Source organism: Nocardioides marmoriginsengisoli, assembly GCF_003725695.1.
In the GTDB taxonomy this organism is placed as follows: Bacteria; Actinomycetota; Actinomycetes; order Propionibacteriales; family Nocardioidaceae; genus Marmoricola; species Marmoricola marmoriginsengisoli.
The window spans coordinates 321,570-363,330 of record NZ_RJSE01000005.1; the positions used below are offsets into that span (position 1 = coordinate 321,570).

Here is a 41,761-nt window from a genome sequence, read left to right on the forward strand (position 1 = left end):
GCGGGCGCGATGGCGTCGGCGACGGCGGCCGGGTCGGCGTACTCGACGCACGGCGAAGCGATGATCCCGTTCTACATCTTCTACTCGATGTTCGGGTTCCAGCGCACCGGCGACTCGATCTGGGCGATGGCCGACCAGCTCGCCCGCGGCTTCCTGATCGGCGCCACCGCCGGCCGGACCACCCTGACCGGTGAGGGCCTGCAGCACGCCGACGGGCACTCCCCGCTGCTGGCGGCGACCAACCCCGCCGTCGTGCACTACGACCCCGCGCACGCCCACGAGGTCGCGCACATCATGCAGTCCGGGTTGCAGCGGATGTACACGACGTCGCCGGAGCACCCGCTCGGCGAGGACGTGATCTTCTACGTGACCGTCTACAACGAGCCGGTCACGCAGCCGGCCGAGCCGGCCGACCTGGACCTGACCGGGCTGCTCAAGGGCATCTACCGGTTCGGTTCCGGACCGGACCTCGGCGCGGAGGCCCCGAAGGTCCAGCTGCTCGCATCCGGGGTCGGCTTCCCGTGGATCCTGGAGGCGCAGCGGATGCTCGCCGAGGACTGGGGCGTCAGCGCCGACCTGTGGTCGGTGACGTCCTGGAACGAGCTGGCCCGGGACGCGATCGAGAGTGAGCGCACCTCGCTGCTGAACCCCGGCGAGCCCGCCCGGACGCCGTTCGTGACCAGCCAGCTGGCGGACGCGACCGGTCCGTTCGTCGCGGTCTCGGACTACATGCGCGCGGTGCCCCTGCAGATCGCCCGCTGGGTGCCCGGCGACTTCCACGCCCTCGGCACCGACGGCTTCGGCTTCGCGGACACCCGCCCGGCCGCCCGCCGGTTCTTCAACGTGGACGCGCCCTCGGTCGTCGTCCAGGCCCTGCAGGCGCTGGCCGCCCGCGGCGAGGTCAAGCCGGAGGTCGTCGTCGAGGCGTTCACCCGCTACCAGATCGACGACCCGACCGCCGTCTCCGGCGTCCTCCAGGAGGGCGGGGACGCTTGAGAGCGGTACGTCGCAGCGCTCCGTGGTTCGTCGCCGCGGTGGTCTTCGCACTGCTGAGCATCCCCGCGCTCTTCGATCTGCACGGGTTGCTGGTCGGGCTCGCGGTGATCTGCGCGGGGCTGGGCCTCGCGACCGCGGCATTCACCTGGGCCGACCGGCCGAAGGTATAGCTACTCAGCGCGAGCGTTGGCGGCGCGCCGTCTCGACATCTCGATCGCGCTGCCGAGAGCGATTCCACCGACCGCGGCCTTCGCCAACGTCAGCAGGATGTCGCCATGTGCCACGCGCAGGTCCCAGAAAAGGGTGACGTCCAGAACTGCGCTCGCCAGAAGGATCCCACCCACGGCGAAGTTCAAGAGCGTCATCTGCCGCGTGGGAGTGCGGAGCACTTTCTCTCGCCAAGTCATGCCGGAACCGTACCCAGAGCCGAGCCCTCAGGCGATCGGAACCGCGCGCGCCAGGTGCAGCTGCTCGGTGACCGGCGAGAGCGGGCCGTTGCGCAGCAGGGTCCGCCAGCGGCCGCGGTGGTACGACGCGGGCTGGGTGGAGCGGATGAAGTCGTTGACGATCTTCACGAACCGCTCCGGGTGGTCCTTGTGCGGGAAGTGCCCGGAGTTCCCGAGCACCTCGACCTGCGCTCCGGGAGCGATCTCGGCCACCGTGCCGGCGTGCTTGACCGGGATCACCATGTCCTCGGCTCCCCAGACGACCAGCATCGGCATCGCCTGGGTCAGGTAGGCCCGGTCGACCATGGTGACGATCTGGCCGCGGGCGTCGACGACCGCGCGGACGACGTGCGCGATCGCGGCCCGGGTGCGCGCGTCCTTGAACGAGTCGTAGATCTCGGCGACCTCGTCGAGGTCGTGCGTGGCCGTCAGGCCGGTCCTCGAGAGCGCCCGCATCCCCGCGATCCCGAGGTGGCGGACTCCGGGGAGGGTCAGGACCGCCATCGCGGCCTTGAAGCCGGGCAGGCCGACCGCGCGGATCATCGGGGTGACCTCGGAGCCGAGTCCACCGGGAGCCACCAGCACCATCCGCTCGGTGCGCTCGGGGAACTGGTAGGCGAACTGCATCGCCACCCCGCCGCCGAGGCTGTGCCCGACGACGGTGACCTTGTCGATGTTCAGGACGGTGAGCAGGTCGCGCATCCCGTTGGCGTAGCCGCCCACCGAGTAGTCGGCCCGCGGCTTGGCGCTCCGGCCGTGACCGAGCAGGTCCGGCGCGATCACGGTGTACTTCTTCGCGAGCTTCGCGATCACCGGCGCCCAGGTCGTGTGGTCGCAGCCCAGCCCGTGCAGCAGCAACAACGCCGGACCCTGACCCGTCTTCACGTACGCGCGACGGTGTCCGTGGATCGTGACGTGCTGCACCTCGAGCGAATCCACCACGTCGCACTCCGTTCTGGTTCGTAGTCGGCAGCTAGGGCGGCCACCAACTAGATGACGAGTCAACCAGACGAATATGACGAACCTGTATCCGTGGTCAGGTCCAGTTCTCATCAATCTGGCTGATTTCCACACCCTTCAGCAGCCCGATTGCTCAGAACTGGCTGTGGATCCTCGGGATCGCAACCTCGACCTGGTTGGCGCCGTGCCGGAGGTGGTTGGTTCGTTCCTGCCCACACCCCGGACACTCCCGAGCAGAGAATCATCGAGGCGGCAGCCCACCTGCCCCGCGGTGGCGCGGTGTCCGGCTGGGCAGCTTGTCGACTGCACCGCGCGGGTTTCTTCGACGGGCTCGGGGCGGACGGGTCCACTGAGCTTCCGGTTCCCTTGACGATCGGGCCCCGCGGTGGTTCACGGGCTCGCGCCGGGCTGACTCTCCATCGCGACCGCTTGGATCCTGTCGAGGTCGGCGTGATTCATGGGGTTCCGTGCACCGCCGCAGACCGCGCCATCTTCGACGCGTCTCGCTGGGCTCCGAACGTGCGGGAGGCCGTGGTCGTCATCGACATGGCTGTTGCCGCGCGACTCGCCTCCCTCCACCAGGTCCGCCGGTATGCAGAAACGAAGGCCGGGTGGGCCGGCGTACAGCAGGTTCGAGACGCTCTCGGGCTGGCCACGGAGCGCAGCCGGTCTCCGGCGGAGTCACGGCTGCGATTGCTCTGGACCCTCGATGCAGGCCTTCCGCAGCCCCTGGTGAACTGGCCGGTGGCCGATTCCCGTGGCAGGTTCCTGGCCGAGGTCGACCTGCTCGACCCGGCCGCGGGCCTCGTCGGCGAGTACGACGGTGCCGACCACCGGTCCGGCGCGCGCCACGCCCGCGACGTACGCCGCGAGGATGCGTTGCGCAGGGTTGGGCTGGAGCTCGTGACAGTCACCGGGAGGGACCTGGCCAGTCCAGGCATGGTGAAGGACAGGATCCTCTCTGCCCGCGAGCGCGCCGCTCGGATCCCACCGGCATCCAAGACGTTTCTGATCAAAGTGGCTCCGAAACCAGTCCGATGACAGCCACCTTGATCAGAACCAACCCAAACGCGCGGGTAACCCGCCCCACCAGGCAGGATGAGGCTGTGACCCGGACACGTGCGCAGATCGCTCAGCGGCTGACCCGCTCCAGCGGGTCGCTGAGCACGGCGGCGCTGACCCGGATGGAGCAGGACATGCCGTGGGTGATGGAGCTCCCGGCGCAGGACCGCTCGTTCATCGGGCTGATCGTCCAGGCCGGCATCAAGTCGTTCATCGACTGGTACCGGCACGACGAGGCGGCGTCCCCGATCAGCGCCGAGGTCTTCGGCGTCGCGCCCCAGGAGATGGCCGGCGAGGTCACCCTCCAGCAGACCGTGGCGATGGTCCGGCTCTCGATCACGGTGGTCGACGAGAACCTCGACGACGCCCTCGGCGAGGATGCCGAGAGCGTCCGCAGCGCGTTGAACCGGTACGCCCGCGAGATCGCCTTCGCCACCGCCGAGGTCTACGCCCGGGCCGCCGAGCAGCGCGGCGCCTGGGACGCTCGGCTGGAGGCCCTGGTCGTCGACTCGCTGCTCCGCGGCGAGGGCGACGAGACGATCTCCTCCCGGGCCAGCGCCCTGGGCTGGGAGGCGACCGGCAACGTCCTGGTGATGATGGGCGGGCTCGGGGAGCGCTCCGCGCTCGAGCAGGTACGGCGGATCGCCCGCGACCGCGGCGTCGGCTGCCTCTCCGCGGTCCAGGGCGACCGCCTCGTCGTGGTCCTCGGCGGCGTCGACGAGCTCGGCAAGTCGGCCGCCGCCGTGGCCGTCGCGTTCGCTCCCGGTGCCGTGGTGATCGGCCCGATGGTCTCCTCGCTCACCGAGGCGAAGATCTCCGCCGATGCGGCGCACTCCGGGTTGCGGGTGGCGATCGGCTGGCCGGACGCGCCCCGTCCGGTGCAGGCGGACGACCTGCTGCCGGAGCGCGCGCTGGCCGGCGACGCGGACGCCCGGCGTGCCCTCCTCGAGCAGGTCTTCGCCCCGCTGGCCGCTGCCGGCGGGGCGGTCCTGGAGACCGTGGAGTCCTACCTGTCGCAAGGATCCTCGATCGAGGCCACCGGACGGGCCTTGTTCGTCCACGCCAACACTGTGCGATACCGCCTGAAACGAGCCACCGAGCTCACCGGACTCAGTCCGAGCCACCCACGCGACTCCTACACGTTGCGACTGGCGCTGACACTGGGCCGCCTGGATCCGCCAGAGTTGTAGGTTCCCTACAAAGAACCGCACTCTGTTTTCGTGCGGTGCGGACCCGCGTCGGCCGCTTCGGCTCGGGGACAGTGGACGTGTGCTGATCATCGTTGCTCCCGGACAGGGTTCCCAGACTCCAGGCTTCTTGCTGCCCTGGATGGAGGACCCGCAGTTCGCCGAGCGCCTGCACTGGCTCAGCGCCGTCGCCGGCCTCGACCTGGCCCACTACGGCACCGTGGCGGACGCGGAGACGATCCGCGACACCGCGATCGCGCAGCCCCTGATCGTGGCCTCCGGCCTGGTCTCGGCGCTCTCCCTCTTCCCGCACCCGTCCGACGCGTTCGGCCGGATCGGTGCGGTGGCCGGGCACAGCGTCGGCGAGCTCACCGCCGCGGCGGGTGCCCGGGCGATCAGCGCCGAGCAGGCGATGGTCCTGGTCCGCGAGCGGGGCAAGTCGATGGCTCACGCAGCCGCCGCCACCCCGACCGGGATGACCGCCGTCCTCGGCGGGGACGCCGAGGAGGTGAAGGCCGCGCTCACGCAGCACGGCCTGATCGCCGCCAACGTCAACGCCGAGGGCCAGATCGTCGCCGCCGGGACGATGGAGCAGCTCTCCGCCTTCGCGGCCGCCCCGCCGGCCAAGGCCCGGTTGATGCCGCTCTCGGTCGCCGGTGCCTTCCACACCGAGCACATGGCCGAGGCCGTCGGCGTGATGGGCAAGCTCGCCCTGGCCGTCTCCACCCACGACCCCCGGACCGCGGTGATCTCCAACCGCGACGGCAAGGTCGTCCACGACGGTCGCGACGTGGTCCGCCGGATCGTGACCCAGGTGGCCAACCCGGTCCGCTGGGACCTCTGCCTCGCGACGATGCGCGACCTCGGCGTCACCGGCATCCTGGAGATGCCGCCGGCCGGGACCCTCACCAACATCGCCAAGCGCGCCCTGCCCGGCGTGGAGACGTTCGCGCTCAAGACCCCCGACCAGCTCGACGCCGCGCGCGAGTTCGTCGAGAAGCACGGCGACCCGTCCCCGATCGACATCAGCCCGACCTGGCGGATGCTGGTCGCTCCGACCAAGGGCACGTTCGTCCGCAGCGCCGGCGACGAGGGCGAGTCCCTCGCCGCGAGCAGCTCGATCGGACTGGTCCGCTCGACCCGCGACGAGACCTCCGTGACCGCGCCGTACGGCGGCACGATCGTGGAGTGGCTGGTCGAGGACGGCGACCTGGTCTCGCCCGGCCAGCCGCTGGTGCGGCTCCACCCTGAGGGTGTCCTGGCGTGACTGCCACCTGGACGATGCCCGCGGGCTCACCGCACGCCGCGGTTCTCGGCCTCGGCATCCACCGGGCCAAGCGAGTCGTGCCCAACGCCGAGATCATCGACGCGATCGACTCCAGCGACGAGTGGATCCAGCAGCGCTCGGGCATCAAGGAGCGCCGCTGGGTCGGCCCCGGCGAGACCCTGGAGTCGATGTCCTTCGCCGCCGCCGAGCGCGCCCTGGAGGCGTCGGGCATCGCCGCGGCGCAGATCGATGCCGTGATCCTGGCGAGCTGCTCGAACACCCAGCAGATCACCGCGCTCGCGCCCCGGATCGCGCACCTGCTCGGCACCCAGAGCCCCGCCGCGTTCGACATCTCGATCGCCTGCGCCGGGTTCTGCCACGGGCTCAGCCTGGCCACCGACATGATCCGCGGCGGCACCTCCAAGCACGTGCTGGTGATCGGCGCCGAGCTCTTCTCCCCCTTGGTCAGCGAGCACGACCGCGGGACCGCGTTCATCTTCGGCGACGGCGCCGGCGCCGTCGTGGTCGGCCCGTCCGACGTCCCCGGCATCGGACCGGTGGTGTGGGGTTCGGACGGCGAGCAGCACAACGCCATCGAGCTCAGCGAGGACTGGGTCGCGGCAATGACCGACGACGAGCCGGTCCTCCCGCACATCACGATGGACGGTCCGGCGGTCTTCCGCTGGGCGGCGTTCGAGATGGCCAAGGTCGCCCAGGAGACCCTGGACCGCACCGGCATCACCGTCGACGACCTCGACCTGTTCGTGCCGCACCAGGCGAACATGCGGATCACCGACGCGATGGCCCGCGCCATGAAGCTCCCCGACCGCGTCCGGATCGCCCGCGACATCGCCGAGCAGGGGAACACCTCCGCCGCGTCGATCCCGCTGGCCCTCGGCCGGATGTACGAGGACGGCGAGGCCAAGTCCGGCGACCTGGCCCTGCTGATCGCCTTCGGAGCCGGGCTGGCCTACGCCGCCCAGGTCATCCGGATCCCCTGATTTCACCAGCAGCACCCATCCCCCGCAGCACCATTCACGAGAGGAAACACCAGCTCATGGCTACCACCGAAGAGATCCGTACCGACCTCGCCGAGATCGTCAACGAGGTCACCGGTATCCCCGCCGCCGACGTCCAGCTCGAGAAGTCCTTCAGCGACGACCTCGACGTGGACTCGCTCTCGATGGTCGAGGTCGTCGTCGCCGCCGAGGAGAAGTTCGACGTCCGCATCCCCGACGACGAGGTCAAGAACCTCCGCACCGTCGGCGACGCCGTCACCTACATCGAGAAGGCCCAGGCGGCCTGAGTCCAGGTCAGGGAGAGGGAGAAGTCGCGATGAACCGCAGGAGAGTCGTCGTCACCGGTATGGGCACCACCAGCCCGGTCGGTGGTGATGTGGCCAGCACCTGGGAAGCCCTGGTCGCCGGCACGTCCGGCGTACGGCGGCTCCCGTCCGACTTCTACCCCGACCTGCCGGTGCAGATCGCCGGTTCGGCCGCGGTCGATCCGGCCGAGGTCCTGGACCGGGTCAAGGCCCGGCGGATGGACCGCTCCACCCAGCTCGCGATGGTCGCCGCCCTCGAGGCCTGGGCCGATTCCGGACTGGCGGACGGAGGCGTCGATCCTGAACGGCTCGGCGTCGCCGTCGCCTCCGGGATCGGCGGCGTGACGACGTTGCTGAGCAACTACGACACGCTGCTCGACAAGGGCCCGCGGCGGGTCTCCCCGCTCGCCGTCCCGATGCTGATGCCGAACGCGCCCGCCGCGAACATCGGCCTGTACGTCGGCGCCAAGGCCGGCGTGCACACGCCGGTCTCCGCCTGCGCCTCCGGCAACGAGGGCGTCGCGCTCGCGGTCGACCAGATCCGTCTCGGCCGCGCCGAGGTGATGGTCGCCGGCGGCACCGAGGCGGCGATCCACCCGCTGCCGATGGCGGCGTTCGCCCAGATGATGGCGCTCTCCAAGACCGCCAGCGGCCCCGATGACGACCCGCAGGCGGCTCAACGGGTCTCCCGCCCCTGGGACACCGGTCGTGACGGCTTCGTCCTCGGCGAGGGCGCCGGCGTCCTGGTGCTCGAGGAGTACGAGCACGCGACCGCGCGCGGTGCCCGGATCTACGCCGAGATCCTCGGCACCGGCATCACCAACGACGCGCACGACATCGCTCAGCCGGACCCGGAGGGCCGCGGCGGCACCCGTGCGATCCAGCGCGCGCTGGAGGACGGCGGCATCTCCCCCGGCGACATCGCGCACATCAACGCGCACGCCACCTCGACGCCGCAGGGCGACGTGGCCGAGGGCCTGATGATCCACGCCACCCTCGGCAAGTTCGCCGACGAGGTGGTCGTGACCAGCACCAAGTCGATGACCGGCCACCTGCTGGGCGGCGCCGGCGCACTGGAGTCGATCGCGACCGTGCTCGCGATCCACCACCGGATGTCGCCGCCGACGATCAACCTCGACAACCTCGACCCCGCCGTCGAGCTCGACATCCCGACCACGGCCCGGGCGTTGCGCAGCGGCGACATCGCCGCCCTGAACAACTCCTTCGGGTTCGGCGGCGCCAACGTCGCCGTCGCCTTCGGGAGCATCTGATGACCGCGGTGGCATCGAGCCCGGTCGTCGAGCCTGTCGAGACGCCCGCACCCGCCGCGCCGCCTCGCGAGGAGGACCCGCGGCACCCGCTCAACCGGCTGGCGGCGCTCTTCGACGCCGGCACCTTCGAGCCGCTCTCGCCGATCGACAAGTCCGGGATGCTCTACGGCACCGGCCGGATCGACGGCACCGCGGCGGTCGCGTTCTGCTCCGACCCCACCGTGATGGGCGGCGCCATGGGTCACGACGGCTGCAAGGTCGTCGTGGCGGCGTACCAGCGCGCGCTGACCGACCGGGTCCCGGTGATCGGCCTGTGGCACTCCGGCGGCGCCCGGCTGGCCGAGGGCGTGCTGTCGTTGCACGCCGTCGGCGAGATCTTCCACGCGATGACCCAGGCGTCCGGCAAGATCCCGCAGATCTCGGTGGTGCTCGGGCCCGCTGCCGGCGGCGCGGCGTACGGTCCGGCGCTGACCGACGTCGTCATCCTCGGCCCCGAGGGCCGGATCTTCGTGACCGGACCGGACGTGGTCCGCTCGGTCACCGGCGAGGACGTCGACATGCTCCGCCTCGGCGGACCCGAGCCGCACGGCCGCCGCTCCGGCGTCGTGCACGTGCTGACCGACTCCGAGGCCGAGGCGCTCGAGAAGGCCCGGGCGGTCACCCACCTGCTCGGCGCCCAGGGCACCCTCGACGTCGCCGCGGTCGAGGACGTCGATCTCGGCGCGCTGCTGCCGGAGAGCACCAAGCGCGCGTACGACGTGCACCCGCTGGTCGACCACGTCCTCGACCCGGGCACCACCGTCGAGCTGCACGCCAAGTGGGCCCCGAACATCGTCACCGCGCTCGGACGCTTCGGCGGCCGCAGCGTCGGCGTGATCGCGAACAACCCGATGCGCCTCGGCGGCTGCCTGGACTCGCTCTCGGCCGAGAAAGCCTCTCGCTTCGTGCGGATGTGCGACGCGTTCGGCATCCCGCTGATCGTGCTGGTCGACGTCCCCGGCTACCTGCCCGGTGTCGGTCAAGAGTGGGACGGCGTCGTACGACGCGGCGCGAAGTTGCTGCACGCGTTCGGCGAGGCCGTGGTCCCCCGGGTCACCGTGGTCACCCGCAAGACGTACGGCGGCGCCTACATCGCGATGAACTCACGCTCGCTCGGTGCCACCAAGGTGCTGGCCTGGCCGGACGCCGAGGTTGCCGTGATGGGCGCGGTGGCGGCGGTCCGGATCCTGCACCGCCGCAAGCTCGCCGACGTCTCCCCCGAGATCCGCCCGGCCGTCGAGGCCGAGCTGGCCGAGGAGCACGCCCGGATCGCCGGCGGCATCGACAAGGCGGTGGAGATCGGCGTCGTGGACGAGGTGGTCTCGCCGGCCGCTACCCGCTCGGCGATCGCGAAGGCGATCGCCGGCGCCGGACTGGTGCAGCGCGGCGCGCACGGGAACATCCCGCTGTAGAGCGGTCCCTGCGCAGGTCAAGGCGTCTCGACAGGCTCGACGTCCGAGCGTCCCGGCTTGACGTCCGACTGCCGCGGCTCGATGCCCGACTGTCGTGGTCTCGGACATCGAGCTTGTCGAGATGCCCTGACGTACGCGGAGTCTCCCTCAGACGACCTGGTGCAACCAGCGCACCGGGACCCCGTCGCCGGCGTACCGGAAGGTCTCCAGCTCGTCGTCCCAGGGCTTGCCGAGCAGCTTGTCGATCTCGAGCTCGAGGGTGGTCTCGCCGAGGGCGGCCTTGATCACCGCTGCCTTGAGCCGGTCCTCGGGGATCATCAGGTCGCCGTGCAGGCCGGTGACGGCGTGGAAGACGCCCAGGTCCGGGGTGTAGGAGAACCGGGCGCCCTCGGTGGCCGACGTCGGATCCTCGGTGATCTCGAACCGGAGCTGGTTCCAGCCGCGCAGGGCGGAGGCGATCGCCGACGCGGTGCCCGCGTCGCCGATCCAGGAGTACTCGGCGCGGTAGGTGCCTGCCTGGGCGGCTTGCGGGGTCCATTCGAGGTTCACGGCATTGCCGAGCACACCGCCCACTGCCCATTCGACGTGCGGGCACAGCGCGGACGGCGCCGAGTGGACGTACATGACTCCACGGGTCGCAGTGCGTGTCACAACAGACCTCCTTCAACTCCGGCGTTGAGCTACGCCTTCCCCAGCGGGCTCGGTTCGGATCGAAGAGATCTGTGACGAATGTGAACTTGTGTGTCCATTGTGGACCATGCGGCGCGCCAATGCCAGGGAAACACGGTGTCGCGAACGCGAGGGTCAGCGGCGCTGCGCTCCGGCGGCCTTCTTCCGGGCGGGCTTGCGGGGGCCGAGCTCCATCAGCGTCTGCAGCACCTCGGTCGCCACGCCCATCCCGCCCAGGTGCGATTCGCCCTGGATTGTGGCGAATTCGGCATCCGGGAGGCGCTCGACCATGTGCACCCCGTGGGCGTGCGGGATGATGTGGTCGTCGTCGCCGTGCCACCAGCGCACCGGGACGTTCACGTCGGCCGCGTCGAAGCCCCAGTACCGGGTGAACAGGATCAGGTCGGCCAGCGGGGCACCCACCTGGTAGCGGGCGCCGTTGATCAGGTCGTCGAGGAACATCGCCTTGAACTCGGGCCGGCCCAGCAGCTCCCGGTCCCCGCGAGGCTGGAACGCCGCGTAGCCGCCGATCGCCGCACTGGCGAACGGCTTCGCCAACCGGATGCCGGCGGCCAGCGCGTAGCTCAGCGGGATCCGGATCGCGCCGACGACCGGGGCGGCGTACGGCGCCACCTCGACCAGGCCGCCGCGGATCGCGTCGACACCCTTCGTCGGGGCCACCCCACCGAGGACGCCCACGCCGTGCACCCGCTCCGGCAGGGCGGCACCGGCGGCCAGCGCGTAAGGGCCTCCGCCGGAGAGCCCGATCACCCGGAAGGTGTCGATCCCGAGGTTGTCGGCGAGCACCGCCAGGTCGCCGGTCCAGTCGAGGATCTCGTCGTACAGGTGCGGGGTGGAGGTGCCGATCCCGGGCCGGTCGATACCGATGATCCGGACGTCGTGCTGCTCGGCGTACTGCCGGGCCTCCAGCGGCACTTGGCGGCGTCCGCCGGGGGTTCCGTGCAACCAGAACACGGCGGCACCGCGCGGGGTGCCGAACTCCGCGAACGACAGCCGGCGCTCGCCGCGTACGGCCACGGACCCTTCGAGGCGCGGACGCGCGATGTCAGCCATCCGGTCATCCTCCCAGGTCAGCGCGGAAGCTGGAACACGTTCTCGTCCACGACGTTCGTGGGATCGGTCACCGCGCCGTGCAGGGTGCCCTCGTCGCTCCCCCGCGGACCGTCGACGACGGTGGCGACCACGCAGGTGACGTTGTCGCGCCCGCCGCGCGCGAGCGCGGCGGCGACCAGCGCCTCGACCGCCTGGTCGTCGGAACGGCCGAGCACGAAACGGGTGAGCTCGTCGTCGCCGACCAGGTCGGTGAGCCCGTCACTGGCGAGCAGCACCCGATCACCCGGTTCGAGGTGGAGCGCGATCAGGTCCGGTTCGCCCTCGGCGGTGCCGTTGACGGTCCGCAGCACCACGTTGCGCCACGGGTGGTCGACGACCGCGTCGGGCTCCAGCCGCCCCTCGTCGAGGAGGTCCTGCACGTAGGTGTGGTCGCGGGTGACCTGGGTGAGCACGCCGTCGTGGAGCACGTAGCCGCGAGAGTCGCCCAGGTGGGCCAGCGCGAACCGTTCGCCGTCGGTCACGACCGCGGTCAACGTGGTCGCCATCCCGTTGCGGGACCCGTCCGCGAGCACGCCCGCCCGGACCCGGGCCTGCGCCTCCTGCACCCCTTCTGCGAGCACGGTGGCGGGGTCGCACTCCGGCTGAGCCAGTACGGCGGCCGTCACCACGTACGCCGCCGTGGCCGACGCGATCTCGCCGGCCGCCCCGCCACCGACCCCGTCGGCGACCAGCAGGCAGGTCGGACCGACGTACGCGGAGTCCTCGTTGTTCGTCCGGACGAGCCCGACCTGGCTGTCGCCAAATCCGGAGAAGCGGAGCATGCGCAGACCCTCTCACGGTTCCCTGGGTGCGCGCAGGTGGGAGCGACCCGCAACAATGGTGCGCATGGAGTGGCTCCTGCTCGCCGTCTCGCTGGCCCTGGTGGCCGCCTGCGGGTTGTTCGTCGCGGCCGAATTCGCGCTCGTGACCGTGGACCGGGCCGAGGTGGAGCGGGCTGCGAGCGGTGGTGACCGGGGTGCGCAGGGCGTCTCGACGGCCCTGCGCTCGCTCTCCACCCAGCTCTCCAGCGCCCAGGTGGGCATCACCCTGACCAACCTGGCGATCGGGTTCCTCGCCGAACCGGCCATCTCGAAGCTGGTCGAGGATCCCCTCGGCGCGCTCGGCGTCCCCGACGGCGCCATCTCCCCGACGTCGGTCGCCCTCGGCCTGGTGCTGGCCACCTTCGCGACGATGATCTTCGGCGAGCTGGTTCCCAAGAACGTGGCGATCGCGCTGCCGCTGGCCACCGCCAAGGCCACCCAGGCCGCGCTGCGCGGGTTCACCGCGGCGATGTCACTGCCGATCAGGCTGCTCAACGGATCCGCCAACACCCTGATCCGCTCGCTCGGCGTCGAGCCCCAGGAGGAGCTGCGCTCCGCCCGGTCGGCCGAGGAGCTGTCGTCACTGGCCGGCCGCTCGGCCTCCGAGGGCACCCTCGACACCGAGACCGCGCACCTGGTGCAGCGCTCGATCGCCTTCGGGCCGCGCACCGCCGGCGAGATCATGACGCCGCGGATGCGGATGGCCGTCGTCGACATCACCGACCCGGTCTCCGACATCATCGAGCTCTCCGCGGCGACCGGGTTCTCCAAGTTCCCGGTGACCAAGGGCAGCACCGACAACATCGTCGGCTCGGTGCACGTGAAGCAGGCGGTGGCGGTGGCCCGGCAGGATCGCAGGTCGACGAAGGTGCGCGAAGTGATGGTGCCGGCGACCGTCGTACCGGAGTCGTTGCGGCTGGACCCATTGCTGGCGCTGCTCCGCGGCGAAGGCTTCCAGATGGCGATCGTCTCCGACGAGTACGGCGGCACCGCCGGCGTGGTGACCCTGGAGGATGTGGTCGAGGAGATCGTCGGCGACATCGCCGACGAGCACGACCGGATCGGCGCCCGGTTGCGCCGGCGACCGGACGGGTCCTGGATCGTCTCCGGGCTGCTCCGCCCCGACGAGGTGGAGGACGCCACCGGGCTGGCCCTCCCCGAGCACGAGGACTACGACACCGTGGCGGGGCTGCTCGTGCAGGCGCTCGGCAGGATCCCCGCGCGCGGCGACGAGGTGGTCGTCCCGCTGCCGGTGCTGCCGTCCGAGGACGATGACGACGAGCCGATCCAGGAGTACGTGGCGCTGCGGGTCGAGCTGATGGACGGACGCCGGGTCGACCGGATCTCGCTCCGGCTCCAGCATGCCGACCGGGAGGATGAGGCATGAGCACCCAGGCTGCCCTGGCCCTCGGCCTCGCCCTACTGATCGGCAACGCGTTCTTCGTCGGCGCCGAGTTCGCGCTGGTCTCGGCCCGTCGTACCCAGATCGAGCCGCGGGCGCAGCAGGGCTCGACGCTCGCCCGCCAGACCCTGAAGGCGATGGAGCAGGTCTCGCTGGTGATGGCGGCCGCCCAGTTCGGCATCACGATCTGCTCGCTCGGACTCGGTGCGGTCGCGGAGCCGGCGCTCGCGCACCTGCTCGAGCCGCTGGCCGAGGACCTCGGGATCCCGCACGGGGCCGTGCACCCGGTCGCCTTCACCATCGCGCTGGCGATCGTGGTCTACCTGCACGTGGTCCTCGGCGAGATGGTCCCGAAGAACCTGGCGCTCGCCGGACCGGAGCGGGCCGCGCTGGTCTTCGGCGCTCCGATGATGGTCGTCGTGATGGTGATGAAGCCGATCGTCTTCGCGCTGAACGCGATCGCCAACGGCATCCTTCGGCTGTTCAAGATCGAACCGCAGGCGGAGATCTCGTCCGCGTTCACCCGCGAGCAGGTCGAGGCGCTGGTCGACGAGTCCCGGGCCGAGGGACTGCTCGAGGAGGGCGAGTACGAGCGGCTCTCCGGCGCGCTCGGCTTCACCTCCCGCACCGTCGCGGACGTGTACCTGCCGATGCAGGGGCTGCAGACCGTCGTACGGGGGGCGCGGGCGACCGAGGTCGAGGCGATCTGCGCGGAGACCGGCTTCTCACGCTTCCCGGTCGTCGGCGAGTCCGGCGACCTGATCGGCTACCTGCACATCAAGGACGTGCTCGCGCACGATCCGCACGGGCGGGCGCAGGTCGTCGAGGACCGCCGGATCCGGTCCTTCGCGAACGTCCGCGGCACCGACAGCCTGGTCGCGGCGCTGCAGACGCTGCAGACTCAGGGGGCGCACATGGCGCGGGTGATCGACGACGAGGGCACGGTGGTCGGCGTGGCCACGCTCGAGGACGTGATCGAGGAGTTAGTGGGCGAGATCCGCGACGCCGCCCACCATTGACCTGGCTAGGACGCGATCGGGACGCGCTCCACGTGACCGTCCGGCGCGAGGTAGGCGCCGTCGTCGAAGAGGATCACGCCGTTGCAGAGCTGGCACCACCCTTGCTCGGAGTGGTCGGAGACGGTGTGCGCGCTACAGCAATCTGGTGCGGTGGCGTCCGGACAAGCCGGTGAATGAGTGCACGTCATTGTGCTCTCCTCTCGGTAACTTCAGGGGTGCTTCATCTATGGAACACCCTGATCGGCCACCATTCACGGGAAACACGCAAAACGGACAGAAATGTTTACCGACGCGTGACCTCAGAGCCAGCCGAAGCGAGCCGCTGCGACGAACGCCGCCAGCAGGCCGAGGACGAGGTTGATCGGCAGCGCGCTGGTCTCCCCGCGCTTGAGGTGCACCGGCATCGCGAGCACCTGAACCGCCACCAGTCCGGTCGCAGCCAGCCCGGTCAGGGTGCCCTCGACGCCGGCGCGGTCGTCCACGACGTCGGTGAGCTTGGGCAGGATCAGACCGAGGGCTCCGAGCAGCTCGGCAACGCCGATGAAGCGGACCGTGCCGACCGAGAAGTCGTCGACCCAGCCCATCTTCTCCCGCATGCTCGCGATCGGCTGGGTGCTCTTGGTCAAGCCGGCCATCAGGTACGCCGCAGCCAGCAGGCCCGACACGATCCACACGGCAACGTTCATCACGGGGTCCTCTCCAGACGAGTACTCCGACGAGCGTAAGGGCTGGCTGCAGGAGCGTCTGGTGGGACACCAGTCAATCTCTGGGATTCGTACGTTTTGTCCGACTTATCCCAGTAGCGTGACGAGCTCACCTGTTCCTGGGAGGGAATCCTCATGTCTGGACGTAAACGTAAGGTCGCACTCATCAGTGCGCTGACAGCAGTGGTGGTGATCGCCGCAGCATCGTTCGCGAGTGCCGCCGTCGTCTCCAAGAAGTACCACGGCGGCACCGTCGTCGTGGCCTGCTACAAGACCGACACCGGCGCGATGCGCGTCGTACGCAACAAGAGCCAGTGCAAGTCGAACGAGACGGTGCTGCGCTGGTACCGCTACGGCAAGACCGGCGCGAAGGGCAAGGCCGGCGCGGCCGGCAAGCCGGGCGCCGCAGGTCCCGCGGGCGCGGCCGGAGCTTCGGTGCTCTCGGGCACGGCCGCACCGACGGCTGGCGACGGCAGCAACGGCGACTACTGGTTCGACTCGAGCACCGGCACGATCTACGGCCCGAAGGCCGCCGGCTCCTGGCCGGCCGGCACCAGCCTCAAGGGTCTGCAGGGCATCCAGGGGATCCCCGGCGCCCCGGGCATCGGTATCCCCGGTTCGCCGGGCATGCCCGGACTTCCCGGACTGCCCGGAGCACCCGGCACGAACGGCACGAACGGCAACAGCCTGCTCAACGGCGCCGGTGCACCTGACAGCGCCCTGGGATCCAACGGCGACTACTACCTCGACACGGCGGCCAGCGAGCTCTACGGCCCGAAGGCCGGCGGCGCGTGGCCCGGGAGCGGTGTCGTCCTGAAGGGCGCCGACGGCACGAACGGGACCGACGGCGCGCCTGGCGCCGCAGGCCCCCAGGGGCCGGTGGGCCCTCCGGGCGCGGACGGCACGGACGGGACCGACGGGGCGGACGGCGCGGACGGGGCCGGCACGATCTTCGCGGCCAGCAGCGGCGCTGCCCCGGCCGTCGCGACCACCGTGCTCGGCGGCCTCGCCGGGACCGGTGCCGCCCTGCCGCTCTCCGGAGCCTTCGTCGAGAACGGGGTCACCCTGACCGGCGGCACGATCGACAGCACCAGCCTCGGCGTACCGCAGGTGTTCCCGCGCGACGGCACCGTGACAGCGGTCACCGGCCGGGCGGTCCTGTCGAACGCGCTCTCCCTGATCGGCACCACGGTGACGCTGCAGGCCCAGCTCTACACGTCGAGCAGCGGCGGCACCACGATGACCCCAGTGCCGGGTACGCAGTGCATCCTGACACCGGCCCTGACCGGCGTCCTGACCATCGGGACCGTGCTCGACTGCAGCGTGACCGGGCTCAGCATCCCGGTCACCCAGGGGACGAACGCGATGATGGTCGTGACGGCGACCGCTGCCGGCATCAGCCTGGTCAACACGGTGACGGCACGACTCGCCACCAGTGTGGCGGTCAGCTGATCCGCTCGCAGGAACGCTCCCCGTGAGCGGGCGGGGCGGTCGCCCTCCGGCGGCCGCCCCGCTCAGCGCGTCATCGCACCGACCTCGATCCCGGCCGCGTGCGCCAGGATCCCGGCCAGGTCCTCCAGGTCGCTCCGGGCCTCGCCGACGCTCACCCGCAGGTGCGGTGCGCCGGGGGTCACCGTGAACGGCGCTCCGGCGGCGACCCCGACCCCGAGCGTCGCCAGGTAGAGAGCGGCTGCGGTCTCGTCGCGCACCGGCAGCCAGAGGTTGAGGCCGTCGCCGTCGACGATGTCGATGCCGCGCTCCCGCAGGCTCGCGGTGAGCCCGGAACGGCGCCGCGCGTACTCGGCCCGCGCCGCATCCACCTCGGCCTGGCTGGCCTCGTCGGTCAGCAGGTGCAGCAGGATCTGCTGGAGCAACCGGCTGCTCCAGCCCTGCCCGAGCTGGCGGCGACCCTGGATGTCACCGAGGACCTCCTCCGGCGCCGAGAACGCGGCCAGCCGGAGGTCGGGGCCGTGCGACTTCGAGAAGCTGCGGACGTGCAGGGTCTGCTCGGGCAGCAACGACCCGAGGCTCACGTCCGGCGCCGAGGAGATCCCGCCGGCGGAGTCGTCCTCGATCACGTAGGTCCCGGTCCCCCGCAGGATCTCCGCCAGCTCCGCGGCCCGTCGCGGGGTCAGCGCGGCCCCGGTCGGGTTCTGCCCGCGGGTCTGGATGATCACTGCCCGCGCGGGGCGCTCCAGCGCCAGCCGGAGCTGGTCGGGCACGAGTCCCTCCTGGTCGAGAGCGACCCCGACGACCTCGGCTCCGGTGGCCTCGGCCTGGTCCACGACGGTCGGGAAGGTCGGATCCTCGACCAGCACCCGGTCGCCGAGCTGGAAGAGGGACCGGCCGATCTGGTCGAGGGCGTCGAGGGCGCCGTCCGCGATGGCGACCTCGGGGACGTCGTACGGCCAGGAGGCGATCAGCACTCGGGCGAGGTCGGTGAGCACCGGCTCGTCGAGGTAGTTCAGGCTCGACCCCGCCACACGCAGGTCCCGTACGGCGCGGCTGACGTCCGGCAGCAGCTCCGGGTCCGGCAGGCCGCCGGAGAGGTCGAGGGTGAGCTCGTGGGCGCGCGGGATCGCCCGCCGGTAGCGGATCGCCCCACTGGCCGCCGGCTCGGCCACGAAGGTGCCCCGGCGCCCCTCGGTGCGGATCGTCCCGGACCGGATCAGCAGGTTCCAGGACGCGGTGATGGTGGTGGTCGAGACGCCGAGCTCGTGGGCCAGGTAGCGGATGGTGGGCAGCTTCGTGCCGATCGGGAGCTCGCCCGCACCCACCGCGCGGCTGACCGCGCGCGCCAGTCCGCGGGCGGTCGGGTCCTCGATCCTCGACTCGATCACCGAGGCGAGCTCGCGCGGAGTCAGCATCGTCGGTCCACCTTTTGTTCCGGCTCAAAGAAGCATTGTCATGCCCTAGGTTGGCACATAAGTTCGGACCTATGAAGACCATCGGACACTGGGTCGACGGCGCTGAGGTTTCCAGCACGTCCGGCCGCACCGCACCCGTGTACAACCCGGCCACCGGCGAGCAGACCGGCGAGGTCGTCCTCGCGGATCTCCAGGAGGCCGCGCAGGCGATCGCATCGGCGAAGCAGGCGGCGGCCGGCTGGCGCACCGCCTCGCTCTCCCGACGGGCGGAGGTGCTGTTCAGCTTCCGCCAGCTGCTCCACGACCACGCCGACGAGCTCGCGGCCATCGTGACCGCGGAGCACGGCAAGGTCCTCGCCGACGCCGGCGGCGAGCTGGCGCGCGGGCTGGAGAACGTCGAGTTCGCCACCGGGGTGTCGCACCTCCTCAAGGGCGGCTTCTCCGAGCAGGCCGCGACCGACGTCGACGTCTACTCGATCCGGCAGCCGCTCGGCGTCGTCGCCGGCATCACCCCGTTCAACTTCCCGGTGATGGTGCCCTTGTGGATGTGCGCGAACGCGATCGCCGCCGGCAACGCCTTCATCCTCAAGCCCAGCGAGAAGGACCCGTCGGCGTCGTTGCTGCTGGCGAAGCTCTGGCAGCAGGCCGGCCTCCCCGACGGCGTCTTCACCGTGCTCCAGGGCGACAAGGTCGCCGTCGACGCGATCCTGGAGAGCCCCGACATCGCCGCAGTCAGCTTCGTCGGCTCGACCCCGATCGCGAAGTACATCTACGAGACCGGCACCCGCAACGGCAAGCGCGTCCAGGCGCTCGGCGGCGCGAAGAACCACATGGTCGTCCTCCCGGACGCCGACATCGAGATGGCTGCCGACGCCGCTGTCTCCGCCGCGTACGGCGCGGCCGGCGAGCGCTGCATGGCGATCTCCGTCGTCCTGGCGGTCGGCGACGCGGGCGACCGGCTCACCGACGCGATCGCCAAGCGGCTGCCGGCACTGGTGATCGGCGACGGCGCCACTCCGGGGACCGACATGGGTCCGCTGATCTCGGCGGAGCACCGCGACAAGGTGGCCGGCTACATCGGGCAGGGCGCTGACGCCGGGGCGACCGTGGTCACCGACGGGCGCAGCGCCGTCGTACCGGAGAACGGGTTCTTCCTCGGGACGACGCTGCTCGACCACGTCACCCCGGAGATGACCGTCTACCAGGAGGAGATCTTCGGGCCGGTGCTCTGCGTCGTCCGGGCGGAGACCTACGAGGAGGCGGTGGCGCTGATCAACGCGAACCAGTACGCCAACGGGACCGCGATCTACACCCGGGACGGCGGTGCCGCCCGGCGCTTCCAGTACGACGTCGAGGTCGGCATGGTCGGCATCAACGTGCCGATCCCGGTCCCCGTTTCGTACTACTCGTTCGGCGGCTGGAAGGCCTCGCTGTTCGGCGACACGCACATGTACGGGCCGGAGGGTCTCGCGTTCTACACCCGCGGCAAGGTCGTCACCTCGCGCTGGCCGGACCCCGCGACGTCCGAGGTCGACCTCGGCTTCCCGCGGACCCGGTGACGTGATGACGGAGGTGATCGGCGCGGCAGCCGAGGCGGAGATCCGCGCCGACGACCGCGCGTACGTGCTGCACTCCTGGTCGGCCCAGGCGGCGATCGACCCGCTGCCGATCGCCGGCGCGGAGGGCTCGTACTTCTGGGACTACACCGGGAAGCGCTACCTGGACTTCTCCTCGCAGCTGGTGAACATGAACATCGGCTACCAGCACCCGCGGCTGGTCGAGGCGATCAAGGAGCAGGCCGAGCGGCTCTGCATGATCTCGCCGGCGTTCGCCAACGACGTCCGCGGGAAGGCGGCCCGGCTGATCGTCGAGCGGGCGACGCCGAACATGGACAAGGTCTTCTTCACCAACGGCGGTGCCGAGGCCAACGAGAACGCCGTCCGGATGGCCCGGCTGCACACCGGCCGGCACAAGGTGCTGGCGGCGTACCGGAGCTACCACGGTGCCACCGCGGGGGCGATCGCCCTGACCGGCGACCCGCGGCGCTGGGCGTCGGAGCCCGGTACGCCGGGGATCGTGCGCTACTGGGGCCCGTACCTCTACCGGTCCGCGTTCCACGCGACCACCGAGGCCGAGGAGTCCGAGCGCGCGGTCCAGCACCTCCGTGACCTGATCGAGGTCGAGGGGGCCCAGACGATCGCGGCGATCGTGCTGGAGACGGTGGTCGGCACCAACGGCATCCTGGTCCCGCCGGCCGGCTACCTGGCCGGCGTACGGGAGCTCTGCGACCAGCACGGGATCGTGATGATCGCCGACGAGGTGATGTCCGGCTTCGGGCGCTGCGGCGAGTGGTTCGCGATCCAGCACTGGGGTGTCGAGCCCGACCTGATCACGTTCGCCAAGGGCGTGAACTCCGGCTACGTGCCCCTCGGCGGCGTGGTGATGAGCCAGGCGATCGCGGCGACGTTCAACGAGCGGGCCTACCCCGGCGGGCTGACCTACTCGGGTCACCCGCTCGCCTGCGCGTCCGCGGTCGCGTCCATCGAAATCTTCGAGGACGAGGGCATCCTCGAGCACGCCCGGATGCTGGGGACCGACGTGATCGGCCCCGGCCTGCGCGAGCTGGCCGAACGACACCCGAGCGTCGGCGAGGTCCGCGGTCTCGGGGTCTTCTGGGCGCTGGAGCTGGTCACGGATCGTCAGAGCCGCACTCCCCTGGTCCCGTTCAATGCCGCCGGTGACGCAGCCGCCCCGATGAACGCGTTCGCGGCTGCCTGCAAGGACCGCGGGCTGTGGCCGTTCACGCACTTCAACCGGACGCACGTCGTGCCGCCGTGCACGACGACCGCGGACGAGGCGCGGGCCGGGCTGGCGATCCTGGACGAGGCGCTGACGGTGGCGGACGGGTACTACGTCGGCGCATAACCAGCCCGGTGTTCGCGGGTTCTCCGGGCCCTGTGGATAACTTTCTCGCGCTCCCTCCCCGGGCCACTAGGGTCGGTCGACTCTCCAACCGGAGACGACCGAATGGAGGCCCCTGTGTCCGATCACCAACCTCCCCACGCCACCGGACAGATCAGCCCTGACGGGCAGTTCCAGTGGAACGGCACGGCGTGGGTTCCCAACCCCCACCTGCCGCAGCCGAAGAAGAAGCACACCGTCAGGAACGTCCTCCTGATCATGATCGTCGTCTTCGTCGCAGGAATCGCCGGTTGCCTGGCCCTGATCGGCGGCGCCGCGAACGAGATCGACAAGGCCATCAAGGAGGACGACGCTCGGGCCGCCCAGGACGTCACCCTGGGCGCTTGCCCCGTCAAGGCCGAGTTCGGATCCCACGCCGCAAGGCTGACGATCACGAACAGCAACAAGGCGGCTCAGACCTACACCGGAACGGTCTACCTCAACAAGGGCGGCGAACAGGTCGGATCCGGAGTGATCCTCGAAGACGTCCAGGGCGGTGCGACCGTGAAGGTCACGGTGAACCTGTACAGCGCCGGATCGGTTGAGCTGACGACGGATCAGGTGAAGGGCGCGACCTGCACCCTCAGGAAGGTCGGCGCCTTCGAGACCGAGTGAGCTGGGCCCCGGTGTTTCCCGAGGACTCGCCGGGCGACCGGCGAGGCCTCGGTACGGCTCGCGTCAGCTCATGGATGTCGAGCCGGTGAGTGTGTACGTCGGGTCGGGAAGGATCTCGATGACGGCCTTGCCCGACAGCTCGATCGGCGTGGTCAGATCAGCACCGCCGTTGGCGAGGCACGAGTAGCGGACCGACAGGTTCACGCTTTCGTTGCCGGAGTAGCGCCACTCCTTCACCGGATCGGGTACGCCGGACACGTTGCTGAACGAGAAGCCGGGTCCAGAAACAGAGAAGAGGTTCGTGCATTGGGCCGCTCCCGTCAGGCTGAAGTCCAGAACGTCCAGCACGCGGAAGTACGAGTTGACCGGCAGCTTCTCAACACTTTTCTGCGTGGCGCTCTCGACCCCTACCCCGGGCGCGAGCGCGAAGTCCCACGTGACGATGTCTCCCCGGGTCTCGCCCCCGGCCTCGCCCTTCAGTCCCTGGGGTCCGCGTGCACCGGTGCTGCCCTTCAGGCCCGCTCGTGCGCCAGCCGTGAGCCTGTCCGCTGTGAGCGTGCCCTGAGCGACATCGACGTTCTTGATCGTGCCGTTCTTGATCTGTTTGGAAGTGATCAAGGTTCCGGCGACAGCGCCGGTTGCACCAAAGGCGATGGCGACGATCGTGCACGCGATGACCGCGGGCGCGTGCCGGCGAGCGAGCTTCATGGGAGAGGACATGCGCGAAGCGTAGGGGGCCGCGCGCTCGCTAGAAGCGTTTCGGAGAAGTAGGTATGACGCACAGGTCCTCGGGCGACTCTTGGTCGTTCTCCATCACGCCATGTCCGCCAGAAGACCCCGACTGCGACACCGAGACCAAGCCGCCAGCCTCGTATTTCGCCAGCCAGGCAGGCAGGCACAGTCTTGCGCGAAACCCCGAACCGGGCCGCGACATCCACGACCGGCCAAGTGTCTGCCGAACACAGGAAACTGGTAGGGCGAGTGGGGGTCGAACCCACGACCCAAGGATTCCGCTCTGCTCCCCCGACAGCACCCCTTCTTGCGCTCAGGAGCGCGAATCTTTCTCGGTCGGATGCTCTGTCATCGAACGTATTTGATGAGTAAACGATGAGTGAAGATGGGGAAGGTTGGCCACACTCGGGCGATCCTCCCCATCCTCCCCGGAACTCAAATCAGAGCCCAATGCACAGAAAATTTTCTGACACCTTGATACGGCTTGACGCTTCCGAGTAGGCGAATCGTTAGTGTGCCCATCGATCCCGAGAGGGCTACCCGCGGTTCCGGTCTCAGCAACGATCCTCTAGGAAGTCCTTCACCACGTCATAGTCAAAGTTCTTGCTGAAATTCGACGCTGTTCCAATCGGGTCGGCTTCGAAGTCCAAGCATGCACCCCGGCGTCCATCGACAGAAATCTTGTCCCATGCGCGTCCGAGCGCGGCTCGTTGATCCCCCTTGTCGAGTCGGGCCGGATCATCCGAACTGGTGGATTCCGAGCAGGCTGCAAAGGTGGGGATCAAGATCATTGCCGCCGCGACCGCGACGAGTCGGCTCCGGTAGGTGCTCACCCGAACAACACCGAGATCAACGCGATGATCAGAAGCCCGATGATCAGCAGTACCGGGATGATCAGCGTGAGGGCGCATCCACCCTTGATGAGGTCGTTTCCTGACGTGCTCATAGGTGTCCTGTCTGTGGAGGGGCCGACTGACCTGAACGGACGCTATCCGAAACCCGGCATCTTTGCCTTATGCATCTGCTCTCTGGCATCAACTGATTGAGGCAGATGGGGTATACATGTGCCCAAAGAACCCATCTCGGACGTGTCTCGAATCTTCGGTGAGCGTGTTCGTGAACGCCGCACTGAACTTGCACTCTCACAGGAGAGACTTGCCGAGGGCACCAGCCTTCACTGGTCGGTCATTGGCCGTATCGAGCGAGGACAGAGCAACCTCACGCTTGCGAACATCGTGAAGTTGTCCGAGGCGTTAGAGATTGATCCGGGCAAGTTGGTTGCGGGCCTGCGATCAGGTGACTAAGGCGGGTTAGTACCCCGGCGGGGGGACCTAGGGATCGTCTAGCCAGGACACCAACTGCTCGCGAGCATGACGCTTACAGTCGGTAACGTGCTCGAACAGCCCCTTGAGAATGTCGATTCGCTCTTGAGTCGGTTCTCCTAGCACTGCGACAAGACCTCGCTGCCAGGCTGTCAGGTCGCTTGCGAGGTGGTGCACCGCCGCGTAAGCGTGGCTGTTTCCGATGCCCGCATCGACCATTGCGACACGACGAACGGTTTCCGTCATGACTTCCGAGTCGCTCATCAATGTAAGCACGACCTCGCCTGTCAGCGCCTCGGGTCCCCGAGCAAGAATCGCGGTCTTCCGGAAGATGGAGTCATAGTGCGCATCAAGTTGCACCAGAAGTGCCTTGACCTCCTGGACCCTAAGTTCTCGTCCTTCGCGCGAGGTTTCGTGGTCCCACTTTTCACGTTCAAACCGGAGAAGGGATTGCCTGTCCTCAGATTCTCGCTTCGCGATCCTGTTCGAAACAACACCGGAAACCAGCGCCGCGACAACTCCTGAGCCCAAGATTGTCACTACAACAGTGGACCAGTCCATGCGGTCGATGATCGCACGGTTGCAGGAGGTCGACCCGCTGCGCCTGGAGGCAAAAATGGCAGCGTTAGGCCGCTGTGCTGTCTAGGCAGCGATAGACGGTCGCTCTGCTGACTCCGACCACATCGGCAATGGCGCTGATCGTGTGTTGGCCGGCTGAGTGCATAGACCTGACTACTACTACCTGATCCTCAGTCAGCACCGGCTTTCTGCCAGGCTTGGCACCGCGCTCACGAGCAGCGGCTAGACCTGACTTGGTTCGATCAACGATCAGGTCTCTTTCGAACTCAGCCAGTGCACCGAACAGATGAAAGACCAATCGTCCTGCACTGGTGGTGGTGTCGATGTTCTCGTGAATGGACACGAAGCCGATACCGCGCTTGTCCAACTCGGCAACCGTCTCGATCAGATGCTTTAGAGAACGTCCGAGGCGATCGAGTCGCCAGACAACGAGAGTGTCACCCTCCCGAAGGAAGTCGAGAGCAGCGGCCAACTCGGGTCGATCAGTCCGAGTGCCCGAAGCCGTCTCTTCGAAGATGCGCAAGCAGCCTGCATCCCGGAGGGCGTCCATCTGACCATCAGTCGTCTGGTCGTGGGTGCTGACTCGGGCGTAGCCGATCAAGGAACCTTGCTGCGTCGTCTGGTTGCTCATGCCAGAAATTGTTTCACTTCCCGTGTCCGAAAAACAGGGGTAGCGAACACGAGTTTTGAGACGGCCGGGTGCGCGTGAAGCGGCCCTTCGTGAGGGGTGTCCTCAAACCTCCGTTTGTGAACACCCGCTTTGTGCTCAGAGGTCGCCCGAGTGCCCCGGTACATTCGCACGGTGACTGACCCGGAGCCGGATGTGCCAGCCAGCGGCGTTTCGCCCCCACCAGGCGAAGGTCTCAGCGCGTCACAAGACTCGAAAAGCGGCTCCAACCAGATCGACATGGATGGAATCAGCGCGAAGGTCCGTCGGCAGTTCGAACTTGTGCCTCCTATTGGCACAAGGTGGCGGTGGTACGACATCCCCTACCGCGTGCTGATGTGGGCTATGACGGGCTCTCGGCAGCGGGTGTTTTCGTGGCGTATGAGAAGACGTCTGAACAAGGCACTCAACTTCTTCAGCACCTTCAATCACTACGAGCGACTAAAGGTTGAGCCACTAGACGATCCAATGCACAACCTGATCGTCCCCGACGGCGAACGGGTCACTCAGGGTGGCGTTTGGGTTGTTGAACTGTTCCCTCCCAGCAGGTTTGAAGCCCTTCGCCGCTCGCTCGAAAGGAACGGTTGGGATGAAGAGAAGGCGTTCCACAGGTCAGATGGATCCAATGCGGAGGACGTGACAAAGGCGCGCAGAGGTCGTGGATTCATGTGGTCCAGGTTGGGAACGGTCGCGAATCCGAACTCCCGATACTTTGCCTTCGATGCGCGGCGAGAGGTCCTCCCGCCCGAGGTCTCGTTAGTTGAACTAACTGCAGTCCAATTGGGCCAAAGCCTCACCGCGGTCGTCGCGTTCTTTCGGCTGAGCGAGATGGGCGAGCAGGCGTTGAACAAGGTCTGGACCTCACAACACGAGCCGTGGTTCAAGTGGCGAGGGCTTCGGAGGCCGGACACTGAGGGCAGGTTCTTCTCGGGCATTCGGGCAACCCAGACCGAGCGCATGCGGATTCATGATCTGGCGCGCCGCTGGCTTGCAGATCGATGCGGGGGCTTCTTCGCTTCAACGCCGAGTGGCCCACCCGTGATCGACCTGAATCTGTTTGATCAGTTTGACCCGACGGCTGAGTCAGACAACAGGCACAGTAACCACCCTCGTCGTGCGCTCGGCCTGGATGGAAACTTCGGTCACAACTACGCCTCCCCTGAGATGCCCGGGCTGGTCATAGTGCCGACCCGGTCGGGTGGCGGGCCTTCCGACGTCCTGGAGAACTGCTGGGGCGTGATCGGTTCTTTGGTACGAGTGAACGAACTAGCCGAAGACGACCAGGGGTACGGCAAGAAGCCCTACTCCCCCAGCACGATCGGCGGGATGTTCGACGACCCCATCAGATCGTTTCTGTTGCACCTCGCGATCCTGCACTACACCGCCGATCTGCGAAGCAACCTTGCAGAGGCACGCGATGCCGCGATGGGCAAACACCGGAAGTTCAGTGCGAAGCGAATCGATCACCTGCGATCTGAGTTGCTAACCACCAGTCTCGATCTCCCTGTTGTGGCTCGCGACTCCATGACTCTCTGGGAGGACCAGTGGCGCCGTCTCGACGGGGTCGAGGTTCGAGGCGTTCCGGTTCCCGGACACACGCACCCCCACGAGGATTTTGACCTCATTGACGGTCTGAAGGACGCGTGCAATCAAGCGTTTGAAGAACTCCTAGCCGAAGACGCCGCATACCGAGAAGTGCTATCCACTGTGGCGTCCTTAGGCGCGAGCGCAGACGCAAGCCGTTTCGGCCGACGAGCGTTAATAGTGGCTGGCGCATCGCTAGTTGTGGCACTTGCAACAGTGCTTGTCGCGAACACAGGTGATCACACCCTGTGGTCTGACCTGATCAAATGGGTTAAGCACTAACGACCGCCAGGCACTCCAAGGGCGTATCGGTCGGAACTTGGCTCTAACCTCGGAGCATGAGTGCGGATGCTGTGAGCGCGGTCGGGTCAGTGATTGGAGCCGTAGGCGGACTGGCCGGCTTCGCGTCCCTCTACTTCCAACGCAAGGACAGCGTGCGACAGACCAAGTTCAGAGTCGCTCCGTTCGTGTACTGCACGATGGAGGGAGCCGTGAACGCCGGCGAAGACGTGGATCACGAATCGCGGTTTACCACCAAGTTCGACCGTGAGTTCGGAAAAGAACTCTTCAAAGTCTGGGAAGGCAGCCACGGAGTTCCCACTTCACTGGTCCCGAGTGGCCCACTTGCTGGCTACCACATCCAAGTCAGCAACTACTCCGACGAACCGGTGTCTGGGACCATGCTCAAAGTGCTGCACCCAGTGACGAACGAGCCAGTCCTCACGAAGCACCCGATTGGGCTCGGGACCTTGAACCCCAAGACGGCCATGAATGTGTCGATCTACGTTCCGCGCGACTGGGAACCCGGAGTCACAGGTCAGGCCAACGTCCAAGTGACGTTCACCGATTCGGCCGGGCACAAGTGGAAGCGCGTGGAGGGAAACCCACCCGAGGAAGACGATTAGGGAACACCTGCCCTTCGCCTAGCCCATCGGATTCGTGGCCGAAGCCGCACTGAAACAAGCCTAAACCGCCGCAAAGTCGCCGATTTCGGCTTGAAACGGCTAGAAAGTGCCTTCTAGTCAGACATTAAGAGACCGGTATTGATGATCGAGTTCATCAAATACCGAAGCGATCAGCCTTTGGTACTTGGCTCTCATCATTGACATAGAGCCTGGTGGATCGGTATCTCTACCGCCGCAGCGGCGGTAGAGGGGTGGAGCAGTTGGCTGCTCCACCCCATTGGACCTTTTACCGAATGTCCTCGTCGTCACTGTCCACGACAACGGACATTGCCACTGGTCGAGGCTCCCCAACTTCCCCGAGCCCCTCGACAGGGAGGTTAGGGAGGATTTCCTCAATGGGTAGCGGGTCCAGCCACTTGTCCCACGAGGCTTCGAGATCAGCGCGGCGATACATCGATTTGCCGTTCGACTTCTTCGGCCTGACTCCGTAGGCCGCAAGGATCGAGTTCAGGCCCTTCGCCGTTAGGAAGTCCAGCCCATCGGTCTTATTGATGCGGTCCGTCAGGTCTTGACCCGCTAGAGCATTTACCTTGATCCCGGCGAAGATTTCACGTGTCCCTTCAAGCACCTTCGTCTGTTCGGAGGTGATCTCGTCCCAGCGCAGCGATCCACTTGCCGCCGCTACACGATCGGGCCAATCGCCACCAACCGCATTTGCAACCGAGAACAGGCATCGCCAAATTTCTGCGTCGCGATTCGTCAGGTGGTCAGGCAGGTCTGGCTTCTCCCTGTAGGGCACAACATCTCGCAAGCGGATCAGTTGGGCCTCTAGGTACTCGCGATATCCCTCATGGTCGTACTCGTCCCATACCTCTAACGCTGTGGCTCTCGTGGCACGAGTCATTTTGATCGGGATGCTTCGAGTGAGGATCGTGGGCGGCATGGCCTGGTTGTCGATTCCTACCAACGCGACGGGTGCGTAGGCGTTGAACTCGTCAATAACCATCGTGTTCATGTTGGTTCGATAGACCTTCTGGCCGTATGCATAGCCACCGTTGAGCACCGTTCTGATGGTGTCCGAGTTTGGCCCGTTCGCGGTGAACACCGTGTCGGCCTCATCCACGACGAGCGTCGGCGACTCCTTATCGATCAACCTGAACAGGACCGCTGCCGTAGTCCCGAGCAAGACCCGAGGGTTGTGGGAGAAGAACTTGATCAAGTCCCCCTGAGTCGATTTCCCACACCCTGGCTCCGGACTGTTCACATAGAGCCGTGGACTTCTTGTGAACGACTGAACAGCCCATGTGTGGGCCGCCCAGAGGACGACGATCGCGTGAGCGTTCTCGTCCTCGTGATGAACGAACCGGCGGTGAAACGCCAACATGCCGTCCAGTACTTCATGTAGAGGCTGGGCAACGTCCCCAACTTCCCTTACTTCTTCACTAGCGAGTATCAATGTAGTTATCCTATCTGTTTACCCGACTTTCCTTAGGAGACAAAAAATCCCGAAATCCGTGGCGGACTCCGGGCCGTGCTCCATACATGCCAATGTTCTACACTGACTAGTCAATCATACCATAACGGACATCAGTTGTCAAGAGTTCAACTAAATGAGTTAGTCAACCCGACTGCTGTTGAACCCAACTCCTAAGCGTCGATTCGTTGATCCACGCAGGAGCGATCTGCGCGCCAAGTTTGCGGCGGTGACCTCGGTGCTCGGTCTGATGCTGCTTGCAATTCTGAGAGCGTTCTGTGGAACCTGAGCGGGGGCAACCGAGCACCATGCGATCCCCACTATGAACACCCTGTCGCTGGGTTCTGCAAGAATTTCAGCATGGCAAGGCCCCGCACTCCCATTGGCTCGACCGGCACTATCACTGTCGTCGGACACATCATTGATTCAGAAGGCAGGAAGGTTCGCCCGCCCCACGGGACTCGACCGACGATCTGGCGGGCTCGCTCCCGGTTTCGTGACAACGACGGCGTCAACCGCCAGGTCGAAAGATGGGGGCCAACCAAATCTTCGGCAGAGAACAACCTTCGCACTGCACTGACACGACGCCAGCACGTTGCACGGCCTACCGGCCAGATGAATCCCGACATGACGGTGAGCAAGGCCGGACAGTTCTGGATCGAGCAGAATCAGTACTCGGCAATCAGCGACCGGACCCGCAAGCAGTACTCCGACGAGTTCAACCGCTACATCGCCAACGGTGCAATCTCAGGGCTAACGCTCCGCGAAGCGAACAACATCGCGACCTTGGAGCAATTCCTCCAAGGTATCTCCGACAACAACGGCAACGTCGCAGCCAAAGCAACGCGTCGAGTCCTGTCGAACCTGTTGAATCTCGCAGTCAGGCACGGAGCACTCCCCTACTCCGCATGTCGAGACCTCCGGCAACCAAAGGCACGGGCCGACAGCCTCAGTTCCGTCCGGGCATCCCGAACCAAGCACGACACCGACCGGGCATTCAGCCGAGACGAACGAGCCCTAGTCGTGAAGGTGGCCGACCGATTCTCTGACGACGACGCTCTGGACGTTGCAGACCTGATCGCGTTCCTCGCTGGAACCGGGGTCCGACTTTCAGAAGCCTTGGCCTGTACGTGGTGGGACGACATTGACCTTAAAGCGAAGGATGCCGACGGAAAGTCTGCCCCCACGGTTCATGTCCGTGGAACCAAGACCGACAAGGCCGACCGAGTGATCCCGTTGCCCGAGTGGTTGGCGAAGCGTCTTGCAAAGCGTGCCAAGAAGAGATGGAAGAGCGGGCTCGTGTTCGCCTCTCCTCGGCTCAACGACAAGACCAAGCCCCGGGACCGGCGCAACATGATCCGTCACATCCGAACTCGTCTCGATGAGGCCGGTATGGATTGGGCTACGTCGCACACGTTCCGAAGGACCGTTGCTACCTGGATGGATGAAGCGGGTGCTCCGCTTGCGGAGATCGCAAATCAACTTGGTCATGCCAACGTGAACGTCACTGCGACCTATCTAGGCAGAAGACAGGGATCAAATCGAGCGGCCCAAATCCTCTAACGTCCCATCCAATTTGATGAGTAAACGGTGGATGATCAATCTTCATATGGTCTCCAACTGCATATTTGCAGGTCAGACCCACCTTCGTAGGGCGGGTGGGGCTCGAACCCACGACCCAAGGATTATGAGTCCTCTGCTCTAACCGACTGAGCTACCGCCCTTTGCGCTCAAACAGCCTTGTTGTTCGGACCCGCGTGGGGCAAACGTGGGGCAGCGAGAGCGGCAAGTACCGCCGCTGACGGCAGTTCCGCCAGGTGGGCGTAACCAGCCGTCGTCTGCGTCGACACGTGCCCCATCAGCCTACCGACTTCGGCGAGCGGGACGCCCGCTTGCAGGAGCCAAGATGCGTAGGTGTGTCGCAGGTCGTAGATCCGCGCGTGACCGATCTTGGAACGCTCGACGGCGTCGCGCCAGATCGGCGACCAGTTCGAGTTCCGCAGGACCGATGCTCGCTTCTCGGTCGTGATGACCAAGCCCGACCGGCAGCGACCGGCGACGTGATCAACCGAGCACGTCAGCTTGGCAGGCAGCGATTTGCGGCGCTCCTTGAGTGCCTTGACCAGTCCTGGCGTGAGTGGGATGTCTCGAACCTTCTTGCCCTTCGGGTACGCCTTCATCATTCCGCCTGGCTCGTCCCAGGTCTCTACGACGCGGACGATCCCGCGCTTGAGGTCGACGCGATGCCAGTGCAGGCCGCTCATCTCGCCCCACCGCATTCCGGTGTAGACGAGCAAGTCCGCTACGAGTTGGTCGTCGGTGGTCGGTAGCTCGTCCCGAAGAGCGGTGTACTCCTCTCGAGTCAGGAACCTCTCCTGGGCCTTGGCGCCCTTCGGGAGCTGAATCCTTGCAGCGGGGTTCGCCGTAAGGATCTCGGCGTCGACTGCCGCGTTCAGCGAGGCACTGAGGAGGTGGACTGCGCGCTGAACGGTCGCCGGCCCCGCGCCTCCGGCAGCCATGTCGGACGCCCAAGCCTTGACGTCCTGGCGGGTGATCGACCCTAGCGGCACGTCGTCCCACCGGTCGGCCAGATGAGTCTTGCGCCGGATCCGATCTGCCTTCAGTGTCGACGGCTCGACTGAGCGGGTCGGCCACCATTTGTCAGCCCAGGTTTTCCAGGTCTGCTTGTAGGCATTAGGGTCCGCGACCATGCTCTTGCGAACTTCTGATTCCTTAGTGTTCGCAGCTCGCAGCGCAGCCGACTTGTGCGCGAACGTGCCAGCCGAGCGGCGCTTGTCACCGGCGTCGCGATAGACGCCGCGATAGCGTCCGGACGGAAGTTTCTCAGCCCATGCCACTAGATGACCCCCATTCGAGAGTGGGGACATAGGGCTCGACCTCTGGGGACCATCGTCCCGATTTGGACACGGCTCGCGGGAAACCCGGCATCATCGCTTGATGGAGGAGTTTGCGGTCCTGATGCTTCTCGGAGTACGAGTCCGGGAGGTGGACGATCTGGCTGAGGGTCATGTGTGGCTCCCGGAGGACAGACTGCTGCTCATTGACTCCAGCCTCAACGCTTGCCAGAGGGATCGACTAACGCGGCTTCTACTCGCCGACGCTGCCGACTGTTGACCTTGTTCGACGAGAGCCGACTAGTGTCGCCGTCCTCATGGAGCAACTCCTCGTCAAGGCGGCGACCGATCTCCGTCAGTAGTTCACTGTTCGACGCTTTGGCTAGGGCTTCAGCTACGGACACCTGTTCGACGCCCGCATTGCTACGCGCCTCTTCGGCGGTGATCAGGCCGAGCTCGACCAGCGCGGCGATGGGCTCGGCGCCTTTGTAAGCGCGAGCGATCTTGACGACCATGTCCGGCTTTAGGCCAGTGGCGCTACGTACCTGAGTATCGAGCGTCTTTTGGGGAACCGCCGCTGCACCAGCGATTGCGTTGATGCTCGCGTGATCGGTTACACGAGCGAGCCATTCCTTTGCGTCCATGCGCTCAACATATCCGTTCTAGCCAGTTTCCGCTAGATCTCTTGACATTCACTTCCGCAGGTGTAGGGTCAGTCATGTTCCGCTAACTTAGCGGATTCAAGGGCTCATTGATCTGGGAGCGGTGTGACCAAGCCACAGAGCATCGAAGAGGGAATCGCCCGTTTGGCGTCCCGCCTCACTGATGACGAGCTGAACGCAGCCAATGAAGGCGAGTTCGGTGAGGCGATCAGGTTGCTGACTCTGTCTGAGCAGATCCGCCGCAGCGCCGACGTCACCAAGATTCGCGGGAGGCGATCCGCTTGAACACCCAACTCCGCTTCGCAACTTCCCAAGCAGCCGAGTACGCCGCCTGTCATGAGCAGACCATCCGGAAGGCGTGCGAGTCGGGCGAGCTGCATGGCGGACAGCGGAAGCCTGGCGGACGCTGGTCGATTCGTCGCGAGTGCCTGGACGCATGGCTCGATGGGGCGAAGTGCGAACACCAGATCGCGGGTGCCGCATGACCGCGCTCTCCGCAATGCTCACGGACGCTTCCGCAGCGCCCTCCAGGCTTGGGCACGCCGGATGGGAGATCGCCGTCGTGGGTATCGCGGCTGGTCTGTGTACCTGGGCTCTGTTGATCCTCCTGGCACTGCTGATTCGTTCGATCGGGGATCGAAGGACGCGGGCAGGGTGGGCGCAACTATCGCGCGAAGAGGCATCCGCGCGACTCGCCGCCGTGCGAGGAGTCTCGGGATCGGGGTCCAGCTGATGGCGATCTCTGCATGCTCCCACTCGTCAAAGTCGCACCAGATGTCGATGGAGACGGAGTCTCCCGTTTGCAAGGCTGGGACGATCCTTCGGTCAGGCGCGCCACGCGATGCCCACACGTTGACCTCTGTTGTCGCACTGTGCTTGACCTGCACCTGGCACCCGAGGCCGGTAAAGCGGACGGCTGCGGCGGCACCTCGGCCCGCGTTCGCAATCCACACGCGACCAGTGACGCTCTCCGGAGAGAAGAAGTGTCCGTCGAACCACACCCAGATCACGCGGTGCCGGTTCAGCCAGCTCCAGCTGGCGCTCCCGAAGGTGATAACGGCGGCGATCCAAGCGGCCAAGGCTGCCCAGCCCTCAGCACTCAGGTTGGACAGCCATTCACGAATTGAGTCCATCTGCACACCTTCTCAGAGGCGGTCGGCATGAGTTGGCGACAGTCCACGGAGGCGTGGATGGATGCCGATCCAGTCACTCGGGACCGAGCGAAGCGCATCGTCGATCACGACTTCTGGCACTACGTCGACAGTCAGGCGAACGCCCACTCCCATCCCGGCGAGTGTTGGCCTCACTCAACCGTCCCTGGTGTTCGCATTTGGCGGACCCACGGGCTTGACGGGGAATCGCGCGAGGTCTTCTGTTACGACTGGCGGTGCCATCGCGGCGACGTGTGGACCTGTCTAGCGAGCAAGTCCGACCTGAACCGATGCACGAGGTCGAGCAGCATAGGGGTGCCGTTTTGCGACTTCCACTTTGACCGGGCCTGGGAGTTCATCAGCGCCGTCGTCTGGCTGGAGCGATCTGAGCGGATCGAGCTCGACATCGCGTTCGAGCGGAAGATCGGTCGCAGCATCAACCCCGAGCAGCGGGTTCGAACGCTGAGTGGGACCAAGGCTCCTGAGGGAATCGAGATCCACGCCGGCACCCTGCTTGGAACGATTCCCGGCGGAGCTCGCACCGAGAGCGCCCTCCATCTTCGCTTCCGCCCCCATCGCCTCGTTGGCGAGTGGTTTGACTACGCCCAAGTGGCTGACGCGATCGCGACCCTACTGGCCGAGCGCTCGGAGGTCGCAGCATGACCACCGACCAGCTCACCTTCGACCTCGCCGAACTGGTCGAGCCCACTTACTCCCCTGACCTCTCCCTCGCTGAGCGGTTCGCGATCTTCCATGAGGCGAACCCGCACGTGGCGGACGCTCTCGAATCCCTCGCTGCTCAGTGGCTCGCGGCGGGCAATCGCAAGGTCGGAGCCAAGGCGCTGGTCGAGCGGCTCAGGTGGGAATCCGGTCTCCGCACTGAGGGCCAGGCGTACCGGATCAACAACAGTCACGTCAGCTTCTACTCGCGACTGTTGATCGAGCGTCACCCGGAGTGGGCTGACTGCATCGACCTGCGACACGCGCCGGCAGTGGAGGCGGCATGAGCGGCTTCAACGGCAGGAACCCGCTGCAGATGGTTCGCGTCATGCCCGAGGTGACGACCGCTCTGACCCGTCACCCGGAGTACGCAGACGCCTTCCCGATCGGCGCGAGTCTCTACGACTGGGCGGTGATGGGCGCGTGAGTGGCTTCAAGGCTTCCGACCCGCTCGGCACAGCCCTCCACCTCACCGACGCAGACCGTGCGGCGTGGGGTGAGTACGAGTCGGCCAGCAGGAAGGCGGCACTGGAGTACGAGGCCCGCCCATCCGCGAAGCCGAAGATGGCGAACCACGCGTCATGCCTGTGCTGCGGGATCCTCACGACCCGCTTCGTCTGCCTGTCCTGTCAGCAGCGCGACGCGGAGTGGCGCGCGATCGCAACCGACCGTGACGCCCTCATTGCGATCCGAAGAGCGGACATCTTCCCGCTGCGGATCTAACCCCCACGGTCCCCCGCTCTGCTTCCCAGTACGAGCGGGCCGGCGGGTCGGTCATCACCAGCGGATCCGCTGAGGACCGGCCCGCCACTCCAGACATGAAGAAGCCCTCGTGCTGTGAACACGAGGGCAAGGAAGTCACTGAACCAGCAACATCCGACAGAAAGAGAGTAACCGATGACCATCATCGAAGACCGCCTCGCCGCACTGGAAGATCTCGAACTGAAGCGCGGCAACCACACCTCGTTCGCTCAGGGTGCCTGTGCGATGGAGGTTGTCGCCTGGCTTGCGGACGAGGGTCACACCGACGCTCCGCAGTGCGCATCGCCATACCTGCGCCGGTTCACGATCCGCCTGAACGACCGGTGGGGCGACGAGCAGCGCCAGTCCCTGAAGCCGTTCCTGCCCCGCATGGTCGGAACCGGCGGTGACGGCAAGGACGAGGCCCGCAAGCGCATCGCCCGGAGGGCACTCTGTACCGACCTCCTTCCGCCATGGTTGCGCCTTGCCGGCCTGGACGAGATGGCGGCACGCGTCGAGGGTGCGGTCGACCTGCCGGACTCCGAGCTGCGTGAGCTGATGTGGGAGGCGCGGGACGCTGGTTGGGCCAAGCGTCGGGAGAACCGCGCGATCCTCGAGCAGAAGATCCGCGAGCAGCTGGCGACGAAGTCGGCGGTTGCGGATGCGGTTGCGGTTGCGGATGCGGCTGCGGCTGCGGTTGCGGTTGCGGATGCGGTTGCGGATGCGGTTGCGGTTGCGGATGCGGTTGCGGATGCGGATGCGGATGCGGTTGCGGATGCGGTTGCGGCTGCGGCTGCGGTTGCGGATGCGGTTGCGGATGCGGATGCGGCTGCGGATGCGGTTGCGGATGCGGATGCGGTTGCGGCTGCGGTTGCGGTTGCGGTTGCGGATGCGGTTGCGGATGCGGTTGCGGATGCGGATGCGGATGCGGTTGCGGATGCGGTTGCGGGCAAGTCCTCCGACCTGCAGTACTCGGCTGCCTACAAGGCGGCGCGTCAGTACTACCGGGACAACCCGCTCTCGATTGGCGCCGAAGTGGCGAACCTGGCCGAGTCGCAGCGTGGGGCCGCTCTTGTTCTGCTGGACCAGCTCATCGACGCAGACGAGGTGTCGGCATGACCACCCTCACTCTCGTACCGCTGACCGTCCGCGCAGTCGCTGGCCTGACGATGGACGACCTCGAAGAGCTCGCCTTCAAGTACGGCGGCACGATCGAGCGGAACCCGCTAACGAACCGTTGCACGTTGGTCGGTGCGGTCATCGGTGGCAAGCGCATCGACAAGATCGGCCCGGTTCCGATGGTGGTCGCGTCATGAGCCGCCAGTCCTGCGAGACCCCGGACTGCAACGAGCCAGCGGTCACGTACGCCGAGGGCAAGTTCCGTTGTGAGCAGCACGCGCCGACTGGGGCGGTGGTGACTCGATGAGCAAGTACGTCATCTACCTCACTACCGAGGCGTCCATTGCCATCGAGGTCGAGGCCGACTCGCTTGAGGAGGCCCAGGATGCGGCCTTCGATGAGTTGCCGAGTGGCGTTTGCGCGCAGTGCTCGGGCTGGGGCAGCGCATGGTCGCTGGACCTCGGGGACTTCGAGGTCGATGAGTCACATCATTCCGTCGATGGCGAGTGGGTCGAGGTGAAGAAGGCATGATCCCCCTGACCACAGCAGACGCCAACGCGGGCTACCTGATCATCGGCGCGGTCATCGGCCTGGTCGGTGCGGGCATCATCTGGTTCGCCCAGCGCAGCTCGTTCGATCGTCGAGCAGTCCGCAAGTGCGCAGAGACGTTGGGCGTCGAGACGATCCCGACCGCGCACCAGTTCGCCGACTCGCTGACGACCGGTGAGGACGAGTACGCCGAGCGCCACTGGTCCGAGGCGATGGAGCGTGACTGTGCTCAGTCGCTCGCGATCGCCAAGCACAACGTGGACGCGCATCGGCGGCTGGCTTCGGTGCCGGTTCAGGGCAAGCCGAGCGGGTGGTCCTGATGAGCGCGAAGACTGTTCGCAGATGCGGCCTGTGCGGGAATCCCAAGCGCAGCGAGTTCGTCACGATCACGCCAGGCGCAATCCCGATCGAGGTGTTCATTTGCAACCTCTGTGATCGACGCAAATGCAAGGAGTGTGACCAGCCCGAGATCACCGGCAAGGCGCGCTCGTGCCCAAACTGTCAGGCGGACTTCTGATGACCACCTCCGCAGCCCGCTACCCCACTGACCCCAAGCCGGACCCGTTCGAGTCCGAGCCCACGCCTCTTTATGAGGCACTCATGGAGCGTCCGACCGCCAAGCCTCGCCGACTCGCGTACCTGCGTGACCGGCTGGCTCAGCTGAGTGGCGGTCGACGATGAGCGGCCACGAGTGGACGGTGATCCTGCAAGGCGACTGGTACCTGCCACACCTCGTCAACATGCTCAATGAGTACAAGGGGAATAGTGAGCAGACTCTTTGTCGCGACGAGATGGTGCAGCAGATCCAAGCCCAGGTGACTTCTGTGGGCGGCGACTACAAAACCGCTCACCCGCTCGTCGTTATCGACCCGGAGGACCGCGAGCAGGTTGAGCGGCTGCGTGAGGCGGCGAGTCGTTGGGCCGATCGGGTGCCCTACGCCAACATGCGTGAAGACGGTGATCTGACGCACCTCGACGCCATGCAGGCAGCCCTCCGCGAGTTCGCCGATCCGAAGCCGTCCGCATGCACCGAGGAGCCCCGTGATCTCGCCGCTCGGATCGTTGACCGCGACGGCGACGTCTGGGCGCGGGCCGACAACCGCTGGGGTTGTCTCACCACGCAGTCGAAGCCGCAGACCTGGCGAGACCTCGTCAACGTCTGCGGGCCGCTGCACGAGGTGACCCCATGAGCAGCGAGTACGGAACGCCCTGCATCTGGGTCATGGGAGCCGATGACCTGATCGCACAACCGTCGATGGACGTAGCCATCCGCCTGTCTCAAGAAATGAACGCCGCCTACGGCAGATACCTGATCGAGAAGGACATCGACCACGACCCCTTGATGCCAATTGCCTGGGCCGTACCCACAACTTTCGAGATCCAGGGCGTTACTCCACCCGTGACCGACACGTCAGAACGCGACCTGCTCGACGGGAGCGAGTCATGAACCCGGCCAAGCTCCGGTCGCTCGGGCTCGGGCTGCCGACGAGTGACGACTACCCCGGCACCGAACCAGTCCCCGGTCCGCGGCCATCCCGGTTCGACGAGGACGGCAAGTGCACGTGGTGTGAACACAACCGCGATCAGAAGGGCGAGCAGAAGTGCGGCGTTAAGCGCGGCGACTACGACAGCTGCTGGTGCCCGTACGGAAGGAACACCCCGTGAGCGCCGTCCTGGTCCGCAACCTCAACGAGCACACCTACCACAACGACACGACCACGCTCTCCGCGTCCGGCGCGAAGATCCTCCTCGGTAAGCGACCGCCTGCACCCGACAGCGAGGCGCTCGCGTTCGGTCGACTCGTTCACACCGTGATCCTTGAGCCCCAGAACCTCGACACCTATGCGGTGCTGAATGCGGACGAGATCGGGCTGACGGTCAAGGGCGAGAAGTCCGACAATCCGAAGGCTACGAAGGCATGGAGAGAGGCTGTCTTCGCGGCCAAGCGTGACGGGCTGACGGTCATCGACCCGGCGGAACTGGCCCACGCACAGGCACTCGCCGACGCCATCGCTGCGCACCCCGAGGCCGGTCGTCTGCTCGCAGCCGCCACCGAGCACGAACTGTCCGCCTATGCCGAGCACCCGTCCGGCGCGAGGGTGCGGGCCCGGTTCGACCTCGTCATCCCCGGCTCCCTGGGAGACATCAAGGCGTGCCGCGACGCCGATCCCAAGATGTTCGACCGCACGGTCCATGCGCTCGGCTACCACATCTCGGCAGCCAACTACATCGACATTGCACGCGCCAACGGGCTGACCGTCGACCGCTTCGACCTGATCTGCGTCGAGAAGGAACCGACCCCGGGTGGTGAGTACCGGGTAGCGGTGATGGAGATCCACAAGGACGCGATCGAGAAGGGTCGCGAGCTCATGGCCGACGCGTGTGCCCGGTGGCTCGCGCTCGGCAAGTGCATCAACCTGCCCAGCTATGGCGACGGGCGGCACGTGGTCGACCTTCCGCCCTACGTCTACAACGCCGACTTCGAAGACATTCAGATCAACTTGGGAGAGGCATCCTGATGCACATATTTACCAGCCACCGCGGAGACACGAAGCGCTACTTCGCGCACTTCGACCTTCCGACCCATCCGCTGTGCTGGCTCCGCGGGCACCGCGCCAAGGCCGAGGTCATCGACACCAAGTACAGCGGGTCGTGGGTGTTGGTCACCTGTCGAACCTGCGGCATCCGGCATTCCGACCCGTATCTGAATCGCGGCCGAATGGACAAGGTCGACCGCAAACGGGCTCAGGAAGAAGTTGCCCGACAGGTCGATGCAGCGCGTCACAACAATTCCAACTACGCCCGAGTTCGTGATGGCCGTGACGGCTACGGGCATCACCGCGTGGAGCTCGCACTGGAGATCAATCCCCAGTCGTACCGGAAGCCCGGCATTCACCTGCACATCGGCGACAAGTGGTCAGAGACGCCCCTCGACGGCTCGCTACATGGACGCAACCGGTCGGCCTACTTCTCGGTCGGCGGTATCGGAAACCGCCTTGCCGATCGCATCACAAAGGGCGAGAAGCGCGACATCACAGTGGGCGCCACCTACAAGGAAGGCATCTGACATGGACATCACCAACTCGCTCGCACCGCGCAGCGACCAAATCAACGCAGACGACCTAGTCGCCGGCCCGCAGACCTTCACGATCCGCGAAGTCATCGGCGGCAAGGCTGAGCAGCCCTACGACTTCCTGCTGGTCGAGACCGAACGCGCCTTCCGACCCGCCGTCACCATGCGCCGCCTCATTGCAGCGGCATGGGGAGTGGAAGCGGATCAGTACGTCGGTCGACGCCTGACGGTCTACCGCGACCCGACGATCCGGTTCGGAAAAGACGTCGTTGGTGGCGTCCGAATTTCGCACATGAGCCACATCGACGGTCGCGTCGAGGTCAAGGTGCAGGTGACCCGGGGCAGGCGCGAGACATTCGCCGTCGAGCCGCTACCCGACCTCACGCCCGCCGAAGCCCTGCGAGCCGAGTGGCGAACCGCTGACCCCGAGCGTCGCGAGGCCATCGAAGCCGAGGTTGCCGCACTCACGAACGGAGCCCAGTCATGAGCCACCCGCCGGAATCCGACTGGAGCACGCTCGTCTACGGGCTCAGCATCCTGATCCTCGCCGTGCTGATCGCGGTGATGTGCCGGTGACCGCCCCCGAGGTAGGGCTGCGGGAAGCCGTAGCGGCGCTGGTTCGGCGCTGGGAGGTGCAGGCAGCCGCCGCCAAAGAGCGAGCCGCACGAATGGCGGGCGATCGTCGGTTCTCATATGAGGATCAGGCAGAGAACTACACGTTCTTCGCCGACGCCCTGCGCGCTGCCACCCTCGCCACCCACCCGTCCCCGCCGCTACCCGGACAGCCCGGAGTAGCCGAGATGGTCGATGCGGAGGCTGGTGCCACCGACCGGAACATCCGAGACCTTGCCGAGGCGGTGGCAGACGCCTCCTACAAGGTCGGCTGGGAAGGGCTGACTCGACAGCAGCAAGCCACGGAGTGCATGCGAGCCGAGGTCGTTCTTCGCACGGACTGGTTCACGAATCACGTCGCTGCCGAGGTAGCACGCGCCCTGGATGGTGACGCATGAGCGGCGAGGTCGAGTACCCCGAGGCGGAACACGGAGAGTGCGTACCCAAGGAGATTGCCGACCAGTGGCTCGCACAGGTCGAGCGATTGCAAAGCACCATCGAGAAGTACCAACAGAAGGAGAACGACCGTGCCCATTTCCAGCCAGGACCCTCGAATGACGACCCTGCCGCGCACTCGAACCCGAGCCTCGATGCTCCGAATGCGGACCCGTCAACAGACCCGACGACTGCTGATTCGAGTGTTCCCGAAGACGATGCGACGGAGGGCCGACCAGCAGATCGGATTCAGGCCAGCACGACACCAGCAGCGCTGAGCGAGGTCGAGTGGCAGGCGCTGATCGATGCGGTGATGGTCGAAGGAATCTCTTGGCCGCTTCGTCCGTACGGCCTGATGTGCGCTGCTTTGAAGGCCACCGTCGAGCGCATCCTCGCTGCGCGTGGCCTGGTGTCGGAGCCTGACGGACTGGCCGAGCGGGTCGAGG

52 protein-coding genes and 1 tRNA gene (1 of these 53 running past the window's edge) are annotated in these 41,761 nt (G+C 66.7%); 37 read left to right on the plus strand and 16 right to left on the minus strand.

What is annotated here, in order from left to right; translation table 11 throughout:
- Window positions 1–996: the end of a pyruvate dehydrogenase (acetyl-transferring), homodimeric type gene (gene aceE, locus EFK50_RS07485; RefSeq protein ID WP_123226936.1), read on the plus strand. 1,815 nt of this gene lie to the left of the window's left edge; the window shows 996 of its 2,811 coding nt (coding positions 1,816–2,811); its start codon lies beyond the left edge, outside the window; its stop codon occupies window positions 994–996.
- Window positions 993–1,166, plus strand: coding sequence for a hypothetical protein (locus EFK50_RS22105; RefSeq protein WP_183407710.1), 174 nt, complete (start codon window positions 993–995; stop codon window positions 1,164–1,166). The genes aceE and EFK50_RS22105 overlap by 4 nt, the downstream gene beginning before the upstream one ends.
- Here EFK50_RS22105 and EFK50_RS07490 read toward each other — a convergent pair whose 3' ends face one another.
- Both EFK50_RS07490 and EFK50_RS07495 read right to left on the minus strand, forming a co-directional pair.
- Window positions 1,167–1,403 (minus strand): hypothetical protein, encoded by a 237-nt coding sequence (locus tag EFK50_RS07490; protein ID WP_148046081.1) that lies wholly within the window; start codon window positions 1,401–1,403, stop codon window positions 1,167–1,169.
- 27 nt (window positions 1,404–1,430) lie between these two features.
- Window positions 1,431–2,384: an alpha/beta fold hydrolase gene (locus EFK50_RS07495; RefSeq protein ID WP_246004081.1), complete on the minus strand. Its 954-nt coding sequence runs from the start codon at window positions 2,382–2,384 to the stop codon at window positions 1,431–1,433.
- A gap of 447 nt (window positions 2,385–2,831) precedes the next feature.
- On the opposite strand from EFK50_RS07495, the gene EFK50_RS07500 reads away from it, so the two are divergent.
- The 7 genes from EFK50_RS07500 (at window position 2,832) to EFK50_RS07530 (ending at window position 9,964) form a co-directional block, all read left to right on the plus strand.
- The gene (locus EFK50_RS07500) at window positions 2,832–3,443 is read left to right on the plus strand and encodes a hypothetical protein (RefSeq protein ID WP_148046082.1); all 612 of its coding nucleotides are present in this window, start codon (window positions 2,832–2,834) and stop codon (window positions 3,441–3,443) included.
- Between the two features lie 65 nt (window positions 3,444–3,508).
- The gene (locus EFK50_RS07505) at window positions 3,509–4,654 is read left to right on the plus strand and encodes a PucR family transcriptional regulator (RefSeq protein ID WP_246004082.1); all 1,146 of its coding nucleotides are present in this window, start codon (window positions 3,509–3,511) and stop codon (window positions 4,652–4,654) included.
- 127 nt (window positions 4,655–4,781) lie between these two features.
- Window positions 4,782–5,918 (plus strand): acyltransferase domain-containing protein, encoded by a 1,137-nt coding sequence (locus tag EFK50_RS07510; protein WP_342772397.1) that lies wholly within the window; start codon window positions 4,782–4,784, stop codon window positions 5,916–5,918.
- Between the two features lie 14 nt (window positions 5,919–5,932).
- Window positions 5,933–6,919, plus strand: a complete 987-nt coding sequence (locus EFK50_RS07515) for a beta-ketoacyl-ACP synthase III (RefSeq protein ID WP_123227008.1) — start codon at window positions 5,933–5,935, stop codon at window positions 6,917–6,919.
- A 56-nt stretch (window positions 6,920–6,975) separates the two neighbouring features.
- The gene (locus EFK50_RS07520; RefSeq protein ID WP_123226942.1) at window positions 6,976–7,224 is read left to right on the plus strand and encodes an acyl carrier protein; all 249 of its coding nucleotides are present in this window, start codon (window positions 6,976–6,978) and stop codon (window positions 7,222–7,224) included.
- A 29-nt stretch (window positions 7,225–7,253) separates the two neighbouring features.
- Entirely contained in the window at window positions 7,254–8,513 is a 1,260-nt protein-coding gene (locus tag EFK50_RS07525; protein WP_123226943.1) for a beta-ketoacyl-[acyl-carrier-protein] synthase family protein, read from the plus strand.
- Complete coding sequence (locus tag EFK50_RS07530; protein ID WP_123226944.1) at window positions 8,513–9,964, plus strand: carboxyl transferase domain-containing protein; 1,452 nt, start codon at window positions 8,513–8,515, stop codon at window positions 9,962–9,964. The genes EFK50_RS07525 and EFK50_RS07530 overlap by 1 nt, the downstream gene beginning before the upstream one ends.
- A gap of 147 nt (window positions 9,965–10,111) precedes the next feature.
- Here EFK50_RS07530 and EFK50_RS07535 read toward each other — a convergent pair whose 3' ends face one another.
- From EFK50_RS07535 to EFK50_RS07545, 3 genes are all read right to left on the minus strand, one after another.
- A complete protein-coding gene (locus EFK50_RS07535) occupies window positions 10,112–10,588 on the minus strand; it encodes a DUF3145 domain-containing protein (RefSeq protein ID WP_123226945.1) in 477 nt (158 codons plus the stop codon).
- A gap of 180 nt (window positions 10,589–10,768) precedes the next feature.
- Window positions 10,769–11,707 carry an alpha/beta fold hydrolase gene (locus tag EFK50_RS07540; RefSeq protein ID WP_123226946.1) on the minus strand — a complete coding sequence of 313 codons (939 nt, stop codon included), beginning with the start codon at window positions 11,705–11,707 and terminating at the stop codon, window positions 10,769–10,771.
- Between the two features lie 17 nt (window positions 11,708–11,724).
- Entirely contained in the window at window positions 11,725–12,528 is an 804-nt protein-coding gene (locus EFK50_RS07545) for a PP2C family protein-serine/threonine phosphatase (RefSeq protein WP_123226947.1), read from the minus strand.
- 64 nt (window positions 12,529–12,592) lie between these two features.
- Here EFK50_RS07545 and EFK50_RS07550 point away from each other — a divergent pair, with 64 nt between their 5' ends.
- Both EFK50_RS07550 and EFK50_RS07555 read left to right on the plus strand, forming a co-directional pair.
- Window positions 12,593–13,954 carry a hemolysin family protein gene (locus EFK50_RS07550; protein ID WP_123226948.1) on the plus strand — a complete coding sequence of 454 codons (1,362 nt, stop codon included), beginning with the start codon at window positions 12,593–12,595 and terminating at the stop codon, window positions 13,952–13,954.
- Window positions 13,951–14,988: a hemolysin family protein gene (locus EFK50_RS07555; RefSeq protein ID WP_123226949.1), complete on the plus strand. Its 1,038-nt coding sequence runs from the start codon at window positions 13,951–13,953 to the stop codon at window positions 14,986–14,988. The genes EFK50_RS07550 and EFK50_RS07555 overlap by 4 nt, the downstream gene beginning before the upstream one ends.
- Before the next feature lie 5 nt (window positions 14,989–14,993).
- On the opposite strand, the gene EFK50_RS22430 is transcribed toward EFK50_RS07555, so the two are convergent.
- Together EFK50_RS22430 and EFK50_RS07565 are read right to left on the minus strand one after the other, a co-directional pair.
- A complete protein-coding gene (locus tag EFK50_RS22430) occupies window positions 14,994–15,176 on the minus strand; it encodes a DUF5999 family protein (protein ID WP_123226950.1) in 183 nt (60 codons plus the stop codon).
- Between the two features lie 111 nt (window positions 15,177–15,287).
- Window positions 15,288–15,674, minus strand: coding sequence for a DoxX family protein (locus tag EFK50_RS07565; protein ID WP_123226951.1), 387 nt, complete (start codon window positions 15,672–15,674; stop codon window positions 15,288–15,290).
- Between the two features lie 153 nt (window positions 15,675–15,827).
- On the opposite strand from EFK50_RS07565, the gene EFK50_RS07575 reads away from it, so the two are divergent.
- Entirely contained in the window at window positions 15,828–17,144 is a 1,317-nt protein-coding gene (locus EFK50_RS07575; RefSeq protein ID WP_183407711.1) for a hypothetical protein, read from the plus strand.
- Between the two features lie 62 nt (window positions 17,145–17,206).
- Here EFK50_RS07575 and EFK50_RS07580 read toward each other — a convergent pair whose 3' ends face one another.
- Window positions 17,207–18,559, minus strand: a complete 1,353-nt coding sequence (locus EFK50_RS07580; RefSeq protein WP_123226953.1) for an aminotransferase class I/II-fold pyridoxal phosphate-dependent enzyme — start codon at window positions 18,557–18,559, stop codon at window positions 17,207–17,209.
- Between the two features lie 71 nt (window positions 18,560–18,630).
- On the opposite strand from EFK50_RS07580, the gene EFK50_RS07585 reads away from it, so the two are divergent.
- The 3 genes from EFK50_RS07585 (at window position 18,631) to EFK50_RS07595 (ending at window position 22,135) form a co-directional block, all read left to right on the plus strand.
- Entirely contained in the window at window positions 18,631–20,118 is a 1,488-nt protein-coding gene (locus EFK50_RS07585) for a CoA-acylating methylmalonate-semialdehyde dehydrogenase (protein WP_123226954.1), read from the plus strand.
- Between the two features lie 4 nt (window positions 20,119–20,122).
- Window positions 20,123–21,484, plus strand: coding sequence for an aspartate aminotransferase family protein (locus EFK50_RS07590; RefSeq protein ID WP_123227009.1), 1,362 nt, complete (start codon window positions 20,123–20,125; stop codon window positions 21,482–21,484).
- Between the two features lie 114 nt (window positions 21,485–21,598).
- Window positions 21,599–22,135 (plus strand): hypothetical protein, encoded by a 537-nt coding sequence (locus EFK50_RS07595; protein ID WP_123226955.1) that lies wholly within the window; start codon window positions 21,599–21,601, stop codon window positions 22,133–22,135.
- 63 nt (window positions 22,136–22,198) lie between these two features.
- Here EFK50_RS07595 and EFK50_RS07600 read toward each other — a convergent pair whose 3' ends face one another.
- On the minus strand, window positions 22,199–22,855 hold the full coding sequence (locus EFK50_RS07600; protein WP_148046084.1) for a hypothetical protein: 657 nt from the start codon (window positions 22,853–22,855) through the stop codon (window positions 22,199–22,201).
- A gap of 566 nt (window positions 22,856–23,421) precedes the next feature.
- A complete protein-coding gene (locus EFK50_RS21810; RefSeq protein ID WP_148046085.1) occupies window positions 23,422–23,700 on the minus strand; it encodes a hypothetical protein in 279 nt (92 codons plus the stop codon).
- Window positions 23,701–23,955: 255 nt separating this feature from the next.
- On the opposite strand from EFK50_RS21810, the gene EFK50_RS22905 reads away from it, so the two are divergent.
- Window positions 23,956–24,171 carry a helix-turn-helix domain-containing protein gene (locus EFK50_RS22905; protein ID WP_221177314.1) on the plus strand — a complete coding sequence of 72 codons (216 nt, stop codon included), beginning with the start codon at window positions 23,956–23,958 and terminating at the stop codon, window positions 24,169–24,171.
- A 27-nt stretch (window positions 24,172–24,198) separates the two neighbouring features.
- On the opposite strand, the gene EFK50_RS21815 is transcribed toward EFK50_RS22905, so the two are convergent.
- Together EFK50_RS21815 and EFK50_RS07615 are read right to left on the minus strand one after the other, a co-directional pair.
- Window positions 24,199–24,750 carry a hypothetical protein gene (locus EFK50_RS21815; RefSeq protein WP_148046086.1) on the minus strand — a complete coding sequence of 184 codons (552 nt, stop codon included), beginning with the start codon at window positions 24,748–24,750 and terminating at the stop codon, window positions 24,199–24,201.
- Between the two features lie 64 nt (window positions 24,751–24,814).
- Window positions 24,815–25,399, minus strand: coding sequence for a recombinase family protein (locus EFK50_RS07615; RefSeq protein ID WP_123226959.1), 585 nt, complete (start codon window positions 25,397–25,399; stop codon window positions 24,815–24,817).
- Window positions 25,400–25,570: 171 nt separating this feature from the next.
- On the opposite strand from EFK50_RS07615, the gene EFK50_RS21820 reads away from it, so the two are divergent.
- Together EFK50_RS21820 and EFK50_RS07625 are read left to right on the plus strand one after the other, a co-directional pair.
- A complete protein-coding gene (locus EFK50_RS21820) occupies window positions 25,571–27,301 on the plus strand; it encodes a hypothetical protein (RefSeq protein ID WP_148046087.1) in 1,731 nt (576 codons plus the stop codon).
- 56 nt (window positions 27,302–27,357) lie between these two features.
- Window positions 27,358–27,924 (plus strand): hypothetical protein, encoded by a 567-nt coding sequence (locus tag EFK50_RS07625; protein WP_148046088.1) that lies wholly within the window; start codon window positions 27,358–27,360, stop codon window positions 27,922–27,924.
- A gap of 286 nt (window positions 27,925–28,210) precedes the next feature.
- On the opposite strand, the gene EFK50_RS07630 is transcribed toward EFK50_RS07625, so the two are convergent.
- Entirely contained in the window at window positions 28,211–29,143 is a 933-nt protein-coding gene (locus tag EFK50_RS07630; RefSeq protein WP_183407712.1) for a DUF3631 domain-containing protein, read from the minus strand.
- Window positions 29,144–30,025: 882 nt separating this feature from the next.
- Here EFK50_RS07630 and EFK50_RS07635 point away from each other — a divergent pair.
- Complete coding sequence (locus EFK50_RS07635; protein ID WP_183407713.1) at window positions 30,026–30,961, plus strand: tyrosine-type recombinase/integrase; 936 nt, start codon at window positions 30,026–30,028, stop codon at window positions 30,959–30,961.
- Window positions 30,962–31,048: 87 nt separating this feature from the next.
- On the opposite strand, the gene EFK50_RS07640 is transcribed toward EFK50_RS07635, so the two are convergent.
- From EFK50_RS07640 to EFK50_RS21825, 3 genes are all read right to left on the minus strand, one after another.
- A tRNA-Ile gene (locus tag EFK50_RS07640) sits at window positions 31,049–31,122 on the minus strand.
- Window positions 31,123–31,128: 6 nt separating this feature from the next.
- Complete coding sequence (locus EFK50_RS07645) at window positions 31,129–32,256, minus strand: tyrosine-type recombinase/integrase (protein WP_183407714.1); 1,128 nt, start codon at window positions 32,254–32,256, stop codon at window positions 31,129–31,131.
- 215 nt (window positions 32,257–32,471) lie between these two features.
- Window positions 32,472–32,897, minus strand: a complete 426-nt coding sequence (locus tag EFK50_RS21825; RefSeq protein WP_148046090.1) for a hypothetical protein — start codon at window positions 32,895–32,897, stop codon at window positions 32,472–32,474.
- Window positions 32,898–33,020: 123 nt separating this feature from the next.
- Here EFK50_RS21825 and EFK50_RS07650 point away from each other — a divergent pair, with 123 nt between their 5' ends.
- The 18 genes from EFK50_RS07650 to EFK50_RS07720 all read left to right on the plus strand — a co-directional run.
- Window positions 33,021–33,200, plus strand: coding sequence for a hypothetical protein (locus EFK50_RS07650; protein ID WP_123226965.1), 180 nt, complete (start codon window positions 33,021–33,023; stop codon window positions 33,198–33,200).
- A complete protein-coding gene (locus tag EFK50_RS22945; protein WP_183407715.1) occupies window positions 33,197–33,400 on the plus strand; it encodes a helix-turn-helix domain-containing protein in 204 nt (67 codons plus the stop codon). Before EFK50_RS07650 ends, EFK50_RS22945 begins: the two co-directional genes overlap by 4 nt.
- A gap of 981 nt (window positions 33,401–34,381) precedes the next feature.
- Window positions 34,382–34,729 carry a GIY-YIG nuclease family protein gene (locus EFK50_RS22110; protein WP_183407716.1) on the plus strand — a complete coding sequence of 116 codons (348 nt, stop codon included), beginning with the start codon at window positions 34,382–34,384 and terminating at the stop codon, window positions 34,727–34,729.
- Window positions 34,726–35,073: a hypothetical protein gene (locus tag EFK50_RS07665; protein WP_123226968.1), complete on the plus strand. Its 348-nt coding sequence runs from the start codon at window positions 34,726–34,728 to the stop codon at window positions 35,071–35,073. Before EFK50_RS22110 ends, EFK50_RS07665 begins: the two co-directional genes overlap by 4 nt.
- On the plus strand, window positions 35,070–35,213 hold the full coding sequence (locus EFK50_RS22115) for a hypothetical protein (RefSeq protein WP_183407717.1): 144 nt from the start codon (window positions 35,070–35,072) through the stop codon (window positions 35,211–35,213). Before EFK50_RS07665 ends, EFK50_RS22115 begins: the two co-directional genes overlap by 4 nt.
- Window positions 35,210–35,509, plus strand: coding sequence for a hypothetical protein (locus EFK50_RS07670; protein WP_123226969.1), 300 nt, complete (start codon window positions 35,210–35,212; stop codon window positions 35,507–35,509). Before EFK50_RS22115 ends, EFK50_RS07670 begins: the two co-directional genes overlap by 4 nt.
- A 174-nt stretch (window positions 35,510–35,683) precedes the next feature.
- Window positions 35,684–36,646 (plus strand): hypothetical protein, encoded by a 963-nt coding sequence (locus EFK50_RS21830; RefSeq protein WP_148046091.1) that lies wholly within the window; start codon window positions 35,684–35,686, stop codon window positions 36,644–36,646.
- The gene (locus tag EFK50_RS21835) at window positions 36,643–36,843 is read left to right on the plus strand and encodes a hypothetical protein (protein WP_148046092.1); all 201 of its coding nucleotides are present in this window, start codon (window positions 36,643–36,645) and stop codon (window positions 36,841–36,843) included. Before EFK50_RS21830 ends, EFK50_RS21835 begins: the two co-directional genes overlap by 4 nt.
- Before the next feature lie 106 nt (window positions 36,844–36,949).
- On the plus strand, window positions 36,950–37,177 hold the full coding sequence (locus EFK50_RS07680) for a hypothetical protein (protein WP_123226971.1): 228 nt from the start codon (window positions 36,950–36,952) through the stop codon (window positions 37,175–37,177).
- Window positions 37,174–37,515, plus strand: a complete 342-nt coding sequence (locus tag EFK50_RS07685) for a hypothetical protein (protein ID WP_123226972.1) — start codon at window positions 37,174–37,176, stop codon at window positions 37,513–37,515. The genes EFK50_RS07680 and EFK50_RS07685 overlap by 4 nt, the downstream gene beginning before the upstream one ends.
- Window positions 37,516–37,872: 357 nt before the next feature.
- Window positions 37,873–38,385, plus strand: coding sequence for a hypothetical protein (locus tag EFK50_RS07690; RefSeq protein ID WP_123226973.1), 513 nt, complete (start codon window positions 37,873–37,875; stop codon window positions 38,383–38,385).
- Window positions 38,382–38,642, plus strand: a complete 261-nt coding sequence (locus EFK50_RS07695; protein ID WP_123226974.1) for a hypothetical protein — start codon at window positions 38,382–38,384, stop codon at window positions 38,640–38,642. The genes EFK50_RS07690 and EFK50_RS07695 overlap by 4 nt, the downstream gene beginning before the upstream one ends.
- Complete coding sequence (locus EFK50_RS21840) at window positions 38,639–38,860, plus strand: hypothetical protein (RefSeq protein ID WP_148046093.1); 222 nt, start codon at window positions 38,639–38,641, stop codon at window positions 38,858–38,860. Before EFK50_RS07695 ends, EFK50_RS21840 begins: the two co-directional genes overlap by 4 nt.
- Window positions 38,857–39,714, plus strand: a complete 858-nt coding sequence (locus tag EFK50_RS07700; protein WP_183407718.1) for a PD-(D/E)XK nuclease-like domain-containing protein — start codon at window positions 38,857–38,859, stop codon at window positions 39,712–39,714. Before EFK50_RS21840 ends, EFK50_RS07700 begins: the two co-directional genes overlap by 4 nt.
- Complete coding sequence (locus EFK50_RS07705; protein WP_123226976.1) at window positions 39,714–40,262, plus strand: hypothetical protein; 549 nt, start codon at window positions 39,714–39,716, stop codon at window positions 40,260–40,262. Before EFK50_RS07700 ends, EFK50_RS07705 begins: the two co-directional genes overlap by 1 nt.
- 1 nt (window position 40,263) lies before the next feature.
- Complete coding sequence (locus EFK50_RS07710) at window positions 40,264–40,755, plus strand: hypothetical protein (RefSeq protein WP_123226977.1); 492 nt, start codon at window positions 40,264–40,266, stop codon at window positions 40,753–40,755.
- 85 nt (window positions 40,756–40,840) lie between these two features.
- Entirely contained in the window at window positions 40,841–41,278 is a 438-nt protein-coding gene (locus EFK50_RS07715; protein ID WP_148046094.1) for a hypothetical protein, read from the plus strand.
- A partial coding sequence (locus EFK50_RS07720) for a hypothetical protein (RefSeq protein WP_148046095.1) occupies window positions 41,275–41,761 on the plus strand: 487 nt, incomplete at its 3' end. The genes EFK50_RS07715 and EFK50_RS07720, both read left to right, overlap by 4 nt.

What these genes read in the sequence shown, in the direction of transcription:
- EFK50_RS07490 (WP_148046081.1), bottom strand. Translation starts at nt 1,403, where the DNA reads ATGACTTGGCGAGAGAAAGTGCTCCGCACTCCCACGCGGCAGATGACG.
- EFK50_RS07515 (WP_123227008.1), top strand. Translation starts at nt 5,933, where the DNA reads ATGCCCGCGGGCTCACCGCACGCCGCGGTTCTCGGCCTCGGCATCCAC.
- EFK50_RS07520 (WP_123226942.1), top strand. Translation starts at nt 6,976, where the DNA reads ATGGCTACCACCGAAGAGATCCGTACCGACCTCGCCGAGATCGTCAAC.
- EFK50_RS07525 (WP_123226943.1), top strand. Translation starts at nt 7,254, where the DNA reads ATGAACCGCAGGAGAGTCGTCGTCACCGGTATGGGCACCACCAGCCCG.
- EFK50_RS07530 (WP_123226944.1), top strand. Translation starts at nt 8,513, where the DNA reads ATGACCGCGGTGGCATCGAGCCCGGTCGTCGAGCCTGTCGAGACGCCC.
- EFK50_RS07535 (WP_123226945.1), bottom strand. Translation starts at nt 10,588, where the DNA reads ATGTACGTCCACTCGGCGCCGTCCGCGCTGTGCCCGCACGTCGAATGG.
- EFK50_RS07540 (WP_123226946.1), bottom strand. Translation starts at nt 11,707, where the DNA reads ATGGCTGACATCGCGCGTCCGCGCCTCGAAGGGTCCGTGGCCGTACGC.
- EFK50_RS07545 (WP_123226947.1), bottom strand. Translation starts at nt 12,528, where the DNA reads ATGCTCCGCTTCTCCGGATTTGGCGACAGCCAGGTCGGGCTCGTCCGG.
- EFK50_RS07550 (WP_123226948.1), top strand. Translation starts at nt 12,593, where the DNA reads ATGGAGTGGCTCCTGCTCGCCGTCTCGCTGGCCCTGGTGGCCGCCTGC.
- EFK50_RS07555 (WP_123226949.1), top strand. Translation starts at nt 13,951, where the DNA reads ATGAGCACCCAGGCTGCCCTGGCCCTCGGCCTCGCCCTACTGATCGGC.
- EFK50_RS22430 (WP_123226950.1), bottom strand. Translation starts at nt 15,176, where the DNA reads ATGACGTGCACTCATTCACCGGCTTGTCCGGACGCCACCGCACCAGAT.
- EFK50_RS07565 (WP_123226951.1), bottom strand. Translation starts at nt 15,674, where the DNA reads ATGAACGTTGCCGTGTGGATCGTGTCGGGCCTGCTGGCTGCGGCGTAC.
- EFK50_RS07575 (WP_183407711.1), top strand. Translation starts at nt 15,828, where the DNA reads ATGTCTGGACGTAAACGTAAGGTCGCACTCATCAGTGCGCTGACAGCA.
- EFK50_RS07580 (WP_123226953.1), bottom strand. Translation starts at nt 18,559, where the DNA reads ATGCTGACTCCGCGCGAGCTCGCCTCGGTGATCGAGTCGAGGATCGAG.
- EFK50_RS07585 (WP_123226954.1), top strand. Translation starts at nt 18,631, where the DNA reads ATGAAGACCATCGGACACTGGGTCGACGGCGCTGAGGTTTCCAGCACG.
- EFK50_RS07590 (WP_123227009.1), top strand. Translation starts at nt 20,123, where the DNA reads ATGACGGAGGTGATCGGCGCGGCAGCCGAGGCGGAGATCCGCGCCGAC.
- EFK50_RS07600 (WP_148046084.1), bottom strand. Translation starts at nt 22,855, where the DNA reads ATGTCCTCTCCCATGAAGCTCGCTCGCCGGCACGCGCCCGCGGTCATC.
- EFK50_RS21815 (WP_148046086.1), bottom strand. Translation starts at nt 24,750, where the DNA reads ATGGACTGGTCCACTGTTGTAGTGACAATCTTGGGCTCAGGAGTTGTC.
- EFK50_RS07615 (WP_123226959.1), bottom strand. Translation starts at nt 25,399, where the DNA reads ATGAGCAACCAGACGACGCAGCAAGGTTCCTTGATCGGCTACGCCCGA.
- EFK50_RS07625 (WP_148046088.1), top strand. Translation starts at nt 27,358, where the DNA reads ATGAGTGCGGATGCTGTGAGCGCGGTCGGGTCAGTGATTGGAGCCGTA.
- EFK50_RS07635 (WP_183407713.1), top strand. Translation starts at nt 30,026, where the DNA reads ATGACGGTGAGCAAGGCCGGACAGTTCTGGATCGAGCAGAATCAGTAC.
- EFK50_RS21825 (WP_148046090.1), bottom strand. Translation starts at nt 32,897, where the DNA reads ATGGACGCAAAGGAATGGCTCGCTCGTGTAACCGATCACGCGAGCATC.
- EFK50_RS07665 (WP_123226968.1), top strand. Translation starts at nt 34,726, where the DNA reads ATGACCACCGACCAGCTCACCTTCGACCTCGCCGAACTGGTCGAGCCC.
- EFK50_RS22115 (WP_183407717.1), top strand. Translation starts at nt 35,070, where the DNA reads ATGAGCGGCTTCAACGGCAGGAACCCGCTGCAGATGGTTCGCGTCATG.
- EFK50_RS21830 (WP_148046091.1), top strand. Translation starts at nt 35,684, where the DNA reads ATGACCATCATCGAAGACCGCCTCGCCGCACTGGAAGATCTCGAACTG.
- EFK50_RS21835 (WP_148046092.1), top strand. Translation starts at nt 36,643, where the DNA reads ATGACCACCCTCACTCTCGTACCGCTGACCGTCCGCGCAGTCGCTGGC.
- EFK50_RS07680 (WP_123226971.1), top strand. Translation starts at nt 36,950, where the DNA reads ATGAGCAAGTACGTCATCTACCTCACTACCGAGGCGTCCATTGCCATC.
- EFK50_RS07685 (WP_123226972.1), top strand. Translation starts at nt 37,174, where the DNA reads ATGATCCCCCTGACCACAGCAGACGCCAACGCGGGCTACCTGATCATC.
- EFK50_RS07690 (WP_123226973.1), top strand. Translation starts at nt 37,873, where the DNA reads ATGAGCGGCCACGAGTGGACGGTGATCCTGCAAGGCGACTGGTACCTG.
- EFK50_RS07695 (WP_123226974.1), top strand. Translation starts at nt 38,382, where the DNA reads ATGAGCAGCGAGTACGGAACGCCCTGCATCTGGGTCATGGGAGCCGAT.
- EFK50_RS21840 (WP_148046093.1), top strand. Translation starts at nt 38,639, where the DNA reads ATGAACCCGGCCAAGCTCCGGTCGCTCGGGCTCGGGCTGCCGACGAGT.
- EFK50_RS07705 (WP_123226976.1), top strand. Translation starts at nt 39,714, where the DNA reads ATGCACATATTTACCAGCCACCGCGGAGACACGAAGCGCTACTTCGCG.
- EFK50_RS07710 (WP_123226977.1), top strand. Translation starts at nt 40,264, where the DNA reads ATGGACATCACCAACTCGCTCGCACCGCGCAGCGACCAAATCAACGCA.